The organism is Turicimonas muris (assembly GCF_002221595.1).
Lineage (GTDB): Bacteria > Pseudomonadota > Gammaproteobacteria > Burkholderiales > Burkholderiaceae_F > Turicimonas > Turicimonas muris.
On sequence record NZ_NHMP01000003.1, the window covers coordinates 283,158 to 339,048 of the forward strand.

The following is a 55,891-nucleotide window of genomic DNA, read 5'->3' on the forward strand; positions in this document are numbered from 1 at the left end:
CAAAACGGAATGCTAAGTAGACCATGATACCGATAATCACAAGCAAGAGTGCGGTTAAACCGTCAGTTGCCAATTCTTCACCAACCTGAGGACCGACGAATTCAGTTCTTCTCAACTCGGCTTTAGCATCGTGCTGATGAATAACTTCCATAACTTCGGCGCTCATCTCTGCAGAGGTCTTATCCCCTTTCAGAGGGAGACGAATTTGAACGTCTCTGGCTGTACCAAAGTTAACAACCTGAACCTCTCCGCCCGTGACTTTTTCCAAATCCGTACGGATTTGCTGAATCGGCGCAGCTTGCGGGTAATTAACTTCCATTACCAAACCGCCCGTAAACTCAATGGAGAAAGCTAAACCTTTAATGACCAGAAGAGCAACTGCAATAAAAAATGAAAGAAACGATATCGCATTCAAAATTTTTGAATACTTCATGAATGGAATCGTTTTATGAATTTTAAACAGCTCCATGATTAGGCTCCCTTTTTAGTTTTTTCTGCATCAGGGATCCAAACCTGACCAATTGAAAGCTTAGTAAGTTTCTTACGGCGACCATAGTAGAGATTAACAATTGCTCTAGATACCATCACGGCAGTAAAGATAGAAGTAAGAATACCTAAACAGTGAACAACCGCGAAGCCTCTGACCGGACCGGAACCAAAAATCAGCAGAGCGACACCGGCAATCAAGCTCGTAATGTTGGAGTCCAAAATGGTATTAAAAGCCATTCCGTAACCTTCCGAGATTGCCTGCTGAGGGGTACGTCCCACTCTCAGTTCTTCACGAATACGTTCATTAATAAGCACGTTAGCGTCGACAGCCATACCAAGGGTCAAGGCCATAGCTGCAATACCCGGCAACGTTAGAGTTGCTTGGAGCATAGACAAGATGGCAACCAGCAAGAATAAATTGCAGGTCAAAGCTATTGCGGAAATTACACCAAACAAATGGTAGTAAATAATCATGAAGACAGAAACGGCGATGAAGCCCCATAAAGTGGATTTAAAGCCAGCTTTAATATTTTCTTCACCAAGGCTCGGACCAACCAGTCTTTCTTCAATGATTTCCATCGGAGCAGCCAAAGAACCGGCTCTTAACAACAAAGCAGTATCCGTTGCCTCAACAGTGGTCATTCTTCCGGAGATTTGAACGCGGCCGCCTCCGATTTCCTGACGGATAACCGGAGCAGTAACGACCTCACCTTTACCTTTTTCGAAAAGGATGATGGCCATTCTCTTACCGACATTTTCACGAGTAACGTCTTTGAACTTTCTTGCACCCTTATTGTCTAAGGTCAAGTTAACTGTCGGTTCTTGAGTCTGGCTGTCGAATCCCGGCTGAGCGTCATTTAAATTTTCTCCGGTGAGGATGACTTCACGCTTGACGAGGATTTCTCTGCCTTCTCGGTCTTTATATTTTTCAGTGCCGAAGGGAACTGTACCTTGAGCGAGAGAGTTCATCGCCTCCGGACTATCGTCGACCATACGCACTTCCAAAGTAGCTGTACGACCGAGAATGTCCTTAGCCTTTGCTGTATCTTGAACCCCCGGGAGCTGGACCACAATACGGTCAGCACCCTGCTGAGCGATTACAGGCTCTGCCACGCCAAGTTCATTAATTCTGTTATGAAGAGTAGCAACATTCTGCTTCAAGGCATATTCCTGAACGTCAGACATTGCCTTTTGAGACATTGTGCCTCGAATGATGTAGCGATTGCCGCTTCCCGGAAGTTCTTCGTACTGCATATCGGAAGCATGGTCTCTCAGTACATCGAAAGCAGCTCTTTGCTCCGCTTCACTTCTGAAGAGGATTTCAATGTTGTTTCCGCTGCGGGTAATACCGGCGTGTCTAATCTTCTTTTCTCTTAAGAATGTTCTTACATCACCGACTGCAGCTTCAATTCTCTTTGAAACGGCTGCTTCCATATCGACAGCCAATAGGAAGTGAACGCCGCCGCGAAGGTCAAGCCCTAAGTACATCGGCAAAGCATTAATACTTAAAAGCCACTGCGGTGTGTTTGGAACAAGGTTAAGAGCAACAATGTATGTTGGATCTTTTGGATCGGGGTTAAGAGCTTTGTCAATAACTTCTTTGGAACGGAGCTGAAGCTCGCCTTCAGTCGGCGCAAATCTAACTCTGATGGAGTTTTGCTGAGCACCTTGTTCGAAGAACACACCGTTAGGAGAAATTTGAGCCGCTTTTAACGCGTCTTCAACAGTCTTGAGAGTATTTTCCGTTACTTTTGCAGTTGCCTTGCCTGGGCTTACCTGAACGGCAGGCGATTCACCATAAAAGTTCGGCAAGGTGTAAACCAAACCGACAATAAGGATCACCGCAATCAGAACATACTTCCAAATAGGATATCGATTCATGGTTGGGAGGGATTAGACCACTAAAAATAAATACAACAAAAGCCCTCATTCGAGGGCTGAGTGAGCAGCTTTTAGAACTTGACTGTTCCCTTAGGGAGAACTGCTTGAACAGCTAAACGCTGGAAAGTGATAGTCACAGGTTTGTCGTCGACGGAAGCGATCTGAAGAACAAGATAGTTTTCATCGGCTTCAACGATCTTACCCATGATGCCGCCGGCTGTAACAACTTCATTACCAATGGTCAAAGCATCAATCATCTTCTTATGTTCTTTTTGTCTCTTTTGCTGAGGACGGATGAGCAAGAACCAGAAAACAACAAAAATCAAAAGCATTACGCCAAAAGAGGACATCATGCTTTCAAGGCCACCAGGCTGAGCTCCGGCTGCTTGGGCATATGCATCACTAATAAAAAACAATTTAAATCTCCATCACCGACTGGTGCATTAATAATTAACTTGGGAATTATAAAGGAGTTGCGTTAATTAGAAATTATTCAATTCCTCTCTTTCTATCCTCTGCGAATTTTTCGCACCATTCGTCAAACGTATCGTTATCCAATGCGTCTCTGATTTCCTGCATAAGATTGAGATAGAAATGAAGGTTATGAATCGTGTTGAGGCGTGCTCCCAAAATTTCATTGACCTTCTGCAAGTGATGCAAATATGCCCTGGAGAAATTTCTGCAGCAATAGCAGTCGCAAGTTTCATCCAAAGGTCTCAAATCATTCTTATAGCGGGCATTTCTAAGCTTAATATCACCGTAGCGAGTAAAAAGCCAACCGTTACGTGCGTTACGTGTAGGCATAACGCAGTCAAACATATCAATACCTCTCTTGACGCCTTCTACCAAATCTTCGGGTGTTCCGACCCCCATTAGATAATGCGGCTTATCTGCAGGCATTCTTTCGCTCATATGGTCAAGAATGCGCATCATATCTTCCTTAGGTTCCCCGACAGAAAGACCGCCAATGGCGTAACCATCAAAGCCAATCTTCATTAGGCCTTCAAGAGATTCATCTCTTAGTTTCTCAAACATACCGCCCTGAACAATGCCGAAAAGTGCGTTAGGGTTCTGAAGTTTTACGAAAGCATTTTTGGAGCGCTCGGCCCATCTCAATGACAGTCTCATAGAGTCAGCAGCTTCTTTTTCAGTTGCCGGTCTACCGTCGATTTCATAGGGCGTGCATTCATCAAAAATCATTGCGATATCTGAATTGAGAACCTTTTGAATCTCCATCGAGACTTCCGGAGTTAAGAAAAGTCTTTCACCGTTAATCGGAGAAGCAAACTTAACGCCTTCTTCGGTAATTTTTCTCAATTTTCCAAGAGAAAAGACTTGAAATCCGCCGGAGTCGGTAAGAATTGGCTTTTCCCATCCCATGAATTTATGAAGGCCCCCGTGCTGTTCGATGACTTCAAGACCAGGGCGCAGCCACAGATGGAAGGTATTGCCTAAAATAATTTGGGAGCCAATCTCATTTAATTCAAGAGGAGACATGGCCTTGACGGTACCATAAGTGCCGACGGGCATGAATACCGGAGTTTGAACCACACCATGGTTCAAATGCATCTCGCCTCTTCGGGCTTTTCCATGAGTTTTATGTAAATGAAAAGTCAAACTCATACAGTTTCCTTCTTCTCCAAGAAACAAGCGTCTCCGTAGCTGAAGAATCTGTATTTTTCTTCTACGGCATGCTTGTAAGCTTTAAAAATTTCATCTTTTCCGGATAGTGCGCTGACCAACATCACAAGGGTTGATTTGGGCAAATGGAAGTTCGTGACCATAGCTCCGCACACTTTGAATTTATATCCGGGCTTAATAAAGAGGCGGGTTTCGTGTATTCCAGCTTTGACTTGGTTGTCTTCTTCAAGTGCTGCAGCTGATTCAACGGCGCGCAAACTTGTTGTGCCAACGCAAACCACTCTTCTTCCTTCCTTAAGTGCTTTGTTGATGGCATCTGCTGTTTTTTGATCAATGTGATACCACTCGGAATGCATTTTATGTTCAGATAATTTTTCTGAACGAACGGGCTGAAAGGTTCCGGCCCCTACGTGTAAGGTCACAAAGACTTCTTCACATCCTAAAGCCTTGATGTCTTTAAGCAGTTCATCCGTAAAGTGAAGTCCTGCTGTAGGCGCAGCAACCGCTCCCGGCTCTTTTGCATAGACCGTCTGGTATCTGGATTCGTCCGATTTAGAAGCTGCATGCGTGATATAAGGAGGCAGCGGCACCTTTCCGAATTTTTCTAAAACATCGAGAACAGGCTCGGTAAATTGCAGGAGAAAGAATTCCCCCTGACGGCCCGTGACCTCTGCTTCTGCCCTTCCTTCCACTCCATCTTTGACAAAAAAGAGTTTCGTGCCGGGTTTCGGAGACTTGCTTGAACGAAGCATTGTTAGAACTTCATATTCTCCGAGAATTCTTTCGAGCATCGCTTCGACCGCGCCTCCGGATTCTTTATTGCCGTTAAGACGAGCCTTAATAACTTTAGTGTTGTTAAACACGAGAAGATCGTCTTTTCTCAGCAACTTTAAGATATCTCTGAAAGTTAAGTCTTCTATCTTTCCGTCTTTGGAAACATGAAGAAGTCGAGATGCCGTACGGTCAGCGAGCGGGAATTGCGCAATGAGCTCTTCGGGAAGCTCAAAGTCAAAGTCTGATAAATATTGTTCTGTTTCCATGGCTTTACCGGCCACTCCATAAAATTAAAAATAAAGGTCCTTTATAGACCGTGCAATTCTAGAACAAAAATGGATGAGTCCAACTGTTTTTACAGTTACAACTTATTGAATTTTTGCATTTCTTCAGTTCCAAAAACCGACTTCTTAAAGGCAGGTTTTTGGCTCAAATCAAAGCTGGTGAGGCGTTCCCGGAGGATTTCCAACATAGGTTACCTCGAGAATATCGAGTTTCTTGACTCCTTTAGGAGTAGGCAATAAGACAGTATCTCCTTCTGATTTTTTCAAGAAAACTCGAGCAATCGGAGAAATCCAAGACACATCTCCCACAGTCGCATCGGCCTCGTCAATTCCAACGATTCTAATTCTTGATTCATTACCGTCTTCATCGCTGAACAGCACCGTGGCGCCAAAAAATACTTGATCTGTCGGCGGACGCGTAGCCGGATCGACAACTTCGCTGTTTTCCAAACGTTTGTTCAAAAACCGAATTCTTCGATCGATTTCACGAAGTCTCTTCTTGCCATAAAGGTAGTCTCCGTTCTCACTTCTATCTCCGTTAGAAGCTGCCCAAGAAACCACCTGAACAACCTCCGGTCGCTCGACTTTAACTAACCTTTGTCTCTCGTCAAGCAAACGATGATAGCAAGCCGGCGTCATGTAGTTCTTCGAACCTTTGATTTCCGGAATCTTTACTTCTTCCTCGTCATCATCTTCGTCAGTTAGGAATTCTTCTGCCATTTCTTTAATCAGGAATAAAAGAAGGCCGCCTTAGCAGCCTCCTGAATCTAAGTTAAGATAATTTTACTTGTTCGGCTGATCTTTTTTATCATCGTCAGCCAGCTCTTCAATTGCTGACTTCGGAGCATCGGAAGCCTCAGACTTTTTCTCCTCTCCGGCTCCAGAAGCCGCAGGAGTTTCAGAAACAGTCTCAGAGGAAGCTTCAGATGCGGGCTCTTTGATTTCTGTTGCTTCCGCCTCAATAACATCATCATCCTTCTTAGCAGCTTTTTTGTGAAGCTGTTTAGGAGGTCTCGGATCTTTTCCGTCCATAATGTCATCAATCTGTGCAGCGTCGATGGTCTCCCATTCCAAAAGAGCTTTCGCCATTTTGTGCATCTTGTCTTGGTTTTCTTCGATGAGCTTTCTGGCAATCGCATACTGTTCATCGATGATGCGGCGAACTTCAGCATCAACCTTACGCATTGTTTCTTCAGAAACATGCTTAGTCTGAGTAACGGAGCGTCCCAAGAAAACTTCGTTTTCGTTTTCTGCGTAAACCATTGGTCCCAAAGCATCACTCATACCGTATCTCATAACCATATCGCGAGCCATCTGGGTTGCTCTTTCGAAGTCATTAGAGGCACCTGTAGTCATTTGATGCATAAAGACCTCTTCAGCAATACGGCCGCCGAAAAGAATGGCAATACGAGTAAGCAAATACTGCTTATCGTAGGAGTAATGGTCTTCTGCCGGAAGCTGCATGGTCAAACCAAGAGCTCTTCCGCGCGGAATAATCGTAACTTTATGAACAGGGTCGCTCTTCGGCATTAAACGGGCAACCAAAGCGTGTCCGCTTTCATGGTAAGCCGTATTTTTGCGCTCTTCTTCGTTCATGGCCATGCCTTTTCTTTCGGCACCCATCATGATCTTATCTTTGGCGCGTTCGAAGTCTTCCATAGCAACGACTTTACCGTTTCTGCGTGCGGCGAACAAGGCAGCTTCGTTAACAAGGTTAGCCAAGTCAGCGCCGGAAAACCCGGGTGTCCCGCGGGCAAGAATTTCTTCATCCACGTCAGCACCGACAGGGATTTTTCTCATGTGAACTTTCAAAATCTGCTCACGGCCGCGGATATCAGGAAGCGGAACGACAACTTGTCTGTCGAAACGGCCCGGACGCAATAAAGCCGGATCCAAAACGTCAGGACGGTTGGTTGCAGCAATCACAATAACACCAGAGCCAGTATCGAAGCCGTCCATTTCCACAAGCATCTGGTTAAGTGTCTGTTCTCTTTCATCGTTGCCGCCGCCTAAACCGGCACCTCTCTGACGGCCAACCGCATCAATTTCATCAATGAAGATGATGCAAGGAGAATTCTTCTTGGCATTTTCAAACATATCGCGGACGCGAGCGGCACCCACACCGACGAACATTTCTACGAAATCAGAGCCGGAAATCGTAAAGAACGGCACCTTTGCTTCCCCGGCGATAGCTTTTGCCAATAACGTTTTACCTGTACCGGGAGAGCCAACCAAAAGAACACCGCGAGGAATTCTTCCGCCGAGCCTTTGATACTTGGTCGGGTCTTTTAAGAAGTCTACAAGTTCCGTGACCTCTTCCTTTGCTTCATCGCAGCCGGCGACATCTGCAAAGGTAATATTATTGTTGGTGCTGTCGAGCATACGAGCCTTGGACTTACCAAAGCTGAAGGCACCGCCTTTTCCGCCGCCCTGCATCTGACGCATGAAGAAAATCCACACGCCGATTAAGAGAAGCATTGGAAACCAAGAAATAAAGAGAGTCGCTAAGAAGCTCTGCTCCTCATCCGGCTGTCCGTAAACCTGGACTCCTGCCTTTCTAAGATCTTCGACCATCCAAAGATCTCCCGGAGCCGTAATCTTATAAGAGGCCCCTTCCACGGGTGTTACGGTAAGAGTTCTTCCTTGGACGTCGACACGTTTAATCTTGCCGTCTTTAGCTTCATCCATAAATTGGGTGTAGCTTGTAGTCTGCTCAGAGGACGCAAGGCGTTTTGCGCCGTCAAACTGCTTGAAGACGGTAAACAACACAAAAGCGATGACAATCCAGATAGCTGCCTTCGCAAATAAATTTTTATTATTCAAAGTTTCACCTCAAACAATGAAGCTTGCTTGCTTCGATTTAATGAAGATATTCAATCGTTACATCAGAAACTAACAAAAGATTATGACAATAACATTATCGAAAAATTCTATCTATCAACACAAAGCAAGAAATATCCCACTTGTAATTATGTTGTGGTTGTCCGAGGCTTTTTCAAGATCCAGCCTCGAATTAGGAGATGAATTTTTGCAAACTACTTATAGTTAATCTTCGCCTGTTTTATCAAATCCGAGTTTTCAACTTTTGAAAGGTTCGCTCCTGATAATAGCGCAGAGAAGTTGGCCGGCAACGGAATGCAGACTTCCGTGTCACCTTCTCTTACTTTAATTTCAATCGGAGCAGTTCTCAAGGAAGACGGATGAACGGAAAGTTCTTCAATCAATGCTTTTAACTCGCTCATCTTTCCCTTTTTATCTAAAACCAGCTGCAGCTTTGCTCCGTGAGAGGCTCTGATTTCACTAATCGGTCGCATGGATTTCAGATTCCAAGAGAAGACATTTGATTGATCGTTGTAGACGACCGTTCCTTCGACCATATACACTTCATCGACTGAAACCTCTTTCTTGCAGAATTCATAGAGTTCTTGCGAAGTTCTCATTTCGTAACGATGCAATCCATCATCGATATTTAATTTACAGAAGTGGTTGCCGGTCTTACTAACACCGAAATTGATGCTGGAAACTACACCGAAGCCTTTAAAGTTACTGAACTTGGTCTGAGTATCCAGAGGACATTCTTTAATGGTCAGACCGCCGAAATGATCTTTGATTTCTTCCCTGCAGGCATCCATCGGAGAGCCGGTAAAGAAGAACCCAATGATGCTCTTTTCTTTTTTCATTCTTTCGAGAGTGTCCCAGGGCTTGAACTGAATCAACTCAGTGCTCATCTCAGAACTTTCTTCCCCGAATAAACCCATCTGATCGGCATTTTCTTCATTTTCTTGAGCCGACCGATAAATCTGCGGAACGTTTTCCAGCCACATTCTGCGGTTCGGATCGATTGAGTCGAACGCACCAATCGTGCTCAGAACTTCCAAAACCTTTCGAGACATAACTTTAGTCCCCAATCGGTTGACCAGATCTTCCATGTCTTTGAAAGGACCGTTCTTGGTTCTCTCTTCCACAATCGCATTGGCCGGAGCCTCGCCCATGCCTTTTAATGCCCCCATGCCAAAGCGGATAGTCTTGGAATCGGGAGCGGTGAAGTAAAACTCGCTTGCATTAATATCGACCGGCAGAACCTTTATTCCATGACGCTGAGCATCTGCAATGTAATCAAATAACTTCGTGGAGTTCAACATGACTTCACAAAGGTTAGCTGCGATAAATTCCGCCGGGTAATAACATTTAAGCCACGCGGTTTGATAAGCCACGTAAGAGTAAGCAGCAGCGTGAGACTTGTTGAAACCGTATTCCGCGAACTTCCTCATCTTATTGAAGAGCTCTTCGGCAACTTCTTCTTTTACCCCGTTCTTTACGGCTCCTTCCAAGAAAATCTTAGACTGCCGTTCCATTTCCGTAGCGTCTTTCTTACCCATGGCACGGCGAAGAATATCAGCACCGCCAAGTGAATAGCCGGCGATAATCTGCGCGACCTGCATCACCTGTTCCTGATAAATCATGATTCCGACCGTTTCTTCCAAAACAGGAATCAGTCGGTCATCTGCATACTCCGGCTTCTTCTCGCCGCCTTTTCTGAGCTCAATAAAGTCATCTGCCAAAGCCATCGGACCCGGGCGATAAAGGGCATTCAGAGCGATAAGGTCAGAAAGCTTAGTCGGGACGGAACGGACCATAATGTCACGCATACCCGGTGATTCAAACTGGAATACCATTGCGGTATCCGCAGGCTTAAAGATTTTGTCGTAAACCTTCTTATCCGTCGGCTGCAAATGTTCGATATCAGGACGTTTGCCCGTATTTTTTTCGATGTAATCCAATGCTCTTGCCACGATGGTAAGAGTAGTCAAACCAAGGAAGTCAAATTTAACCAGACCGACTTCTTCCACGCCCTTTTTGTCATACATACTGATGACGTTTTCCGGAAGCATGTCGGCCGCATAAAGAGGACAGAAGTCGGTGAGTTTTCCCGGAGCAATCAGCACGCCACCGGCATGAATACCGATATTTCGGCACAAGCCCTCGAGCTTAATGGCAGAAGCTACTAAAGGTTTTAGCTCGGGAGAGTTGCTAATAATGGCTTTGAATTCAGGTTCACTTTCAATAGCCTGTTCCAAAGAAACTTGCTGCCCGGGATTAGAAGGAATATGACGTGTCAGCAAGTCGCATTGGTTATAGGGAAAGTCAAGCACACGGCCGACATCCTTGATAACACCTTTTGCCGCCATAGTACCGAATGTCGCGATCTGACTTACCGCATCAGACCCGTATTTCTGTTTTACATATTCAATTACTCGGCCGCGGTTATTCTGGCAAAAGTCCACGTCAAAGTCAGGCATGGAGACGCGTTCAGGATTCAAGAATCGCTCAAACAGCAAACTGAATTCGAGAGGATCCAAGTCCGTAATTTCCAAGCAAAAAGCAACCAGAGATCCAGCTCCGGATCCGCGGCCCGGACCGACCGGACAGCCGTGACTTTTAGCCCAACGGATAAAGTCCTGAACGATAAGGAAGTAGCCGGAAAAACCCATCTTTTGAATAACGCCGATTTCTCTTTCTAAGCGCTCAATATATCTAGGTCTTTCAGCGTCTCTCTTAGCCTCATCCGGATAAAGAATCTTCAAGCGCATTTCCAGGCCTTCTCTGGAAAGCTGCGCCATATAGTCGTCTAAAGAAATTCCGTCAGGCGTTTCGAACAACGGAAGCTGAGGCTTACCGAGTTTCATCATGAAATTGCAGCGTTTGGCTATTTCAACGGTATTTTCAATCGCACTGGGGATGTCTTTAAAGAGCTCCAGCATTTCTTCTTTTGTCTTGAAATACTGCTCTTCCGTATATTCTTTTACTCGATTAGGATTAGCCAGCGTTGTTCCCTGGGCGATGCAACAACGGATCTCGTGATCGAGATATCCGTCTGCTTCTTGGAACTGAATTGGATGCGTGGCGACCACGGGAAGCTTTAGCTTATTTGCCAGTTTAATCGTCTCAGTGACTAACTCCTCATCAAACTTTCTCCCTGCTCTTTGAAGTTCAAGATAAAGCCGGTCTTTGAAAATAGAGTGAAGTTTTTCAGCTTCTTCTTCTGCAGAGAAATTTTTATTATTTAGCAAAGAACGTCCGATTGCACCTTCGTGAAATCCGGAAATAGCAATAAGCCCTTCGCAGTTTTCTTCCGTCAGCCATTCTTCTTCAATCAGCCCTTTTTCGTCAACCTGATTTTCCAACCAAGCTTTTGTCAGCAAGTCACAAAGGGTATGATAACCGTGCGCATTTGCACATAGAAGAAGAAGTTTGGACGGATGATGAGCGTCCGATGGGTTCCTTATCCAAGCATCTACACCGATAATTGGTTTTAAACCTTGCCCCAGACAAGCCTTATAAAAGGTAACGCCGCCGAAAATTGATCCGGCATCCGTACATGCTAAAGCCTTCATTCCTGCGGCCGCCGCTTTATGTACCACCTGTTTCAGGCGAATGGTACTGTCGCGAAAGGAATACTCCGAATGCATGCGCAGATGAACGAAATCTTGGCTCATAAAACAAAAATCCAATGAAGATGCAGAATGAAAAAAGAGAAGCTTTTACTTAGGAAAAGGAGTGTAGCAAAATCGATCCGACAAGGTAACCGCCTCAGCGATAAGCAAAAAGCCGGCATCACGGCCGGCCGTCAGGTTGCAAAGGCTGAGTTACTTTAAGTCCCGTGCAACGATATAAACTTCCGCAGAAGAAGTTCTGGAAGCTTCCGGCTTACGAGAAGCAACCTTCTTAAACAACTTCTTGCATTGTTCTACGAATTGAGAGTATCCGCTTCCTTGGAATACTTTACAGACAAACGCCCCGTTTTTCTTTAGATTTTCTTTGGCAAAATCCAGTGCCAATTCGTTCAGAAGCAAACAACGTGCGGCGTCTGCAGCTGCCACACCTGAAAGGTTCGGGGCCATATCAGAGAGTACAACATCAACTTTTTCTCCTTGAAGAAGTTCGGTAAGCTGATCTGCAACTTCCTGTTCACGGAAGTCTCCCTGAATAAAGTTCACTCCTTCAATTGGGTCCATTGGCAGAATATCCAGAGCAATGGCGCGTCCTTGAATTTTCCCGTCAGGACCCATGAGTTTTTCTTTGACAACTTGACTCCAAGACCCCGGAGCGGCTCCCAAATCGACAACCGTCATTCCTTTTTTAATGATTTTATCTTTATCATTAAGTTCAATTAATTTATAGACAGAGCGTGCCCGATAACCGTCTTTTACTGACTGCTTAACAAAAGGATCATTAATATGACGTTTAATCCAGGCAGGATTAGAACGAAGTTTTTTTTCTGAGACAGGCATCGGTTTACACTCTAAAAAATTCATAGGAGATGTGACTATCATGGCACAATTAAAGTTACCTCGCGATGAGCGTATCACACTTCGGGCGGCTGCTCACCATTTAGACCCTGTAGTTTTACTCGGTGCCTCCGGCCTGACAGAAGCAGTAAAAAAAGAAGTCGGCCGCGCCCTCGATGCTCATGAACTGATCAAAGTTCGTGTACCTAGCGATGATCGCGAAGAACGTGTAGAAATCTACGAAACATTAGCAGAAGAATTAGGCGCTGCAAAAGTCCAATTGATCGGCAAACTTTTTGTTCTTTATCGTCCGAATCCGGATAAAGACAAAAAAGAAGTACCGGCCGAAAAAGCCCCTGCAGAGAAAAAAGAAAGAAAAACCGGCGCTAAGGCCAGAAACCAAAGAAAACGTTTGACTGAAATTATTCAGGCCGAAAAGAAAGGCAAAGCAAAGAGCCTTCCCTGGGCCTCTACGGTAAAGAAAGGCAAGACCCCGAAGGGACAGGTTAAAGCCGTCGGCGAAAAAGGAACTCCTCTTGGAAAACGGCTAGCCAGGAAAGGCTTCTCTAAGTAATTTCTTTCACCCAAACGAAACGGCATTCGAGTGAATGCCGTTTTCATTTGAGTGAAATCTCAATTGACTAGATGTATTCGATGTCAATGATTTCGTATTCGCTTACACCGCCCGGGGCTTGAACTTCAGCTACATCGCCGATTGTCTTGCCGATCATTGCGCGTGCAATCGGGCTGGCAATGGAGATGCGATTGTTCTTTGTGTCGCTTTCATCATTACCGACGATTTGGAAACGCTGTTGAATACCGGTTTCAACGTCTTCAATGGTAACGGTAGCACTGAATACGACTTTTTCCGTTCCTTCCAAAGCTGCCGGATCAATAATCTGAAACTGAGAGATTTTGCTCTCTAACTCAGCAATTCTTCCTTCAATAAAAGCCTGAGACTCTCTAGCTGCATCGTACTCAGCATTTTCAGAGAGGTCACCCTTCTCACGGGCCTCCGCAATCGCCTGGACAACAGCGGGACGATCCTGGGTCTTCAGTCTGTTGAGTTCTGCCTTCAACAACTGAGCTCCTCTTACGGTAATTGGTATAGGCATTTTCGTGTTCCAAAAAATTTGGGCGTCAATCGCCCAGTTCTTATATTTTCGATAGCCCAATATTAAACCATTCTTTGGAGAGTTGAGCCTGAGAAAATGAAACAGGCCTCCCCAAAAAGGAGAAGCCGTTAAAAATTGTTAACTATGCTAAAGAAGAAACGAGCACAGCTTTAATTGTCGGAAGTCTGTTGCCAGCTTGCTGGAACACGATAGAGGCTGGAGACTCAAATACTTCTTCTGTGACTTCGATTCCGTCCTTGAGTTCCGGATAAGCTTCGATTACGGATTTGCCAACCTTTGTTTCAGTGTTGTGATAAGCCGGCAGGCAATGCATGAATTTAACATCCGGATTGCCGGAAGCTTCCATTAATTGGCGGTTAACTTGGTATGGAAGAAGAGCTTTAATTCTTTCGTCCCAAACTTCTTTCGGTTCGCCCATCGAAACCCAAATGTCAGTGTGAATGAAGTCAACACCGCGGACAGCTTCGACTGGATCTTCTGTCAAAAGAATTCTGGCGCCGGAGGCTTCGGCAAAGCTCTGGCATAAAGCCAAGAGTTCTTCATTCGGCCAATATTCCTTAGGAGCACCGATTCTTACATCCATCCCCATCTTCGCGCCGATCATCAGCAAAGAATTGCCGGTGTTGAATCTGGCATCGCCAAGATAAGCAAAGCTAATCTTTTTCCATGGTTTCTGGCAAGTTTCTTTCATTGTCAACAGATCGCAGAGCATCTGTGTCGGATGCCATTCATCGGTCAAACCGTTAAAGACAGGAACGCCCGAGTATTCAGCCAATTCTTCAACAACTTCCTGAGAAAAGCCTCTGTATTCGATGGCATCGTACATAGAACCAAGAACACGGGCGGAATCTTTAATGCTTTCTTTATGACCGATCTGAGAGACGGACGGATCAAAGAAGGTTGTGTGGGCGCCTTGATCGTAGGCGGCGACCTCAAAAGCGCTTCTTGTACGAGTAGATGTTTTTTCAAAAATCAAAGCGATGCTCTTGCCGGTTAACTGTCTAACTTCAGTGCCTGCTCTTTTTGCACGCTTTAAATCGGCTGCCAATTCAATAAGGTAATCAATTTCAGCCGGTGTGTGGTTTACCAGGCTCAATAAGCTGCGGTTCTTTAAACTTGATGGCATGGGTATATCCTCTTTTGAGGACGCAAGAGCGTCCTCGATTAACAAAAATTAAAATCTGTCCTTATGCAATTCCTGCAGGGAGTAAACATCCTGCTCGTGCATATGGCGAATACCTTCTACTACAGCTAAAGCATTAGCCATAGCGGTGTAGAAAGTCACATGGTTCGATAAGCTCGCAATACGGATTGCGGAAGCGTCCGCAATTTCAGTAGTATTTTCAGCAGCGACGGCGATAACCATTTGAATTGTGCCGTTCTTCAATTCATCCACAACGTTCGGACGGCCTTCGGAAACCTTATTCACGATTTCGCACTTATAACCGGAATCCTGAATTACTTTAGCCGTTCCTCTGGTAGCAACAAGCTTATATCCGGCTTCGGTAAATTGTCTGGCCAATTCCGGCAAACGAGGTTTGTCCGAATCCTTAACGGAAATAAACACCGTTCCGGAACGAGGAATAGCGGAGTCGGCTCCTAACTGGCTCTTAAACAAAGCCTGTCCGAAGGACTGACCAACACCCATTACCTCACCGGTAGATCTCATTTCCGGGCCAAGGACCGGATCAACGCCCAAGAACTTTGCAAACGGGAATACGGCCTCTTTAACGCTGTAATGGTCGAGTTCGACTTCAACCGGCTTGCCCTGTTCTTCTAATGTCTGACCAACCATGCAACGGGCTGCAATTTTGGCCAGCTGCTGGCCGGTAGATTTAGAAACAAAAGGAACAGTTCTGGAAGCTCTCGGATTGACCTCAAGAACATAAATTTCCGGATGGTCGGTAAAGGCATTCTGAATAGCAAATTGAACATTCATCAATCCAACCACATTCAGTGCTTTGGCCATAACACGCGTCTGACGCTTAACTTCTTCCACAATCTTCGGATCTAAAGAATACGGAGGAATTGAGCAAGCGGAGTCACCGGAGTGGACACCGGCCTGCTCAATATGCTGCATTACTCCGCCGATTCTTACTTCATTGCCGTCGGAGACCGCATCAATATCCATTTCGACTGCGTCATCCAGGAATCTGTCGAGAAGCACAGGAGAATCGAAAGTAACCTTAATAGCTTCTCTCATGTAACGTTCAAGAGAGCTTCTTTCGTGAACGATATCCATGGCCCGGCCGCCGAGAACGTAACTTGGACGAACGACGAGAGGATAGCCGATTTCTTCAGCCATTCTGATGGCTTCATCTTCGGTTCTTGCCGTTCTGTTAGGCGGCTGACGAAGTCCCAATTGCTGGAGAAGATGTTGGAACCTCTCACGGTCTTCAGCAATATCGATGGAGTCGGGTGTTGTTCCGATAATCTTGACGCCGTTAGCTTCCAGAGCACGAGCCAATTTCAGCGGAGTTTGCCCGCCGTACTGAACGATAACACCTTCCGGTTTTTCGATATTGATAATCTCCAGCACATCTTCGAGAGTGACAGGTTCGAAATAGAGTCTGTCGCTGGTATCGTAGTCAGTGGAGACTGTTTCCGGATTGCAGTTGACCATAATGGTCTCATAGCCGTCTTCGCGGAGAGCCATTGCTGCGTGAACGCAGCAGTAATCGAATTCGATACCTTGTCCGATTCGGTTAGGACCGCCGCCGAGCACCATGATCTTGCGGCGGTTTGTCGGATTCGCTTCATTTTCTTCCTCGTAAGTGGAGTACATGTAAGCGGTATCCGTCGGGAATTCTCCGGCACAAGTATCAACTCGCTTGTATACCGGGCGAATGCCCAAAGAATGACGATAGTTTCTGACATCATCTTCTTTAACATTAAGAAGCTTAGCCAGTCTTCTGTCAGAGAATCCTTTTCTCTTCAAGAAGTACATTTCGTCTTTGGTGATCTGATCCAAAGAAGTTTCTTTGATTCTTTCTTCGATATCTACCAATTCTTTAATCTGAGCGAGGAACCACGGGTCGATCTTTGTCGCGTGATAGGCATCGGTGACGCTGTAACCGAGACGGAAAGCATCTGCCAAATACCACAGTCTTTCAGGTCCGGGTTCACTGATTTCATGGTGAATGGTAGTTCTGTCGGTTGAAATCTCATTAAGCCCGTCTTTACCTGTTTCCAAGCCTCTCAATGCTTTTTGGAGGGATTCTTGGAAGGTACGGCCGATGGCCATAACTTCACCGACGGACTTCATTTGAGTAGTCAGGCGTTTGTCAGCTTTGGGGAATTTTTCAAAAGCAAAACGCGGTGCCTTGACTACGACGTAGTCGATAGTCGGTTCAAAAGAAGCTGGTGTTAAACCGCCGGTAATATCATTCTTCAGTTCATCCAAAGTGTAGCCGACGGCTAATTTCGCTGCAATCTTGGCAATCGGAAAACCGGTTGCTTTAGAAGCTAAAGCGGAAGAGCGGGAAACACGAGGATTCATTTCGATGACAACCAAGCGGCCGTCTTTCGGATTGACTGCAAACTGAACGTTAGATCCGCCAGTGTCTACACCGATTTCTCGAAGAATGGCGATAGAGGCGTCACGCATGATCTGATATTCTTTATCAGTCAGCGTTTGGGCCGGGGCAACGGTAATGGAGTCTCCGGTATGAATACCCATCGGATCTAAGTTTTCGATGGAACAAATAATGATGCAGTTATCCTTAGAATCTCGGACGACTTCCATCTCGTACTCTTTCCAGCCAAGAAGGGATTCTTCGATCAAAAGCTCGTGAGTCGGAGACAATTCCAACCCGCGTGTGCAGATCTGCACGAACTCTTCCATGTTGTAAGCAATTCCGCCGCCGGAGCCTCCGAGTGTAAAACTCGGACGGATAATGGCAGGGAATCCGATCTTAGATTGAACCTTAAGAGCTTCGTCCAAGGAGTAAGCGATTCCGGAGCGGGCGCTTCCAAGACCGAGCTTTTCCATCGCTTCTTTGAATTTCAAACGATCTTCGGCCTTTTCAATAGCGGCCGGAGAGGCACCGATAAGTTCAATGCCGTGTTTTTCCAAAACACCGGATTTAGAAAGTTCCATGGCGCAGTTCAATGCTGTCTGCCCGCCCATGGTCGGAAGAATGGCGTCCGGTCTTTCTTTTTCAATAATTTTCTCTAAGACAGCCGGAGTAATCGGTTCGATATAAGTTGCATCAGCTGTCTGAGGGTCAGTCATAATGGTCGCCGGATTGCTGTTGACCAAAATAACCCGATAGCCCTCTTCTCTTAAAGCTTTACAAGCCTGAGCACCTGAATAGTCGAACTCACAGGCTTGGCCGATCACGATAGGACCGGCACCGATGATAAGAATAGACTTAATGTCTGTGCGCTTTGGCATAATTTTCTATTCCTTAATTCTTTGCTGAGGCTAATCCGCCTTCGATTAATTCAATAAGAATGTGAATGACCTTAATATGCAGTTCCTGAACTCTGTCGGCGAATCTTCCGCCGGGAGTTACGACAGCGACATCAGCCAATCTGCAAATCTGACTGTCAGGTTTTCCTGTTAAAGCAACGACCTTGATCCCGAGCTTACGGGCTTCTTCAGCGGCTCTTACCACGTTTTTACTTGTCCCGCTGGTAGTGATGGCAAGAAGAACATCACCTTTTCTACCGACAGCTTTCAAGTAACGAGAGAAGACTTCTTCGTAACCGTAGTCATTGCCAACACAAGACATATGCGAAGGGTCGCTCATAGATACCGCTCCGATAGGGTCGCGATCTAAGCGGAAGCGACCGGAGAGTTCTTCAGCAAAATGCATAGAGTCGCATAGGGAGCCTCCATTGCCGCAAGAGAGAATCTTTCCTCCGTGTTTGAGCGATTCGATCATTACCTGAGCTGCTCTCACAATCTCCTGCTGAACATTCTCATTTACAAGGAGATTATCAAGTGCCTCTTTTGCCTCAGCTAACGCTGTTTTGACTGTGTCCAATTGGCTTATCATTTTAATTTTTTGCCTGCTTAATAAGGTCTAAAAAGCGATCAAAGAGATCCTGAATATCATGAGGTCCCGGACTGGCTTCAGGGTGTCCCTGGAAGCAGAATACGGGAGCGTCGGTCAATTCAAAACCTTGCAAGGAACCGTCAAATAAAGATTTATGGGTTACTTTGGTATTTGCCGGAAGCGTTTTTTCATCAACCATAAAACCGTGATTCTGACTAGTGATGTAAACCTTATTAGTCTTAACATCAACAACAGGATGATTTGCACCGTGATGGCCGAACTTCATCTTCCGTGTATCGCCGCCGCAGGCCAAACCAAGAATCTGATGACCCAAGCAAATACCGAATAGAGGAATTTTTGCTTCAATAGCCTTTTTCGCTACTTCGATAGCGTATTCACAAGGAGCAGGATCTCCAGGACCATTAGATAAGAAGATACCGTCCGGACTCAATGCCATTGCTTCTTCAAAGGTCGTTTGAGCCGGCACAACGGTGACTTTAATGCCACGATCAGCCAACAGACGAAGAATATTTTCTTTAATGCCGAAATCCCACGCAACCACTCGGTAAGGATAGGCATCTAAGTGTCTCATGCCCGGGCGTCCCCAGCCATTATCAATTTGCCAAGTCCCCTCGGACCATTGATATCTGTAATCACTAGTCACCACCTTGGCCAAATCCTGGCCGTTCATCACAGGGGCGTCGGCAGCCGCTTTGCGGGCTGCGTTAAGCTCTTCGTCCGTAAGCTTTCCCTCTGAAGCTGCGACAATGCAACCGGGTTGAGCCCCCTTCGTACGAAGAATACGGGTTAAACGTCGAGTATCAATATCGGCAATGGATACAATTCCATGCTGTTTCAAATACTCTCCGAGACTTCTCTGACTTCTCCAATTAGAAACTACAGAAGATTCGTCACGGATAATCAAACCGCTTGCAAAGATAGTTCGGGATTCAGCGTCGTCCTGATTGACGCCTACATTGCCGATATGCGGATAAGTGAGGGTAACGAGCTGACCCTTGTAAGAAGGATCCGTGAGAATTTCTTGATAACCGGTCATTGCAGTGTTGAAAACGACTTCACCAATCGTCATACCAGGAACACCGATAGACCTTCCTTTAAAAACAGCTCCGTCTGCAAGCACTAAGGCAGCTTCAGGTCGGGTGTCATTAATTAATTTGTTATTCACCATGACTCCGTAATGCCACCGAGACGCCGTTTCGGTCCCGGTCGCAGGATAAAAATATTTTGTTAAAGTTCATAGGGCACAGGGATGCCTTATAAACTTTTCGATTATATCAATGGGTCCCTCCTAACCCTTTTTCTCGACTAAGAATTTTCCCGAGACCTTTGCAGGTTAATCACTCCGCGTTTTCCCAGCAGGGAGAGACGCTAAAAGACCCAATTTTGTTGATGACATACTGAAAAAGTATCTCTAAGTTTTAAAATTAAAAGATTGATTTTCCATATAGATGAAAAACGAAAAAGAATCATGAATCAGTTACAGGCTTTATCTCAATACACAACTATTGTGGCCGACACCGGTGATATTGACTCCATCGCCAAAATTCATCCACAGGATGCGACTACAAATCCTTCTCTTATTCTTAAGGCCGCGAAAAACTCGGCTTATAAAAAATTGCTTCTTCGAGCCGTGCAAGAAGGTAAAGATATCGAAGATGCTGCAGACAGGGTTCTCGTCAACTTCGGAACTGAAATTCTGAAATACGTCCGCGGAAGAGTCTCAACTGAAGTTGATGCACGCCTGTCTTTCGATACTGACAAAACTGTTGAAAAGGCCAGAAAGCTGATTTCTCTCTACAAAGAAGCCGGAGTCGATCCCGACAGAGTATTAATCAAAATAGCCGCTACTTGGGAAGGCGTGCAGGCAGCAAAGATTTTGCAAGCTGAAGGCATCCACTGTAACCTGACGTTAATTTTTTCTCTCGTGCAGGCAGAAATAGCTTCCCAAGCCGGAGCCACTCTAATCTCACCTTTTGTCGGCCGCATATACGACTGGCATAAAAAGAATGCCGGAGCTGACTGGGACGAAAGAGCAAACAAGGGTACGCAAGATCCCGGAGTTAAGAGCGTCAAATTGATTTTTGAAAGGCTCAAAGGTGTTGGGTCTAAGACAGAAATTATGGGAGCGAGCTTTAGAAATAAGGAACAGATTCTTGCTCTTGCCGGCTGCGATTTACTGACAATTTCTCCTGCTTTAATCTCAGAGTTGGAAAATTGTTCTGCTCCGGTGGAACAGAGAATCTTCAAAGAAGCAGTCCCTTCATTGAAATGCGAAGAAATCAGCCACGCTGATTTCCTCTTTACAATGTGCGCAGACAAAATGGCTACTGAAAAGCTTAACGAAGGAATTTGTGCTTTCGTAGCCGATACCCTAAAGCTGAAAGAATTGCTCTTAACGCTGCAGGCTTAATTTATTTATTTGAGGAAAGACATGTTTTCAGCAGATATGAAGGGCTCCCTTTTTCTTGTCTCCGCACCGAGCGGAGCAGGAAAGTCCTCTTTGGTCAATGCGCTTTTAGAAAAAGTTAAAGGCATTGAACTTTCCATTTCTACAACAACCCGCGCTCCACGTCCCGGCGAACTCGACGGCCGCGAATACAACTTCACAACCGTTGAAAAATTTCTAGAAGCAAAAGAAAAAGGCGAATTTCTTGAATCCGCATTAGTTCACGGGAACTACTACGGCACCAGCAAAAAGTGGATTGAAGAGAAAATGAAGGAAGGAACCGACGTTCTTCTTGAAATCGACTGGCAAGGCGCCTTTCAGGTTAGAGATATCTTCCCGGAAGCGGTAACAATTTTTATCCTTCCTCCTTCCATTAAGTCATTGGAGGAGAGGCTCCATAAGCGCGGACAGGACTCCGAAGACACTATTACACGCAGACTGTTGGGTGCAGGTGCTGAAATGGTGCATGCTAAGGACTTCCAGTTCGTTATAATTAATGAAGTTTTTGAAACGGCTCTTGATGAGTTCCGTTCTGTCGTTATCGGAAGCAGACTTCGCTTTAAGAAGCAGTATGCTCGCCGGACAGATGTTTTCATTCAGCTTGGTATCCCAAGCTAATTTTTATTGGACTATTGATTAAATGGCACGTATCACCGTTGAAGATTGTTTAAAAAAGATCCCTAACCGTTTCCAAATGGTTTTGGTAGCAGCATGCAGAGCACGCCAGTTGTCCCAAGGCCATGCTCCTAAGATTGAATGCAAAGATAAAGCCAGTGTTGCCGCTCTAAGAGAAATTGCTGAGGGCGTAACCGGTTTAGAGATGCTCAATAAGATAAAGTAAGACAATAAAACTAAACATCAAAAATTCAGCCAAGGGGATTATTCATGAGCGTCTCTGTTTCTTCGGTCCAAGACAACACTTTTAGTTTCGCAAAAAAGACGGCTGACGCAATAAAAAGAGCCGTTGGTCTGGATACGCCGAAGAAACCTGAGCCTCAGCCGGCTCCCCCCGCGGGAGCCATCCCTGCTGAAAAAGTTAATCCTGTAGCCTCGGCTAATGCATTGGCCGAGCGCTGCAGACTTTATTTGTCGAGTTCCGACGTCAACAAAATCCGTGAAGCTTTCCGCTATGCTGACCAAGCGCACCTCGGTCAGTTTAGAAATTCCGGAGCTCCCTACATCACTCACCCCATCGCCGTTGCGGAAATTCTTGCTTCCTGGCATATGGATGCTCAAGTTATTGAGGCCGGACTGATGCATGACGTGTTAGAAGACACGGCGATCAGCAAAATTGAGATGAGCGAAAAGTTCGGTATTAAGGTAGCTGAACTCGTTGACGGTGTCTCCAAACTTGACAAACTTAAGTTTTCTTCGAATGAGGAAGCTCAGGCAGAGAGCTTTCACAAAATGCTTCTGGCGATGTCCCGCGATGTGCGGGTCATTTTGATTAAGCTTGCCGACCGCATTCACAATATGCGCACCTTAGGCGCCGTCAAACCTCACAAAAAATTCAGAATTGCTAAAGAAACGATGGAAATTTATGTTCCGATCGCAAACCGATTAGGACTTTATTCTGTCTATCGTGAGCTTGCCGACGTCAGCTTTTCTTTTATGTACCCGATTCGTCATCGAGTACTGAAAGAGGCCGTAGAAAAATCCAGAGCACGAAGAAAACAAGCTTTAGAACAGATTTCTCATGAAGTCAGCGATGCGCTGGCCCGAAACAAAATTAGAGGCGACGTTCAAGATAAAAATAAAGGTCTATGGCGTATCTATTCGAAGATGAAAGAGCGCAAGATCAAATTCAGTGAAGTTTTAGACGTTCACAGCTTCCGGCTTTGTGTTCCCACAAGAGACGACTGCTACCGTGCGTTAGGCGTTATTCACGCACTCTATAAGCCGGTCCCAGGTCGATTCAAAGACTTTATTGCTATTCCCAAAGCTAACGGGTATCAAAGTCTTCACACAACGGTTTTAGGTCCCAAAGGCCTTCCTGTTGAATTCCAGATCCGCACGGAAGAGATGCACCATATTTGTGAAGACGGCATTACTGCACATTGGCTTTACAAAGATCGCGGAGAATCTTCTTCTCTGCAGAAGTCTACTCAATCATGGCTTGAAAGCCTTCTGGAAATTCAGCGGCAGAGCGGCACTTCTTTGGAATTCATGGAGAATATTAAAGTTGATATCTCTCCTGAACACGTCTACGTCTTTACGCCTAAAGGTAAGATTCTTCAGCTCCCGAAAGGATCCACCGCCGTTGACTTTGCCTACCAAATCCACTCGGATGTAGGCAACACCTGCATCGGCTGCCGCATTAACAGTGAGCCTGCTCTTCTGAGCAGAGAGCTGAAGAACGGAGAAATGGTTGAAATCATCACCGGCACAACCCCTTCTCCGAACCCGCAGTGGCTCAGCTCAGTCAGAACCGGCCGAGCAAGGGCAGAGATCCGTCAGTTCCTCAGACAGCTTTCCGATGAAGGCAGCGTTAAGTCTGCCAATATTCTTCTGACTAATGCAGCCAAGCAGCAAAAACTTCCGTTGGCTCAGATCACGGATCATGATTGGCTACGTGTTTGCAAGAGCAATGGATTTGAATCTAAAAATGATCTTCTTTCCGCTGTCGGCCGCGGTTTAAAAGATGCATCACTGATAGCTCATCAGCTAACTTCTTCCATCACGCTGGGACGCGCTGACTCTTCTGAAAAGCAACCGGCAGTTCTCGATCTTCACGGCAGAGGATACAATCTTGCGCCCTGCTGCACTCCGGTTCCTGAGGATCCCATCCAAGGACATTTCATTAAGGCCACTAATACTGTTCACATTCATAGAAGTGATTGCTCTCACTGTCAAAGAGGATATCGTGTAGATCCGGAAAACTGGCAGGAAATGTCGTGGAACCCAACTTGCAAAGAAACTTTCAGTGCTAAGCTAGATGCGGAAATTACAGAGACTCATGCAACCCTAGAAAAAATCACGGGTCAGATTGCGAAGGCTCAATCCAGCATCAGCGGTTTCTCTTTAACCGAATTGAGTCCTACGGCCTCCAAGGTTACATTAACCATTCAAATCAAAGACGGCAAGCATCTGCAGAAGATCATCAATGCTCTTCGCGCTATTCCTGCAGTAAGACTTGTTAGTAGACATCTTGAAAAAGACTTAGCTATGAAACCGGTTGACGTTGAAGAAGAGGAATAGACTTTTTTCCCACTAAAAAAGGCGCCGGATTAGAGCGCCTTTTCTTATTTAGATGTGATTATCTAACGATCTGCAAAGTGTCAACATCAATTTCAGCCTGATGACCGAAATCCTTATCAACTTCACCATGCAAAAGAACCTGGGTCTGCGGTGTTACTTGCTGGCCTCTGAAAACATGGTTGTCAATGTCAACGAGGATTTCACCAGTTTGGTCGCGAAGGATGTATTCATCATTGTCGACCTTCTGAGTTAAGTAGCCTTGAACAGAAACATACCGGTTATCTCAGGCTTAGTTGATAATCTGAGCGACACTTGTAACTTGCGGTTGAGCGCCACCTGTGAACTGAACTTGTGAAGCACCCACAGAAAAAGCGAATATGCCAGCCGCAAGAGCTCCTAAATTCTTCTTTGAAACCATCGAAAACTTCTATCTGAAGAATCTTTCGATGTTTTCACTGTAGCCTCATTGCGCACCGCGAGCTCTTAAATCACCCCGTTTCAGGCAGAAGAAAAAGATTAGAAACATCTTTGATACAAAAAGAAAAACCGCTCGGCCGGACGAGATTTCTGACGGCAGAACGGTTTTGTTTATGTTAAGAGTTATTACTTCACAACTGTAAGCTTCTTAACATCGATTTCCATTGGACCAGTCCAGTCTTTATCGACTTCGCCTTCCAACAAGACTTTAGTCGTCGGAGAAACCGGCTGATTTGCAAAAACTCTGTCTTTGATTTCTACGCGGATTTCACCGGTCTTATCTTTGAAGATATAGTCCTTATTGCCAACCTTCTGAACGATATAGCCTTCAACGGCTACATATTGATCATCTTTACCTTGAGAAAGGATCTTTTCAACAGGGGTGACGTTTGCACCGGCGCCTGTGAATTGAGCCTGTGCTGCAGGTAAACCGAAAGCAAAAGAACCTGCGACCAAAGCTGCTAAAACAGTCTTAGAAATCATTTCGTAAAACCCTCCTAAAAAATGGTGTTGAGTTCAATGTACTATATAGTTCACTAAAGATCTCGGGTTAACTCTCAATCTGAGTTAAATAAATCAAAAATTTCACGAGTTATAAACACCGCAGTTAGCCAGAAAATTTCTCGAGCTATAATTTCCTTTCAATGGTCTTGTTGCCAGAATTCAATCAAAATTAAAAAGATTTCCAAGGACGATAAATGTTAGTTATTCTTCAACATAAGATTGTTAACTTCGAATCAGTCCGTTTCCTCGAAAAATCCGAAATGGGCTATCGCTTTGTTTTCAGCAAAGAAGATTTTGTTGATACAGACCTTGACGATGAAGACATCCAAAGTCTATTGCTGGCTTACCAGACCGGATTAAAGCTCTTCTACCCTCATGATAAAAGGCACATTGATGTTTCTGATTTTCCCTCCGTTCTTGAAGGCGAAAATACAGGAACGGTGTAGAAGTTCCAGATTTGACTTAACAACCTAGGTTTGGCGTGGTCCAAACCTTTTTTCATATCCTCAAATAATTAAGCTGCCAGTTTCGAGGAAATCTTCCTGAAAACTGACAGCCGATTTTTTGTATTAAAAGCTACTAGAGTTTCTCGCTTTGACCGCCCTTAGGCTGCCATTTCATAGCGTATTTCTCAGCAAAAGAAACAATCAGGTCCAAAATCAGAGCGCAGAACGTCAACACTAAGATACCGGCCATCACAGTGTTGATATCAAAAGTACTTTCAGCTTGAAGAATCAAGTAACCGACACCCATGGCGGAACCTAAGTATTCACCGACTACCGCACCGACGAAAGCCATACCCACGGAAGAGTGGAGAGAGGAGAATACCCAGCTGGTAGCACTCGGCAGATAAACATAGCGCAAGAGTTGGCTCTTGTTGGCACCAAGCATTCTGGCACTGGCCAGAACATTCGGGCTGACTTCACGAACGCCCTGATAAACGTTGAAGAAAACGATAAAGAATACAAGGGTGATACCCAAAGCAACTTTAGAACCGATTCCCAAGCCGAACCAAACGCCGAAAATAGGAGCCAAAATAACACGCGGCATAGAGTTCAGACCCTTAATGTACGGATCTAAGATGGCTGCTGCCGTCGGAGCCAAAGCAAGCCATAAACCGACGATAAGACCGGCTACGGTACCGAATACAAAGGCGAGTACAGTTTCGGTCAACGTAACGGCCAAGTTGGGATAAATTTCCAGATTAACAAAGAACCAATCCCAAATAACTTGACAGATTTGTACAGGCTCTCCGAAGAAAAAAGCAGCCTGATTATCGTCTTCAAATACAAACGGCGGAATTAGACCCGGTTTGGTCATTAACCACCAAAAGAAGAAAATTACGACAAGCAAAAGAAGCTGACAGGCAGTTAATTTTGTTTTCGACTGAAGGATGCTTGAGTTCTTCATGCTTTCACCTTGTTTCTTTGATTTTCGTAGCCCTTGAGAACTTCTTCACGTAAGTCAGCCCAAATAGCATTGTGCAATTCAATAAATCTTGGTGTCACTCTAACTTCGGCAACATCGCGGGGTCTTGCGATATCAATAACGAATTCGCCGATTGGATGTGAAGCAGGACCGGCTGACATGACGACAACACGGTCAGAAATAGAGATAGCTTCATCTAAGTCATGAGTAATGAAGAGGACGGCTTTCTTCTTTTGAGCCCAGAGATCCAAAACCTCATTTTCCATTAATTGACGAGTCTGAATATCCAAAGCAGAGAAAGGTTCATCCATAAGAATAATGTCCGGATCCATAATCAGAGTCTGTGCTAAAGCGACTCTTTTTCTCATGCCTCCGGACAATTCATGCGGATAACGGTCTTCAAAACCTCTCAGACCTACTCTGGCCAGCCAATGCTCGGCCATTTCTTTCACTTCGTTCTGAGGTTTTCCGGCAAACTGCAAACCTGCAGAAACATTTGCTATTGCCGTACGCCAAGGCATGAGGGCTTCTGCCTGGAACATATAGCCGGCACGTTTATTAAGACCGGTAAGTTCTTCTCCGAAAACTTTAACGGTTCCCTTGGAAGGAGAGAGCAGTCCAGCGGACATGTTCAATAAAGTGGATTTACCGCAGCCGGTCGGCCCGACTACGCTAACGAACTCACCGTCACCAATCGTTAAATTAACGTCTCTGACGGCGGTGTAATGATTCCCGTCAGGTGTAACAAAACTGCACGTTACCTCTGTGAATTCCAAAGCAGGATGATTCATTTTTCTTTTAGATTAATTTAATAGGACTCTTGGGATCGCAGGTGCGATCCCAATATCTTAATTATTTTGCAGGGTATTTTTTCAAAGCTTCTTCAACAAATTTATTGGTATATACCTTGCTTAAATCAATCTTGGCCGGATCAATTTTGTCATTAACAGTCTTCAAAGCATTCAAAGAGATATTTGCACAGCCTTCCGGGAATTTGCCGTCCGGAGAAAGTGCTTCTCTGTTGCCTTCGAAACCTGCTAAATAAACGTCTCTGTTGCCCATCAAGTAAGATTCGGGAACAACCTTTGCGACATCCTCCGGTGTAGCCTTAGACAACCATTCGTCGGCGCGGACAATAGCATTTGTCAATGCTTGAACTGCTTTCGGATTCTTTTCTACGAAGGAAGTCGGAGCATATAAGCATCCGGCTGGAAGAGTGCCTCCGAAGAAGCTTTCGGACTCGGCAACTTTACGTGTATCTGCCACCACTTTTGCGTCGCCGTTACGGGTAAGGAGAGTAATAACAGGATCCAAATTGATCAAAGCATCAATCTGACCGCTCCTCAGAGCAGCAACTGCACCGGAGGAGGAACCTACGCCGATAAAAGCAACATCTTTCGGGCCCAACCCGCCTTTAGCCAAGATATAGTTGGCAACCATCTGAGAAGAGGAGCCTGGGGCCGTAACACCGATTTTCTTGCCTTTCAGGTCGCTCAGCTGCTTGTAATTGGGCATTTTCTTTGTAGAAACAACCATTGCCAACTGAGGAGCGCGGCCTTGAAGAACGAAAGCAGTCATCGCCTGTTTCTTGGCCTGCATGGAAATTGTGTGTTCAAATGCGCCGGATACTACATCAGCGCTGCCTCCCACAACCGCCTGAAGGGCGCGGGAGCCGCCTTGGAAATCGACGATCTTGACATTAAGGCCTTCATCTTTGAAATAACCAAGCTGTTCGGCAATGGTCAAAGGCAAGTAGTAGTAGAGGCTTTTTCCTCCAACAGCAATGGTGATGTCAGTTTTTTCTGCTGCAAAAGCAGTACTCATACCGGGTGCCATCATGGCAAATGTTCCGGCGGCTGCGGCTGCAATAATCGTACGTCGAGTGAACTTCATAATTTTTCCTCAATAAAAAAAGTCCGTTTTCACGGACTGTTTCTGCTACCACTTTTTATTTCAATTTCCAACTAGGATTACAAAAACAGCCGTCTTTTGCGCAAAGTAAGTCGCAACAAACCTAGCAAAAGGCCCAAACCGTTTTCGCTGCAAACAGGATTCATTGGAAATGCAACGCCAGTGCTTCCCACGAAACACGGCACAGCTACGCCGGCGGTCATTCCGGAGCTGCTAATTGTCGCAATTGTGTGATTCACTTTTAGATCCAATAAATTTGTTTAACTAAGTAACAGAATACCTAGAAATTTATTGATTTTCAGAAGTTTGACTAATTATTTTCCCGTATACGACGGTTAAGCATTGCCTGAGCCACAGTATTTACATCGGTGTATTCGAGCTCTGCACCGGCGGGGATCCCTTTAGCGATACGGGTCACTTTGACATGAGGAGTATGTTTTGCCAGCAATTCAGTAATGGCAAGCGCAGTAGCCTCTCCCTCGGCGGTAAAAGAAGTTGCAATTACGACTTCTTTAACTTCAGGCTCGGAGGCCCGGTCGATTAAATGACCTAACTCCAGCTCATTGGGTCCGATGCCGTTTAAAGGTGAAAGACGGCCCATCAAAATGAAGTATCTGCCGTTCCAAGATAAGCTTTGCTCAATGACCATCATATCTGCAACGGTTTCTACGACACACAGCAGAGAATCGTCTCTGTGAATGCTGGAGCAATATTTGCAGACATCTTTATCGGTCAGATTATTACAGCGCGGGCATCGCTTAACGTTCTTCACCGCGTTGAGCAAAGCATTGCCTAAGCGAGAAGCCGTTTCTTTATCAGAAGTTAAAAGCTGATAAGCCATTCTCTGAGCAGCTTTCGGGCCGATGCCGGGAAGCTGCCGCAAAGAATCAATCAGCTCTTCTATGGAACTAACTGAAGCCACGAGATTAGAAAGGAAGTTTCATGCCGCCGGTTGCAGCAGCCATCTTTTGTTCTACTTCGGCTTCGATTTTCTTTTGAGTGTCGTTAAGAGCGGCTGTCAAAAGATCTTCGAGCATATCTTTGTCTTCAACGCTTCCTACGAGGGAGTCATCAATTTCGACTCTCTTGCAAACATTCTTGCAGCTCATGGTTACCTTGACGGCACCGTTGCCGGCCTCACCGGTAACATCGATAGTTGCTAACAGTTCCTGAGCTTTTTTGATGTTGTTCTGCATCATCTGAGCCTGTTTCATCATTTGGCCCATCTGGCCCATTCCACCGAAATTACGCATTTATATTTCCTTTAAATCAAATAACACGAGGCGTGTTGTTTTTGTCATACAAGGTGACATTGTCAATCGAAATCGTAGAACCAAAAGTATTCAAGATCTCTTTGACGAATTTTGTTTTCGAGATTCTATCCAACTTTTCAATTTTTTCTTCTATGAATTCTTGCTTTCTGAGCCTTTTGAGTGTCTGTCCTTTTCCTTTGGAAACAAATTTAACTTTCAGCTGAAGCTGAGGCCCGAAATGTTTCTGAAGTTCTTTTTGCAGAGCTGAGACATGTTCCTCATGCGTCAATGCTTCCAATGTTGTGGTCAGAACCATGCTAGAACCGTCAAAACTTTCGAGCTCGGACAGATCAACTAAAGGCTGAGAAGATTCAATGAGCTTTATTTTTTTTGCAGCTTCGAGCCATGGATTCATCTGAACGGGTACACCTTCAAACTCATCTCGTTCCCGGACGATGGTTCTCTGCTGAGGAATATATTCGTCTTCTCCGCTTTCACCGGCTACCCCCTCAGATACATAATCATCATAGGACCAAGGGACATCATCCTGATCATCTTGCGGAGGAAATTCTTTCCGGCTATCTTGGGGCTGCGGAGGAGAAGAATCTCGAACTTCAGCCGATGGCTTATTCTCTGACGGCGAGGGGGTGGAAGCGGGAGCATTGTCCTCAATTAATTTTTTTTTTGAGCCCGTTAACACAGGCATTTCTTCCCAAGGAGGAATATCTCCTGGATCTTTGCCCGCAGCCGAAGAAGCCGTTTTAGCGGCAACCGGAGAAGCAGACGGTACTTGGGGTTCCGGTTTGAGAACCGCAGCCATAGGAGCCGGTAAAACCGGAGCTTCAGTAGAATGAGGAGCAGGCGCCTCCAGTCCCTTCATCGGGGCAACCACCGGTCTTTTCGAATTTTTGGCTTCTGCAGGCGCAAATGCCATCATGCGCATTAAAGCCATCGTGAAACCAGAGTATTCATCCGGAGCAAGACTTATCTCGTTTCTCGCATGGATAGCTATCTGGTAGTAGAGCTGAACCTCATCAGGTGCAAAAGCCTGTGCAAGAGATTTGACAGCATCCGAGTCCGGTTCTTCCGGATTCAGAGAAGCCGGGAGCATTTGAACTATAGAAATTCTATGGAACAGCAATGCCATATCTTTAAGAGCCTGAGTATAGGACAAGCTGCGTGCGCCAATCTCATCGGCCACCTGCATAACCTGGACAGGGTCTCGATTCGCTAACGCTCCCAACAATCGGATCAAGGTTGTGGAATCAATTGTTCCCAGCATTTCTCTGACGTTTTCTAACGTCAGGTTGCCTGCACTGAATGCTATAGCTTGGTCCAATAACGACAAGCCGTCACGCATGGAACCGCGCGCTCCGGTTGCCAACATTCGTAATGCAGGAAGCTCGTACGGGAATCCTTCCTTTTTAAGAAGTTCTTCCATGTGCCCTGAAATCAGCATCGGAGACAAGCTCTTAAGATTAAATTGCAGGCAACGGGAAAGAACGGTGACCGGGACCTTTTGCGGATCGGTTGTCGCCAAAATAAATTTGACGTACTCGGGAGGTTCCTCCAAAGTTTTAAGCATGGCGTTAAATGCCTGGGTAGTCAGCTGATGGACTTCGTCAATCATGTAAACTTTGAAACGGGCATTTGTGGGAGCGTACTTGGCTCTTTCCAGGAGGGATACCATATCGTCAATACCGCGCGTGCTAGCCGCGTCCATTTCGATATAGTCCACGAAACGGTCTTCATCAATAGCTCTGCAAGCCTCACATACACCGCAAGGATGAGCCGTAATGCCGCCCTTTCCGTCTTCGCCTACACAATTCAAGCACTTGGCCAAAATTCTGGAGATTGTTGTTTTACCTACACCGCGAGTTCCCGTAAACAAATAAGCGTGGTGAAGACGATTTTCTGTCAAAGCATGAGTCAAAGCACGGACAACGTGATCTTGCCCGATCAATGTAGAAAAATCGTGTGGACGCCACTTTCTAGCTAAAACCTGATAAGCCATGGAAAAAATCTCTTAAAGATTCGGTTTACAACCAAATCATCATGCAGGAGGTAAAACTGTTCCGAATTGAAGAATTTTAGATGAATTTAGGCGCTATGCAAGCGGAGAGAAAGAAAAGAAAAAGAAAAGCGGACCACACCTCGGCACTGCTAGGATCGTTATGGCTGCTTCGTTCCCGACCTGACCAGGTTCACGACATTCACATGCGAGGGGGCCCGCAGAGCGAGATTCTAACAGAATTCAAAAAAAAGAAAAGCGCAGCTTAATTTTCACTTTTACCTTCTGCTCCACTCCGTTTTTCTTCCTCGTGCCAAGGCATTTTCCCGAATTAGATTGATTCTCTTCCACACCTTTGACGAGGACCGATACAGTACATCGGAAGAAAAACTACTTACAAATTTTCGAGATGGCCTTTGATAAACACATCGCAGCGCTTGCTATCGGAACCTTCTGTCTCGGCGCGGCAGAGCTTGGAATTGTTCCTGTACTTGCGGACATCGCCCGAGATCTTCATGTGACGATTCCTCAGGCAGGTTTGTACGTTTCTGCCTATGCAGCCGGCGTCTGCGGAGGAATTATCGGCCTTCTGCTATTCGGACGGGACGCTAATATAAAAATAAATTTATTAATCGCAGCCTGTCTTATTCTCTGCGGAAATCTCGGCGCCAGCTTTGCGCAAAGCGATATTGAAATGCTTGGAGCCCGCTTTGTCTCCGGAATGCCCCACGGAATTTTCTTTGCGCTAGGAGCTGTTGCTTGTGAAAGATTAGCCGATCCCGGAAAAGCGTCTCGAGATGTTACCTTGATGGTTCTCGGGCAGACTTCGGCAAACTTTTTAGGTGTTCCTTTGGGAGCATGGCTAGGCTTTGCTTTTTCCTGGCGCTTTATTTTTATAGGGATTGCTTCGCTTGCTGTCGTTCTCATTTTCGCCCTTTGTTTTTGGCTTCCTTCTCTCCCGGTAAAGAAGCAGCCTCTGCCCCGGGAAATCGAGCCTCTCAAGCATGCTTGGCCATGGATCATTTTAGGCGGTGTAGCGCTTGGCAGCGGCGGTTTTTATGCTTATTACTCTTATGCCGATCCTATTATGGAGACCATTACGCACCTGCCCGCTGAAGAAATGACATTAGTGATGATTGTTGCCGGCGGTGCCATGTTCTTCGGTAATCTGGCTTCTGCCCCTTTGACCAAACGATTCAGCGATGAAGCTCTAGTGGCGTTCGGACAGGCTCTTATCGTTATCGCAACTTTGTGCGCCCTCTTCTTTTCCGCAAACAAGTACCCCGCCGTCTTCTTCCTTGCATTAGCCGCATTTGGGTACTACTTTTTGGCCGGTCCGATGCAGGCTCTGATCATTCAAGGAACTAAAGATGCAAAGATCATTATCGCCGCCCTTGGTCAAGTAGCTTATAACGGCGCAAACGCTATCGGTGCTTGGCTGGGAGGAGAAGCGATTAAAGTTTCCGACTCCTCAATATCATGTGCCATCCCCGCCGGCGTTCTTGGTTTTGCTTCCGCCGTTCTATTCGTCAGTATTTTTTTCTATAGCCGAAAAAGAGCGAATCAGCGGACAGGTCGCTGAGAACGGAATGCGATTAATTTCTTCAACTTTGTTAATAAATAAAAACAAAAACGAAGCGTGTAGTATTCCTAAGTATGCTAATTTACGCAGAACAGTCTGCCTCCCATGTTGGGGAGTCAGGAAACGGGTCAGTTGCTATCAGTGTTAGGATTACCTTATCTCTCCGAGGACATCCAGTCTTCGCTGACCCTATTTAGTTTTTTTAAAAAAGGAAATAAATTATGGGCTTACAAAGTGTTGATGACGCCAGCTACGTTGACCAAGTTTTGAATGCAAAAGGCGTTGTAGTAGTTGATTTTTGGGCTCCTTGGTGCGGTCCATGCGGAATGTTAGGGCCAGTCCTCGAAAAAGCAGCAGAGACTCTGCCTGAAAACGTCAAAATTGTTAAATACAATGTTGACGAATCTCAAAGCGTTGCTCAGCAACTCGGAGTACGCGGTATTCCTACCCTTGCCGTTTATAAAGACGGTCAACTCCTCGCCCAGCAAGCCGGCATGATGAATTCTGCTCAATTCGCCGCTTTCTTAAAACAATTCGTATAAAATCCTGCCTGCGGCTTAAGTTCTATTAAGCCGCAAAACTTCCTTTCTTTTAACCACACCTCGAAATCTATCTTTGGATTTCGTTTCAAATAATGCATCTTTCAGAACTCAAGCAGAAACACGTTTCCGAGCTATTAGATATTGCTTTGGAATTAGATGTTGAAAATGCCAGCCGTCTTCGCAAGCAAGAATTAATGTTTGCAATCTTGAAAAAAAGAGCAAAGGCCGGTGAACAAATTTTTGGTGACGGCACCTTAGAAGTTTTACCTGATGGATTCGGTTTTTTACGTTCTCCCGTTTCTTCCTATCTTGCCAGCCCTGACGACATTTACATCTCTCCTTCTCAAATCCGCCGCTTCAATCTCCATACCGGCGACACAGTTGAAGGTGAAGTCAGAACTCCAAAAGACGGAGAACGCTACTTTGCGTTAGTTAAAGTTGATAAGGTTAACGGTCTTCCTCCGGAAGAACTCAAGCACAGAATTCTTTTCGAAAATCTGACTCCGTTATTCCCCGATGAGCCTCTGAAACTTGAAAGAGATATTAGAAGCGAAGAAAATCTAACCGGCAGAATCATCGACATCATTGCTCCGATTGGTAAAGGCCAGCGCGCCCTGTTGGTTGCCTCACCGAAGAGCGGTAAAACAGTTTTGATGCAGCACATTGCACACGCTATTACCGCCAACTACCCGGATGTTGTTCTGATGGTTCTTCTGATTGATGAACGTCCGGAAGAAGTTACGGAAATGGAACGTTCCGTTAAAGGTGAAGTTATTGCGTCCACTTTCGATGAACCCGCAACTCGTCATGTTCAAGTGGCCGAAATGGTTATTGAAAAAGCCAAACGCTTGGCAGAAAGCAAAAAAGACGTTGTCATTCTTCTTGACTCTATTACACGTCTGGCCAGAGCCTACAACACCGTTGTTCCGACTTCCGGCAAGGTTTTAACAGGCGGTGTTGATGCCAATGCTCTTCAAAGGCCCAAACGCATCCTCGGTGCTGCCCGTAAATTAGAAGAAGGCGGTTCGCTCACCATTATTGCTACTGCTCTCAACGAAACCGGCAGCCGAATGGATGACGTTATTTATGAAGAATTTAAAGGTACCGGCAACATGGAAATCCATCTTGACCGCAACCTGTCTGAAAAACGTGTTTACCCGGCTATTAACGTCCGTAAGAGCGGTACACGCCGTGAAGAACTTCTTCTTGAACCTTCCGTTCTGCAGAAAACTTGGATCCTTCGTAAGATTCTTTATGAAATGGATGAAATTCAGGCCATGGAATTCTTGGTTGACCGTATGAAACCAACTAAGAACAATGCCGAGTTCTTTGAGATGATGGGCAGACGAGGTTAATTGAATGCCAAAGGCTGGAGCAGATGTGTTCCAGCTTTTTATTTTTAAACAGGTCTGACCGCGTCCAAACTTCCTAAGGTTCCGGCAAAAAGAATTCATCGCCAACAACCGCTTTCATTTTTCGTATCAATTTGATTTTCCACCGTGAAATTCTGTTTTTGAAGTTGCCTTTTTTTCTGAAAAGAGAGATAATCCGCATTTGTTTTTATTCATTTTAGGCACGTTCTGGCATACCTAGCGTAAGACTGGCAATGGTCAGCGGTTTCGTAAGGCAAGTGGCGACCGATTTATTTAAGGTTAACAATGAAAACCAATATTCATCCGCAGTATCGTGAAGTTGCCTTCACAGACATGTCCATCGGCAAGACTTTCATCATCCGCTCCACAGCTGATGCTCGTGAAACAATTGAAATTGATGGTGTTACATATCCTCAGGTCAAGCTCGATACATCCAGCGAGTCTCATCCTTTCTACACCGGTGCTCAGACACGTATCGTTGAAGCCGGTCGTGTAGAAAAATTCCGTCAGAAATTTGCTGCTAAGAATGCCGCTCTCAACGCTTCTGCTGAGCAGGCTAAGGCAGCCAAAGCTAAGAAGTAATTTAGCGGCGGAAAGTTGCGATAAGGTAGCTACGGCTGCCTTATTTTTTATATGTAGTTAGTAATTTATATATTCTTAACTTGTGAGATTCGAGTCATATGCTCAGTGAACGCTCTTCTCCAGCTGTTGTGAGCGCTGCCGCGGCACATAAACTACCTCGGTATGCTTTACTAGCACTCTTAATCTGTTTCATTTCCCCCTTCCTTTTATCGCCTCAGCTTTTAGGAAGTAAAAATCTCACTAGTTTCGGAATTGCCTGGACGATGGTCAACGGCTCCCTGTCCGACTGGCTTATTCCAAACATTACAGGCCAATTTATTTATGACACCGGCCCTCTCACTTCTTGGGTCAGTTCATTGTGCATCTTAACTTTCGGTCAAATTATCGGCCCGGTCCGCGCTTTTCACCTGACCACCGGCCTTTGGTTTGCCATTATTACCGCCTGCATCTGGTATTCCACGTACCTTTTAGCTAGGAGAGATGAGGCGCAGCCCGTCAGCTTTGCATTTGGCGGAGAAGCCGCCAGAAAAGACTACGGCCGGGTGGTGGCGGATATTACTCTGTTAATCACAATCGGTACTTACGGCCTACTAGAGCCTTTTCATGAGATTTCTCCGACAACTACGCTTCTGGCTGTAGCGTCTATTTGTTTCTTCGGCATTGTTCTCAGTCTTGAAGATCTTAAAAGAGGTTCTCTTTTAGCTGGCCTTGGCGTCGGTCTCGGTGCCCTAACGACGACCCTCGGTGCCAGTATTTGGCTCGCATTTGCAACCTGGATTGCCTTTATCTTTACCCCAGACTATACCAGCCGTTCTAAGCGTGTTCTCATAACATTTGTGTCGGCACTTATCGTTACTTGTATTTGGCCGGCACTCGTCTTTGTTTTTGTCCCCGATCAAGCTTCCGTCTGGTTTACCAACTGGCTTCATTCCAGCACAAAAGAGTTTTCTCTTTTGTCTATTAACCAATATCCATGGCTGTTAAAGAACATGGCCTGGATCACCTTCCCGGCTTGGCCCTTTGCCATCTGGGCAGTATTTGCATGGAGAGGCAGCCTGAAATGCGCTCCAATCTCCGTCCCGCTGAGCTTTCTTTCGATTTCTTTGTTCTCCATCCTCTTTACTGGGCTGGAACCAAGAACCACGATGTACTGTTTAGTTCCGTCACTTGCCGTATTAGCAGGTTTCGGTCTTATCAGCGTTAAAAAGAGCAAAGAAAACATTTTAGATTTGTTCTCCGGCATTGTATTTACCATCGGCCTCATTGTCGTTTGGATTTACTACTTTGCTTGGACGACCGGCTACTTTGCAAAAATGGCTTATTCTTTGCGCCGACTCGCTCCTGCCGTTACGCCGGGAACATCGTATCTGCTGTTGGCAATCGCGGCTGCCGCTACTCTTTCCTGGCTTGCGGTCGTCGGTTGGAGACTATTTAAGCATCCGGTCGTTGCTTGGAGGGGAACTTGGCTTTCTGCCTGCGGTCTGACGGCTTCTGCCATTGTGGTTTGTTCACTTTTCCTGCCGATTTTCAACGGTGCCAGAACAATGGAATACACGGTTGCCGCCATCAAGACAACTTTTGATGCCAACAGCAAACCCGGCGACTGCATTAAAGCCATTGATCTGTCAAGTTCGGATCGTGCCGCGTTCTACGCTTTAGCAAATCTTCCATTTGGAAAACCAGGTCAGCAGTGCACTTTTGCACTAAAGACGATCGATTTCGGCGGCTTTCCCGCCGGTGCCGTAACCGATAAATGGGAAGTTCTTACCAACGTTCCGGGGCGTCCCCGTTCCGACGAGCGATATCAGCTTCTCAAACGTTTGCCTTTCTAGATACTGATTTAAGTTTTATGTCCGTTACACCGACACGATTAACGCCGCCATCGACTTCGTATTGGTCCATTATCAAGCTTTCCGCGCCTATTTGGGTTTCCAATTTAGCTATCGTCGGCGGAAGCACCATCGATACTTTGATGGCCGGTCACTTAGGTCCTACGGATCTTGCCGGTGTTGCCATCGGTATTGCCGTTTCTATCTCAATCTTTGTCGGTTTAGTGGGTATTATGCAAGGTTTGTCACCAATTGCAGCTCACCATTTAGGCGCCGGCAAACACGAGAAAATCGGTCCTGAACTTCATCAGACACTTTGGATTGCCGTTTTCCTATCTATCATCGGCGTTTTAGTTATGACCTATACGCCGTTATGGATGACTTTAACTAATGCACAAGGTGAGACTGCAAAGATTGCTTCCCTATATCTCATTATCAATGCGATCGGGCTCCCCGGAGCAATGGCAGGACGTGCTTACTTGGCGTTGAATGCTGCAGTGTCACGTCCGAAGATTGCTATGTGGATTTCTCTGCTAATGCTGGCGTTAAAAGCTCCCTTTAATGCCCTTTTCATGTACGGTTGGGGACCAATCCCTGCATTAGGAGGCGCTGGATGCGCAGTCTCCTCTGCCCTTACCTCTTGGATCACTCTCTTATTATTCTGGGGAATTTGGCATTTCGACAGTTTCTATGTCCGCATGAGATCGGAAACGTTCTCATTGCCGAATTGGAAGATCATGGCGGCTCAGCTTAAGCTCGGCATTCCTATCGGTCTGTCCGCATTCTTTGAAGTGACCTCATTTACGTTCATGACAATTTTTATTTCCCGCTTAGGAGAGGTTACAGTTTCAGGTCACCAGATTGTGGCTAATTTAACTTCTCTTTTCTACATGCTCCCGCTCTCCATCGGTGTAACCGCTTCCGTGTTGGTCTCTCAAAGTCTTGGAGCAGGAAGTGCGGAGTCTGCACGGAGGGCCACCTTCAATTGCCTAAAATTTGGCATCTGCTGTGCGGTTGTCGTATCGTTGATTCTTTATTTCTTCAAATATTTCTTTGTCGAACTCTACACCGACAATGCATCTGTGATTGCCATCTCAGCACTATTGATTCCTTTTGCTGCGTTCTATCACATCTTCGACGCTACCAACTGCATTGGGTCTTTTGCGATGAGAGGCTACCGCATTACCTTTGCTCCTATGGTTCTTTACGGAGTACTGCTTTGGGGCATCGGGTTAGGCTTAGGAAGTCTTTTGACGTTTACCGATACATTAACCGCTGCACCGCTTGGTGCCAGAGGCTATTGGAGTGCTATCACAATTGGTTTGACAATATCGGGTATTGTTGTCGGATTCCTCGCCGTCATGGTTGCCAACAATACTGTTAAAGGTAAAAAGGTCTGGCTTAAATAAATCAATTTCCTCATAGCTGAGTCCGCTTTTTCCTTAAAATCAGAAAAATCTGAGGAGGAAAAAGTGAACCAAAAATTAGCTTTAGAGGACGAAATACTGCTCCTTACAAAACACCTCTGTGCAATTGCTTCCGTTTCGACTGACGCAGGCAAAGAAAATGAATGCGCAGAGTTTATTTTTAACTATCTCTCGTCTATTCAGCCAGTCTCTCCGTTAACAATAGAAGTAGACCTGATTCCCTGCGAAAAAGATCCTTGGAATCGAAAAGCTGTTCTCGGCCTTCTTTCCTCACCGGATTCTCAAGGACGTACGGTTATCCTTACCGGACACTTTGATGTCGTCTCTACCGATGTTTGCGGAGAGCTCAAATCTCAGGCATTTGAACCGGACTTATATACAAAGCTCCTTCAAGCGCGTTCGCTTAATCCTGAAGCAAAAAGAGATTTAGATTCCGGGAATTGGCTTTTTGGACGCGGCGTCATGGATATGAAAGGAGGACTTGCTCTCTTTCTAGCCATATTCAAAGAATATGCAGAATCCGGCTGCGGAGTCAATCTCTTGTTTCTAGCCGTACCTGATGAAGAAAACAGCAGTGCCGGCATGCGAGGAACAATCCGCAAACTTAATTCCTTTATCAAAGAAAAGAAACTGGATGTCATCGCCGCTTTTACAGGGGAACCTTGTTTCCGGACCACTCCCAATGCATCAGGCCAATCATTCCGTCCCTATTACACCGGTACGACGGGCAAAATCATGCCTTTCTTTTACTGTGTCGGGAAAGCCGCACACGTCAACGATTACTTTCAAGGCCTCAGCTCGGTTCTTTTGGCTTCCGAAATTGTCACGAAGATGGAGGCAAATCCGGCTTTCCTTGAAGGACAAGGAAACTGGCTTCTTTCTCCCCCTGCCTGTCTAGGCTTTGAAATCAGAAGAAACGGTTATTCAGTAACGCTTCCTGAAAGAGCCGTTTGCTATTTCAATCTTCTAACTATAGAAAAAACTCCTCAAGAAATCTTATCCTTGTGCGTGGGGCTTGCACAAGATGCCGCAAGTTCAACTTTAGAAACTTTAAAGACTTCCGAAGGAACTTTTATTCGAAGAGGAGGAACATCGAGCCCCCTTCCGAAGATAAAAGTTCTCAGCTATTCCGAACTTCTGAATAAAGTTAGAAGTCAGTTCAAAGACGACAAAACCTTCGATCGGGCGTTAAAGAAAGAACTGTCATCGAGACAAGATTCTTTCGATGAACGGGAACAAGCCATCCGAATCATGGAAGCGATTATCTCTTTGAGTCATTCAAGTGAGCCTCAAATTGTAGTTGGTTTTCTTCCTCCCTATTATCCGCCGAGAATTAATAAGAGAAGAAATGAAAAAGAAAGCCGAATCAAAGACCTCATACATGAAGTGATTGCCAAGAGCAATCATTTGGCCTGCGATTCGGACAGCACTTTCATAGAAGTATTCGGAGGTATTACCGACTTATCTTACTTGGGATACGAAGGAGATCCAAAAGACTTACAGTTCATTGCCGAAAATCTTCCTGGATGGGGCGAAACGTTTTGGATTCCGATTCAGGAGTTAACAGAGCTGAGCATTCCAATTGCTAATTTAGGCCCTTCCGGCAAAGATGCTCATAAGATGACCGAAAGACTTGAGTTGGATTATTCCTTAAGAACCGCTCCGGAGCTGCTTAGATTTGCCATTAAAAAATTAAGCAAGCTTCAGTGACATTCGTTGGCTCAGGATGTTAACCTTTGAGAGATTCTTCGATCCATTTATCAAGATTGTTCAAGGCTGATGAAACTTCGGAATTCGAGCTGTAGAAATGCGGCTCGATTGTTGCCTTTGGACACAACCTCCTGATATCTTCTATGGCGCCTCTCGGACTTGAACTGCCGGAAGTGATGAAAGGATGAATTCGTTTGCCTTCTAACGGATGATCTTTTAGAAAAGTTCTCATCGGGACGTCCAATCCGCCCCACCAGTATGGACCTCCCACGTAGATGTCTGTATAACCACTCAGGTCCGGAATTTTTGTAGCAATTTCTCTTCGTGCATCCGAACGAATCTCATCTCTTGCCAAATAAGTCATGTCATTGTAGTTTTCAGCGTATGGTTTAACGAGCTGCAAACGAAGTATTGGATATCCTGTCTTTTCGTGGATTCTTTGAGCTAGACCGAAAGTATTCCCGGTTCTCGAGTACACAACGATTATTCCTTTGCGGAGGTTTTGTGCGGATACTGGAAGAATGCTTAGAGCCGCCGCTGAAAAAACCGTTCCTATCACTTGTCTTCGCTTCAACATAATTTCCTCTTTGACTTGAGTTACTCAGAAAAAAGGTAAAAGTTCTCCATCATCAGGCAAATGCCTAATGTCTTTATTTGGAAGAGTTAACGTAAGCCAGCAGCTCCGTCTAAAAACGACTTTTGATTTAAGCCAAATTCACGTCCTTCGTCTTACAAATGAGATGAATGTGAATTTATGCAGCCGCTTGCTGACTCCGCCAGCCGGAAGACTTTTCTTTCTGTGCTTTTTTGAGATTGAACAGGAAGAAGTAATTATTAACTTCAGAGCTATTCTTTTCTCTTTAGAATTGACGCACGGCCGGACTCTTCTTCAATGATTTCTCCGTAATCATCGGCAAGAATCGAACCTGACAGCGGATTCTTAACGGAAAGAACCGAGCCGCGGATTTCAGCACGCACCGATGATTCTTCAAATGCAAGATCGGTGTTTTTCATCGTGCAATTCTTAAGAATAAGATCCTTTGCAAAGCACAGCGGCTGGGTTCCTTCTATTTCACAGTTTTCTAAAACCATATTGGTAGAAAACCAGCCGAGGTATTCTCCTTTAATTACGGAGTTTCTTACCGTGACGTTTTCGCTATGCCAGAAGGCGTCTTTGGTATCTAAAACAGAGTCTTCAATAACGATATCCCGGCAGTATTGGAAAGAATATTTGCCGTTCTGCTTCAAATTCTTCAAGTACAAATCTTGAGTATCCAAGAACACATACTCGGCTTCCAAAGTCGAATCGTTTACTGTAATTCCTCTGCATTTCCAACCAAACTCAGGAGAGTTGATTAGACAACGCTCTAAGAGAATGTTCTGACAGTCGCGAAGGGCTTTGATTCCTCCTAAAACTGAATCTAAAATTTTGCCGTTGAAACAGTACCAAAGAGCAGCTCTAGCCTTCTCATCAAGACGGCACTTCCAAAGCTCAAATCGATCAGCATGCCAGAGAGGATATCTCAAGGAGAATAAACAGTTCTCAACCACAATATTTTGAGGGTGTTTAAGCGGTGACTCTCCATCGGTCGGTCCTGCAAAAACACAGTTTCTCAGAGCCGTGTCCTCCAACTTGCACAGAGCTCTCTCCATGTCAAAGCTTTTTCCGCATATTTCATGTTTGAACATTAGGATTAATCCTTTGAATAAAATCTTATCTTTCTGCTCCCCGATTCTTTTATGGATTTCAAAGCTTCCGGCGATAAGGTCCCTAAAGAATAGAGACCGGTAGAGGGCCGAAAATCTTTGATAAATACGGCGAGATTTCCCCAAGGAGCGTAGTAAGTCAGATCTCCGGTCAATGGAGTAAAACCATTTGCAGGGCCAACCGGAGCTAGTTTTTTTGTTAAATACGCTATCCTCTCGAAAGCGCCGTAATCCTCAAATTTCAATTCTTGGGGAAGTTGTTTTAAAAATTCTTTAGCTTCTTGACTGTCATTCAAGCTGACAGAATATTCTTTTCCGTCACATTCCAAGTAGATTTCCGCCGCCATACTATTACCAAAAATAAGAATCCCAAGCAGGGTCACCATTAATCTGATTATTTTCATTTTTAACTCCTTTAGGAGGGATGAAAAAATTTTAGGACTTCCTGCGAAGAATGTGAAATACTTATTTTAGATAGTATTTATTATTTTTATGCATAAGTACTAAAAGGCTGCAGAGGTTGAATTCTGCGGCCTTTTCATGGGTTAGCTATCCTTAAAGAAGCGGTTTAGTGTCTGATGTTCCAGCCAACGCCAGTGATGTGAGAAGAATCAATTTCGGACCAAGTTCTGTCTTTTCAAAAACAAAATGTTCTTTCAAAGTATGAGCACCAATCCCCTTTCCTCCGGAGCAAAGGCAAGTTGAAGGAATATTCAAACTCATCGCCGCATTAGCGTCCGTTGAAGACAGCCCGTAGTTCGTCAATTCAATGCCCAAAGCTTTTTGTGCGGCGCGGGCAGACTGAAGAACAGGACAATCATGTGGACGCAAACCTGCAGGACGGTTTCCGATTTGAGTAGTCGTCACCTTTAAGTGGGTTTCCGGCAAAGCGTTCGGCCATCTTGCGTTTTCTTCCTTAACGGCTTTCTCAAAAGCTGCCAGAACGGCGTCTTCAACCTTCTTCAATTCGGTATTGTCCGTGCTGCGAATATCTACGTCCACTTCGCAATGTGCAGCAATTGTGTTGACCGTTGTGCCGCCCTTGATTGTTCCGATAGTAAAGGTTGTCTTCGGATCTTCCGGAACTTCAATCTTGGCGATCTCGGCACCTGCACGACAAACTGCATGAATAGCACTCGGAGTCTTTCCAAACTCTGCAAAAGAATGGCCTCCGGGACCGTCAACGGCAATTCTCCAACGGTGAGAACCAACAGCTCCACGAAGAACGCGGCCGACATCCGTGCTATCAACGGCGATAAAGGCGTCTAATTTGGTATTTGCGCACAAGAACTTAGAACCGCGGATATCTCCGTTGCCCTCTTCGCCCACAGTACCGACAAACAGAATGTCTTCATCAGTTTCAATATTGGCTTCATTCAAAGCTCTCAGGACCTGAAGAAGTGCTCTTAAGCCGGAGCAATTATCACCGATGCCTGGGGCCCAATAGACATTTCCTTCACGGCGAACCTTAACGTCGGTTTCGGCAGGAAAGACTGAGTCCATATGAGCACCGATAGCAATCGTTTTAGCACCGGTTTTACCTTTGCGGCGTCCGAGCACATTTCCAATGCCGTCTTTACAGACATCTGTAAGACCGTACTGTTTCATGCGCTTAACCAATTCGTCAGCTCTCTTTTCTTCTTGGAAAGTAGGAGCGCTGATTTCGCACAAATCGACTTGTTCCTGCATTGCCAATTCAGTTTGGTCCTGAATGCAGCCTAAGGCTTTTTCGACTTGGTTATTCTTCAGAAGCGCAGCAATAGTATTTGTGTACTGTTCAAGAATAGGAGGATGATTTGTCATAAGTCTTCCTTTTTAGCACAAGAAGTACACGGAGATTAACATCACCACAGCTGCAGGAGCAGTTCTCTTAACTACTTCAACAGGAGAAACAGCAGCAATACCGGAAAGAAGAATGATACCGCCGGCTAAAGGAGAAGCCTGACGGCCGATACCGGCAGCCATCATAGCTAAGTAACCCAAGTTATCAATCTGCATACCGAATTTAGCAGCGTGAGGTGTAACAGCTTCGTTGAAAGCAAAAGCTGCAGCGTCGCCGGAGCCGGTCAAGACTGCTAATGCGAATGGTCCGATGGAACCGCCGAGTTTTGCAACTTCATTGGCGTGAGTCAGATAGTTAACGAACACTTCGATAACGCCAGCTGCGCGCAAACCAGCGGCGAATACACCAGCGGCAATGATGATACCTAAAATCTTGGCATAGCCATTACCCATACCGGCGAAGAACTTCTTAGTAACTTCTTCAGGATTGGAACGTGTAACGACAAGTGCGTAGAAAGTACCGATCAACATAGCTGTTGCAACGGACATCTTCAGTTCTTTGAACCAGATAGAAGCAACGACCAAGAGAACGACAGGAACAATAGGAGCAATTGCGAAAAGAATGTTCGGGTGTTCAACTTCGTTGGATGCTTTTTCAATAGCCTGCTGAGTATTGGCAGCAGCCTTAGAGAAGTCGCCCAGGACAAAGCAAGTAATCGTGATACAGATAATGCTGATTAAACCAAGTGTTACAGTGGTTGAAGCATGAGCGCCGATGAATTCCATGATATCCATGGAAGCCAGCTTAGAGATAAACGGGTTATGAGAAACGCCAGGATTCAAATATGCGGGCATCATGCATCCGCCGACAGCCGCAGCAGCCATTGCAGGTCTGAAACCAGCTCTAATCATGATAGGAATCATAGTCGGACCTACAGCGGCGCTTAAACCTGCCATAGAAGGGATAGCTGTAGAAATCACGCTTGTAACGATCATACAAGCCGGCAATAAGAAGAGACCTAATCTCTTTAAGGGCTTCATTAAGAGACTTACGAGATGGATATCACATTTAGTTAATGAGATAACAGCAGCAAAACCTAAAGCAGAGCAGATTGCGATAATCAAGCTGCCGTTAGTCATAGACTTATCAAACTGCTTGAATGCCACCATTGGCTGCAATGAGATAAAAGCCATTACAAAACCGGAAGTTAAGAGAACTAATCTTGTCTCGTATCTCTTAACCAATGCGTAAACAGTCGCTATTACAACGGCAATAGCGATCCAGAATGTCCAGGTCATTTCCTTTCTCCTTGAGTAAAAAAGTTATTAACGTCTTATTGAGTGAAGTATCACGGAGGAGTATAGACCGTTCCTTCTCCAGTCGATATTGAGCTTTATCCTGAGAAAAAATGTCTTTTTGAGAAGAAGTTTTGATTTTGCCTTGACTTCTTTGAATAATTAATTTTCTATTTTCCGAGAGAGAGTTCCAGGCTACAGAAACAAATCTCGAAAAGAACTTCCATATGCAAAAAGGCAGCCGAAGCTGCCTTTTTGCTGGAATTAGAGAATCTTAGCGACGAACGTCCATGTCTCTTAGAGCCTTAATTCTATCTTGGATAGAAGGATGGCTAGCCAACAACTCACCGATGCTACCGGCAATCCCGAAGCCTTTGACGGCAGGAGGAAGTTCTTCAGTAGGAACAGAACCAAGTCTGGCCAATGCGTTGATCATTGGTGTTGTACTGCCCATGATCTTTGCAGCGCCTGCGTCAGCTCTGAACTCTCTATGGCGAGAGAAGTAAGCAACAACAATAGCCGCCAAAATCCCCAGAACAATATCCAGCACGACGGATGTAACGTAATAACCGATTCCGGGGGCATCGCTTTCGTTACGGAGAACTGCTCTGTCAACGAAGTTTCCGATAATTCTGGAGAGAAATACCACGAATGTGTTTGTGACGCCTTGAATAAGAGTCAGAGTAACCATATCACCGTTGGCAACGTGAGCAATTTCATGAGCGAGCACTGCTTCTACTTCTTCTTTATTCATGCTGGAGAGAAGACCGGTTGAAACAGCAACCATGGCGTTGTTACGGGATGCGCCCGTCGCGAAAGCGTTAGCTTCGCCTTCATAGATGCCGACTTCCGGCATACCAATTCCAGCCTTCTGCGCATGGGAGTGAACTGTTTCCAACAACCAAGCCTGAAGCTTGTTTGTCGGCTGAGTGATCATCTGAACGCCCATTGTGTGCTTCGCAATGGTTTTACTCATGAAAAGAGAGATGAGCGAACCGGTAAAGCCAACAACAGCTGCGAATACGAGTAAAGAACCCATGTTTTGGTTAGCGCCGGCAATATTGCCGAAGTTAATACCAAACACTGCGGACACGATGTTCAATACGATGCTGAGCACAATCAAGATTGCCAAGTTGGTCAGCAGAAAAAAGCCAATTCTTTTTAACATATTTATATTTGTGACTCGTAGGTTATGAGAAAGGTACAGCTAATTATCTAAGAAAGCGGGCACGCCGTGGAGCGCGCCTATGGTTAATTTGTATCAAAAGTTTCGTTCCCATCCTTTAAATTCTTGACGGGTCTTCAGAGCGCACGGGCGCAAAGCTGTCCCAATTTCGACATCCAGGACACTGCCACTGAAAACTCTTAGTTACGAAACCACATTTATTACATTTATATCGAACGGTTTTGTCGATTTGATTCTTTAAGAAGTCAGACAGCTCTTTCAGCTCCTTATTGTCAGGATCCTGCGCCAAACGCAAGTCGGTTAATCTCTTAAATCCAATTAAAGACTTCTTCTGAGATAAGTAACGTCGAAGAAATTCCAGAGCGTTTTCCGGCCCCTCGATTTTGCAGATCCAATCGACGGCGGCGTCAACAGAATCAGAGTTGATTCCTTTTTCTGCTACAGATTCCAGATAGCGTACGGCATCTGCGTCTTTGCCAGCTTTAAGCAAAGTATCTGCGACGGAAGCCACAACCAAAGTCTCATATTCCGGAGAAATTTTGCCAACCTGTTTCCATACTTCAACTGCTTCATCAAGCTTTCCTTGTTTCTGAAGCATGGTTCCCTGCATGATTAAAGCCCGCTTATTGTTCGGATCGGCGTGAATAGCTTGCTGCAAATAATGAGCCGCTTCATCAAACTTCTTAAAGAACATGCATTGAAGAGTCAACTCACAGTAAAGGTGAGAAATTCTTGACGGATAGGTCTCTCCGGTGACCTTTTCAAGAATGTGAGCCTCATCAATTGCTTTGAGCCACTCTTTTTCAGACTCGTAAATATTCACTAACTCTTTAATGGCTCGAACTTTGTAGTCGCTTTCCAAGTCAGCGGTTTTTCTAAAGGAATCCTCCGCTCTATCCCAAAGGCCTGCCTTTAAATAGTCCTGACCCAAGGAAAAGAGTGCACGGGCTCTTTCTTTTTTAGATAAATCTGCTCTATTGTAAAGATGATTATGGATTTTAACCGCGCGATCGTAATCTCCTCTTTTCCTGTAAAGAGTTCCCAAAGCAAAATGCAGTTCGACCGTATCGGGGTCAATTTTCGCGAGGTTAACTAAGGAATTCAAAGCCTGATCTTTTTTATTATCCAGCAGCAAATCCAGACCTTTATATAAGGTTTGGGTTTCATCTGCTACTGATTTTTTTTCTTTAATATCGAATGAGCGGGAGAACCAGCCTGCCCCAAAAAGTACAGGTACCAACAATAAGTACCAGAGTTCAAATTCCATATTCAGACCTAATTAATTCCAATAAGGAAGAATCGAAACTCGACCTTCCTTATTGCCTTCATCATTATTTTCAAAGAGGACCTTTGCAGAAGCAATACTGCATCCCTAGGCAATTAAAACGTAATCTTGAATTCTAGTGAAGTTTAAGAAAAAACTCACCTTTTTTAGGTTATTGAGAACGTAATCAGTAAATGTCTCAAGAGGAGCTCGCTCAATCTCACTGTCGAAACACTTTCCGAGGAGAAAGATCCAAAAAGCCTTTCTATACATCGGAAGGCCATCTTTTCCATTCTCTCAAATTAAGCCTTATTTATATCGATTAATTTGTACTGGTCATGGCCCATTTTTCTTTCCTTCATTGCTGACAACTGGCGAAGTCCTTTTCGTGATGTGATTCTTTCCATCAAATCTCTGTTTTGCCCCTCCGGAAGAGCCTTTATCAGATCAATGCTAGCTTGATCAATAGCCAGCAAATCAGTTGAAGCGAGAATACCGATATCGGGTGCAGTCGGTTCTGCCGCTGAAGTTCCTGCGCAGTCACAATCAACCGACATTTTTCTTAAAACATTGATGTATACAATCTTCTTTCCAAAATGGTCCGTGATTGCTTTCGCTCCGTCGGCCATGCGCTCCATCAGTTCCTCTCCACGGATCCATTGTCCATTGTGATCCAGCAGACCATGCAACTGTGCCTTTCCACCTTCCGGACCGCTAGAACCGCATCCAATGGCGATGTTTTTCATCGAACCGCCGAAACCGCCCATTGTATGCCCTTTGAAGTGAGTAAGTACCAACATGGAGTCATAGTTAAGGAGATTTTTGCCTACTCTGAACCTCTTGACATACTTCGCACCATTTGACGGCAATTCTGCTTCGCCGTCTTCGTCCATAATATCCACCCGGCTAAAATTCCAACCGTTAATTTTAAGAGTTTCACGATGGCCTTTCGAAGTTTGACGAGGACTTCCGTACAGGACATTGCATTCCACAATTGTGCTGTCAGGAATTTGTTCCTGCAATTTTTGTACCCATGGGGAAGGAATGATGTTGGGGCCATGCGGCTCGCCGGTGTGAAGCTTGATCGCAATCTTTCCATTTAAATTTCCGCCAACCAACTTAAACATTTTGATTAAAGACTGAGGCGAAATCTCTTTGGAGAAAAACACCTCTGCCGTTTCATTTTCCTGAGTTTCAGAGAATAAATTGAGGAAATTTTGTTATATCTATTGGGCCTCAATGTATCTCTAATTTTTCATTTTTTTATTCCTCGTAGTAGTAGTTCACTCGATAGAGAAGTAACTGTTCAAATCTCCGGATAGCCCCAGTTTCCTTCTCAAGGTTGCTGCGGTTTCATAGTCCTCTAGCACCGGCATAGATACGGCTTTGCAGATGTTTTTTACATCGTCTGAAATCCCTGTAGTTGCATAGACCGCCGGCAGTCTCTCTAATTTGATTCTTGTCGTCCTTAGTCCGTTGAGACTTTCCACGATCTTCTCTATGGAAATTGGGGTCTGGTTGGATTTGAGCTTGTACTCGAGCAAACGCGAAATTACTAATGCGATATAACAACAAAGAAAATGACCGCGGATGTGTTGCTCAGTGCGCACATACACCGGTCGTGCTTCTAATTGACTTTTCAAGAGGCGGAAATTGCTCTCTATGTGCCAGAGCTCTCTGTAGATGCTTAGGATTTCCTCTACAGGATCTTCCAGTGAAGTCTCTATCACATGCATTCCATCGAACTTCTCCTGCTCAACGATCTTTTCCTCGTCTAAACTCAAACTCTCTTTATCAATCTCAACGCGAACTAATCCCTTGCCTCCTTTTTTCATTTCCGCTGTGAAGGTAGAGGGACGGGTAACTAGCCCTATTGCTTTATCAATAAACTTTTGTCTATCGTGTCTGTCTTTATCAAAGCGCTTTTTAGAGAATGTAACGATGTACCTGCGCTTGAGCGTTCCTTTTTTTCTCTTATTTTTAGCTCGAGTTTCATAGGGCTTTAATATCTTCTCCAGCCGTTCTATCTCTGCAGGATTATCATGCTCCTTTGCAAACTCCGGATAACGATAGTTAACTTTGGTTTCAAGCGTGACCTCTTTGTACCAGTTTTCTTCCACAACCCCGTCATCATCGACCACGGTATATGAGATTCTTCCTTCCGGGCAAAGGGCAGCGGCCTTGACTTCCTCGGAAGCGCTTCTAATCTTCGATGAGAATACATAGTCGTGACCAAGCTCGACCAGGCAGTGAATGTTGGCCGTGTTGTTAAGGCCCCTATCGGCCACGACTACAAGTTTTTCAACCCCATAAGTTTTTTTCAATTCTTCTACAAAAGGAATCATCGTCGGAGATTCTCCCTGATTGCCTTTATAGAGTTTATAGCTGACTGGCAGTCCGTCTTTGTCAGCAGCTAAGGCCATAACTACCTGAACTTCATTAAATTTTTTATCTTTTGAGTAACCGAATTCTCGAAGACTGTCGGCTCGAATGCTTTCAAAGGCGTAAGTAGTAATGTCATAGAGGCACACTCGCGTGTCTCGTTGAGGATTTTGTTCTAAAAGCTTTTTATTCAGATATTTGATAATGGCTTCTTTATTATCGCTGAGCAGATCTAAGCAATTGTAGTAATCGGAAAGGTTCTGCGGCCTAGCACCGAGATATGTGACTGGTACTAAGCGTTTGGTTTTAGCCTTTGACCAAGGGGATAAAATTCTTGTAAGACACAGTTGGCGGACAACTTCAGAAAAATCGAACTGAACGTTCGTACCATTTTTAAGATAAGTGAGCTTGTAAGGCAGTTTAAGTTCATTCCAAAGCCGACTTAAAACCACCAACCCAAGACCTCGTAACGCCGGCTTTTCTCCTTTTAAGCTCAGGCCGTCCTTAGCTTCTTTGAGAAGTTGATCTTTAATATTTTTATTTAAAACCATCCTTTGGTTTAGATCAGTTGCTGCAGCCTCACGATTAAGAGCTTCAACCTCGGCTTTAATTTTTTGTATAGCAAGAGGGTCTGCCGCAAGCAGCATCTTCTCATTTCCACATTTGCGATAAATATTTTTCCGGGCTTGTCCTTTTTCATTTCTGTAGGAGGAAGCGATATAGACACTTCGATTCCCCTCTTTATTAGAACTGTACATGACGTGGTAACGCATAAACCCCTCTCTATACTATTACCATTATTTTACTACATATAACCAAAAAAAGTCAAGAGAGATTTTCCTTTTATTTTCAGATAGTAATTATGAAAATAAGGGGGTTTCGGTATCAAACTCAGGAGTCCTTTTCGTGATGTGATTCTTTCCATCAAATCTCTGTTTTGCCCCTCCGGAAGAGCCTTTATCAGATCAATGCTAGCTTGATCAATAGCCAGCAAATCAGTTGAAGCGAGAATACCGATATCGGGTGCAGTCGGTTCTGCCGCTGAAGTTCCTGCGCAGTCACAATCAACCGACATTTTTCTTAAAACATTGATGTATACAATCTTCTTTCCAAAATGGTCCGTGATTGCTTTCGCTCCGTCGGCCATGCGCTCCATCAGTTCCTCTCCACGGATCCATTGTCCATTGTGATCCAGCAGACCATGCAACTGTGCCTTTCCACCTTCCGGACCGCTAGAACCGCATCCAATGGCGATGTTTTTCATCGAACCGCCGAAACCGCCCATTGTATGCCCTTTGAAGTGAGTAAGTACCAACATGGAGTCATAGTTAAGGAGATTTTTGCCTACTCTGAACCTCTTGACATACTTCGCACCATTTGACGGCAATTCTGCTTCGCCGTCTTCGTCCATAATATCCACCCGGCTAAAATTCCAACCGTTAATTTTAAGAGTTTCACGATGGCCTTTCGAAGTTTGACGAGGACTTCCGTACAGGACATTGCATTCCACAATTGTGCTGTCAGGAATTTGTTCCTGCAATTTTTGTACCCATGGGGAAGGAATGATGTTGGGGCCATGCGGCTCGCCGGTGTGAAGCTTGATCGCAATCTTTCCATTTAAATTTCCGCCAACCAACTTAAACATTTTGATTAAAGACTGAGGCGAAATCTCTTTGGAGAAAAACACCTCTGCCGTTTCATTTTGCTGAGCAAATGCTGAATAAACTGGAGAAGATCCTATTAATGCTGCGGTAGTCTCTAAAAATTGGCGACGATTGATCATTTTAGATTCCTCTTTGATTTCAAATGATTTTACCTTGAATACAGAGACATAAAACCTCTTCGCTGGTGATAAGAGCGGTTTCCTGGTTTGAGTTTGCTCGTCTAATAAAGACATTAGAATCTCAAGAAGATCATTAGGAGGTTCTCAATGGACACCAAAATAATTTCTTCTTCACTCATCGCCGTCGGCATCATCGCCGGAGCCTTTACTCTAGGCAACCAACTAGAACAAGGAATCAGAGGATTTAAAGACGCCGACAGAGTTGTTACCGTCAAAGGCCTTTCAGAGAAAGAAGTCAAGGCCAATCATGTTATTTGGCCGGTAAGCTTCCGTGAAATGGGAAATGATTTGTCTCAAGTTTATGACCAGTTGGAAGTCAAGCAGAACATGGTTTTGAAATATCTCAAAGACGGTGGTCTTACAGATGAGGAAATTACTATTGCCGCGCCGAAACTGCGTGACAATTTGGCTGACAACTACGGCTCTCAGCGTCCACCGTTCCGTTACATGATTACTCAGGTGCTTACTATTTCATCAGACAAGGTTGATGTGGTCCGTAAATTGGACGAAGCACAAAGAGATTTGTTAAAGGCCGGTGTAGGCTTGACTAATGACTACTCTTACATGACCAAATATTCATACACCGGGCTAAATGAAATTAAACCGGCGATGATCGAAGCCGCCACAAAGAACGCTAAAGAAGCCGCACAGAAATTTGCTATGGATTCCGGATCGACTTTAGGAAAAATCCGAAGAGCCAACCAAGGCATCTTCTCTATCACCGACCGAGACGAGAACACTCCTTTTATCAAGAATGTGAGAGTGGTAACGACTGTCGAATACTTCTTGAAGGATTAACTACTGTCTGAGAAGGCCCCCGAGCCTTCTCCTATTCTTCTCGCACCAGGACGTAGACCTTATCAACAACACCTGAATCTTTTATCGAATACATCCGGAGCTCATATTTTTCTCCGGTTGCTATGAAAGTCAATTGAGTTCTTAACCGTTCTAGCCATTCGTTAGGCGGAACATCCGAGGAGAAGCACTGATCGAGGCAACACAAGAAATCCGAACCCGGTTGGGCCATCGGCATCAATCTGCGGGATATCTTGTTTGCAAACCGGATTTCTCCGTTTTTATCTACGAGCACTAAACCAGTTAAGAAGTCATCAAACACCTTATTCAAGATGACTCCTCTTTCGGAGAAATCTGAGATTCTCCTATGAAATTCCCTTTCCACGGCAAAGTTAATATCATTTGCCTCAGGTTTGTTTGGTCTTACTTGATTGCTAAGTTTGTTTATGAGTTTCTGTAGGTGCCCGAATTCTTCCGGAGATTCAATATAGTCCATTTTGCCCCATGGATATTTTGAATCGAAGACACTATTCATTAATTTCTTGAATTTGGAGACCAAGACCTGATTTACCGTGCTTCCGACAATCAAAGTCAGCAAGCATACGAGCAAAAAGAAGAGGATATTAGTCCAGACCAATACACCATGTTCGGTTTCTTTATCAGGGACTTTTCTAAAAATTCCGACAGCCCAATTTTGATCCGGCAATGGCAAAAGGTAACCTGACAAATCCGCTGCATTTCCTCTTTCAATGGTTACCCACTCTCCACCTGTTTTCAATACCCTTGAGATTTCCTGAGGCTTCAAATATGGGGTTAAAGTGGCAACAAGATCAGTGGTGAATACCGGCACGCCCTTGCTGTCAAAAACCCAAATACTAAATTCTCCCGGCGCGATTCGGCTAGTGGCATTATCAACCAGTCGATTCAAGTTCAAAGCACAGACGGCATAACCAACAAGTTTTCCTTTTTTATTTCTTGCAGGAATGATGACATTGACGATAGGAACGTCTGCCGCGCCTACGGCCTTAACTACGTCAGAGACGACAGGAGTGTTGAAAGATTGAATCTTTTTCCAGTGATCTCTAGTCGTGTGGTCAACACTAATATTAGAGAGTCCTTCTTTGTTGATCTTTGGGTAAAAGGCAATTGAACGTCCTTTTGTGTTGTCATAGTGAATATTGAGAATATAAGGAACTTTAACAACCAAATCTTTTAAATAGCTGTTCAACAACTCCGGATCTTTAACACCGTCTGCAGCGAGCTTATTAGCGGCAGATTCTACGACAGTTCTAGCAATCTCCAGTCGAGATTGAATTTCTCTCCCGACAAGTTCTGCTGAAAGCTTGCTTACCAGCTCTCTGTTTTCCAAAGTTTCCTTCGCAAAGAAAAACTGCTGAATTCCGAGAGCCAATAATGGAATCGAAACGCATGCAAAAAAGATGGCATATAGGTACTGTCGGAAGCTCATCGCAGTTACTAGGGACTAAGAAAATCAAGAATTATAGGGGTTTACGAGATTATCCTATGAATTATCTTAATTTTAAAGAGGGAACGCTAATTTTTAGAAAAAAATGAGCACATTGCCTAGAATAGATTGAGTGTTAGTCAAACGAGTAATCTCCTAATGGCAATTCATAATTTCCAATCCCGCTGCCGGAACTAAACGCTCCTAGACGCAACTACCTCCTTTGTTCTTGGTACTAATGCGGTTTAACTGTCAGAGAGTTCTTCATTAATTTCTATTTGACCGGAGTGGTAATGAACATGCGTTTTGATCGAATATTCATCTCAAAGGGAAAGTGGCTGAAAGACAGATTTGTATTCCAAACAAATAACGAAAATTGAACAGAATGTTGTACTATTTTGCCTCCAATTGCGGCAGGCATTGCTTCCTGCCTTTACTGCAAAATCAACCTGACATTCGAAAGCTTTACAGAGAACCACACTTAACGGAACCCTCTGCCTGAGGCCTCGAGCCCATTAAAACTTCAAAAAGCAGTGAAACGTTGACTCGAAGACTCGATAGCAACGCTTCAACTAATATCGGTTGGGTATCACGGCCCCCACACCCGTCTAGACTGCTCATATCCGCTTCCTGTTCTTTGAACATGCATTTTACTATCAGCTTCCTTCAGACTTAACGTTACCGTTAAGCCGTTGCCAGGCCGCTAAGCTTTCCTCTCATCGGGAAAGCTCGGGATTCACGCCCTATAGGGACGCACTGCTGGGTATACATCGAGTAGAGGGTTGGGTTGCCCCGTCCCCCTCTCACAGCACCCACCGTACGGTTCCGTAGTGGGCGCTTCATTAACAAATCGCCATAAAGCGGAGAGAATACAACCCTAATCTGGCAAAACGGCGGTTCTTGATGGTCAGGTTCATGTGAGCTTGACCCGAGTTCCACCATGCACCTCTGCCATTCATCGAACTTTTCCAGGCGGTCTCGGGATCCAGACCTAGTTTGATCAGATTCCTTGCCCTAGTTTTCCGTCTCTTCCATGCAATCCAGATAAGTTTACGGAGATGGTGGCGAATTCTTTCGTCCATTTCACTCCAGTACGTCTTCCTGGTATCAAGGCGATAGTAGTTCCTCCAGCCCCTGAGGACGGGAGTTATTCTTTCTATCGTCTTCTTTAAGGAAGTTCCGCGTGCTGAGTTAAACATCTTGTGGAGTTTCGTCCATAGTCTCTTCACCGACTTTTCCGCCACGACAATACATTTACTGTCTGCTTTGGAGAACGTGTAGCCGAGAAATGTTGAGTCCTTAGGACGAAAGGTTCCGCTCTTATCACGATTAACTCGTAACTTGAGCTCTCCTTCCACGTATTGTGTGATGCTGTTTAAT

49 protein-coding genes, 1 other RNA gene and 1 pseudogene (1 of these 51 running past the window's edge) are annotated in these 55,891 nt (G+C 45.0%); 15 read left to right on the forward strand and 36 right to left on the reverse strand.

What is annotated here, in order from left to right:
* From secF to dnaE, 8 genes are all read right to left on the reverse strand, one after another.
* Positions 1-469, reverse strand: partial view of a protein translocase subunit SecF gene (secF, locus tag ADH67_RS06760; RefSeq protein ID WP_066593412.1) — the 5' portion only. 467 nt of this gene lie to the left of the window's left edge; the window shows 469 of its 936 coding nt (coding positions 1-469); its start codon is at positions 467-469; its stop codon lies beyond the left edge, outside the window.
* Between the two features lie 2 nt (positions 470-471).
* Positions 472-2,370, reverse strand: coding sequence for a protein translocase subunit SecD (secD, locus tag ADH67_RS06765; protein WP_066593414.1), 1,899 nt, complete (start codon positions 2,368-2,370; stop codon positions 472-474).
* A 71-nt stretch (positions 2,371-2,441) separates the two neighbouring features.
* Entirely contained in the window at positions 2,442-2,786 is a 345-nt protein-coding gene (yajC, locus tag ADH67_RS06770) for a preprotein translocase subunit YajC (protein ID WP_066593416.1), read from the reverse strand.
* A gap of 73 nt (positions 2,787-2,859) precedes the next feature.
* Complete coding sequence (gene tgt / locus ADH67_RS06775) at positions 2,860-3,993, reverse strand: tRNA guanosine(34) transglycosylase Tgt (protein WP_066593418.1); 1,134 nt, start codon at positions 3,991-3,993, stop codon at positions 2,860-2,862.
* Complete coding sequence (gene queA / locus ADH67_RS06780) at positions 3,990-5,051, reverse strand: tRNA preQ1(34) S-adenosylmethionine ribosyltransferase-isomerase QueA (protein ID WP_066593420.1); 1,062 nt, start codon at positions 5,049-5,051, stop codon at positions 3,990-3,992. Before queA ends, tgt begins: the two co-directional genes overlap by 4 nt.
* 168 nt (positions 5,052-5,219) lie before the next feature.
* Entirely contained in the window at positions 5,220-5,789 is a 570-nt protein-coding gene (greB, locus tag ADH67_RS06785) for a transcription elongation factor GreB (protein ID WP_066593422.1), read from the reverse strand.
* 63 nt (positions 5,790-5,852) lie between these two features.
* Complete coding sequence (ftsH, locus tag ADH67_RS06790) at positions 5,853-7,892, reverse strand: ATP-dependent zinc metalloprotease FtsH (protein WP_066593424.1); 2,040 nt, start codon at positions 7,890-7,892, stop codon at positions 5,853-5,855.
* Between the two features lie 212 nt (positions 7,893-8,104).
* Positions 8,105-11,566, reverse strand: a complete 3,462-nt coding sequence (gene dnaE / locus ADH67_RS06795; RefSeq protein WP_066593427.1) for a DNA polymerase III subunit alpha — start codon at positions 11,564-11,566, stop codon at positions 8,105-8,107.
* A gap of 27 nt (positions 11,567-11,593) precedes the next feature.
* Between dnaE and ADH67_RS13635 the strand changes: the two genes are divergently transcribed.
* A complete protein-coding gene (locus ADH67_RS13635; RefSeq protein ID WP_269089532.1) occupies positions 11,594-11,725 on the forward strand; it encodes a hypothetical protein in 132 nt (43 codons plus the stop codon).
* Here ADH67_RS13635 and ADH67_RS06800 read toward each other — a convergent pair.
* A complete protein-coding gene (locus ADH67_RS06800; protein ID WP_066593429.1) occupies positions 11,717-12,361 on the reverse strand; it encodes an RlmE family RNA methyltransferase in 645 nt (214 codons plus the stop codon). The genes ADH67_RS13635 and ADH67_RS06800 overlap by 9 nt on opposite strands.
* A gap of 40 nt (positions 12,362-12,401) precedes the next feature.
* On the opposite strand from ADH67_RS06800, the gene yhbY reads away from it, so the two are divergent.
* Positions 12,402-12,932: a ribosome assembly RNA-binding protein YhbY gene (gene yhbY / locus ADH67_RS06805; RefSeq protein ID WP_066593432.1), complete on the forward strand. Its 531-nt coding sequence runs from the start codon at positions 12,402-12,404 to the stop codon at positions 12,930-12,932.
* A gap of 67 nt (positions 12,933-12,999) precedes the next feature.
* Here the strand turns inward: yhbY and greA are convergent, their stop codons facing one another.
* From greA to carA, 5 genes are all read right to left on the reverse strand, one after another.
* Positions 13,000-13,473 (reverse strand): transcription elongation factor GreA, encoded by a 474-nt coding sequence (gene greA / locus ADH67_RS06810; protein ID WP_066593434.1) that lies wholly within the window; start codon positions 13,471-13,473, stop codon positions 13,000-13,002.
* 142 nt (positions 13,474-13,615) lie between these two features.
* The gene (locus ADH67_RS06815; protein WP_066593437.1) at positions 13,616-14,620 is read right to left on the reverse strand and encodes an ornithine carbamoyltransferase; all 1,005 of its coding nucleotides are present in this window, start codon (positions 14,618-14,620) and stop codon (positions 13,616-13,618) included.
* 48 nt (positions 14,621-14,668) lie between these two features.
* Entirely contained in the window at positions 14,669-17,890 is a 3,222-nt protein-coding gene (carB, locus tag ADH67_RS06820; RefSeq protein ID WP_066593446.1) for a carbamoyl-phosphate synthase large subunit, read from the reverse strand.
* A 13-nt stretch (positions 17,891-17,903) separates the two neighbouring features.
* On the reverse strand, positions 17,904-18,497 hold the full coding sequence (locus tag ADH67_RS06825; protein WP_066593449.1) for an SIS domain-containing protein: 594 nt from the start codon (positions 18,495-18,497) through the stop codon (positions 17,904-17,906).
* A gap of 1 nt (position 18,498) precedes the next feature.
* Positions 18,499-19,683 (reverse strand): glutamine-hydrolyzing carbamoyl-phosphate synthase small subunit, encoded by a 1,185-nt coding sequence (gene carA, locus ADH67_RS06830; RefSeq protein WP_084081613.1) that lies wholly within the window; start codon positions 19,681-19,683, stop codon positions 18,499-18,501.
* A 300-nt stretch (positions 19,684-19,983) separates the two neighbouring features.
* Between carA and tal the strand changes: the two genes are divergently transcribed.
* From tal to ADH67_RS06850, 4 genes are read left to right on the forward strand one after another with little or no spacing between them, the layout of a single operon-like run.
* Positions 19,984-20,928: a transaldolase gene (tal, locus tag ADH67_RS06835; RefSeq protein WP_369910975.1), complete on the forward strand. Its 945-nt coding sequence runs from the start codon at positions 19,984-19,986 to the stop codon at positions 20,926-20,928.
* Positions 20,929-20,949: 21 nt separating this feature from the next.
* Positions 20,950-21,582: a guanylate kinase gene (gmk, locus tag ADH67_RS06840; protein ID WP_066593455.1), complete on the forward strand. Its 633-nt coding sequence runs from the start codon at positions 20,950-20,952 to the stop codon at positions 21,580-21,582.
* A 22-nt stretch (positions 21,583-21,604) separates the two neighbouring features.
* Positions 21,605-21,805: a DNA-directed RNA polymerase subunit omega gene (gene rpoZ / locus ADH67_RS06845; protein ID WP_066593457.1), complete on the forward strand. Its 201-nt coding sequence runs from the start codon at positions 21,605-21,607 to the stop codon at positions 21,803-21,805.
* A gap of 44 nt (positions 21,806-21,849) precedes the next feature.
* The gene (locus tag ADH67_RS06850; protein ID WP_066593458.1) at positions 21,850-24,162 is read left to right on the forward strand and encodes a RelA/SpoT family protein; all 2,313 of its coding nucleotides are present in this window, start codon (positions 21,850-21,852) and stop codon (positions 24,160-24,162) included.
* A gap of 58 nt (positions 24,163-24,220) precedes the next feature.
* On the opposite strand, the pseudogene ADH67_RS13795 reads toward ADH67_RS06850, so the two are convergent.
* The 3 genes and pseudogenes from ADH67_RS13795 to ADH67_RS06860 all read right to left on the reverse strand — a co-directional run.
* Positions 24,221-24,433 (reverse strand): annotated as a pseudogene (locus tag ADH67_RS13795) (YgiW/YdeI family stress tolerance OB fold protein); the annotation flags it as partial.
* 18 nt (positions 24,434-24,451) lie between these two features.
* Positions 24,452-24,580 carry a hypothetical protein gene (locus ADH67_RS13640; protein ID WP_255202376.1) on the reverse strand — a complete coding sequence of 43 codons (129 nt, stop codon included), beginning with the start codon at positions 24,578-24,580 and terminating at the stop codon, positions 24,452-24,454.
* Between the two features lie 185 nt (positions 24,581-24,765).
* Positions 24,766-25,122, reverse strand: coding sequence for a NirD/YgiW/YdeI family stress tolerance protein (locus tag ADH67_RS06860; RefSeq protein WP_066593461.1), 357 nt, complete (start codon positions 25,120-25,122; stop codon positions 24,766-24,768).
* 215 nt (positions 25,123-25,337) lie between these two features.
* On the opposite strand from ADH67_RS06860, the gene ADH67_RS06865 reads away from it, so the two are divergent.
* Entirely contained in the window at positions 25,338-25,589 is a 252-nt protein-coding gene (locus ADH67_RS06865) for a hypothetical protein (RefSeq protein WP_066593463.1), read from the forward strand.
* A 133-nt stretch (positions 25,590-25,722) separates the two neighbouring features.
* On the opposite strand, the gene ADH67_RS06870 is transcribed toward ADH67_RS06865, so the two are convergent.
* From ADH67_RS06870 to ffs, 7 genes are all read right to left on the reverse strand, one after another.
* Positions 25,723-26,553, reverse strand: a complete 831-nt coding sequence (locus ADH67_RS06870; RefSeq protein ID WP_066593465.1) for an ABC transporter permease — start codon at positions 26,551-26,553, stop codon at positions 25,723-25,725.
* Entirely contained in the window at positions 26,550-27,362 is an 813-nt protein-coding gene (locus tag ADH67_RS06875; RefSeq protein ID WP_066593467.1) for an ABC transporter ATP-binding protein, read from the reverse strand. Before ADH67_RS06875 ends, ADH67_RS06870 begins: the two co-directional genes overlap by 4 nt.
* A 61-nt stretch (positions 27,363-27,423) precedes the next feature.
* Positions 27,424-28,464, reverse strand: a complete 1,041-nt coding sequence (locus ADH67_RS06880; RefSeq protein WP_066593468.1) for an ABC transporter substrate-binding protein — start codon at positions 28,462-28,464, stop codon at positions 27,424-27,426.
* 328 nt (positions 28,465-28,792) lie between these two features.
* A complete protein-coding gene (gene recR, locus ADH67_RS06890) occupies positions 28,793-29,404 on the reverse strand; it encodes a recombination mediator RecR (RefSeq protein ID WP_066593470.1) in 612 nt (203 codons plus the stop codon).
* Between the two features lie 4 nt (positions 29,405-29,408).
* Positions 29,409-29,717, reverse strand: coding sequence for a YbaB/EbfC family nucleoid-associated protein (locus ADH67_RS06895; protein ID WP_066595809.1), 309 nt, complete (start codon positions 29,715-29,717; stop codon positions 29,409-29,411).
* 34 nt (positions 29,718-29,751) lie between these two features.
* A complete protein-coding gene (gene dnaX / locus ADH67_RS06900) occupies positions 29,752-31,749 on the reverse strand; it encodes a DNA polymerase III subunit gamma/tau (protein WP_066593471.1) in 1,998 nt (665 codons plus the stop codon).
* A gap of 124 nt (positions 31,750-31,873) precedes the next feature.
* Positions 31,874-31,969: signal recognition particle sRNA small type (ffs, locus tag ADH67_RS06905), an RNA gene on the reverse strand.
* A gap of 186 nt (positions 31,970-32,155) precedes the next feature.
* Between ffs and ADH67_RS06910 the strand changes: the two genes are divergently transcribed.
* The 7 genes from ADH67_RS06910 (at position 32,156) to ADH67_RS06940 (ending at position 40,791) form a co-directional block, all read left to right on the forward strand.
* The gene (locus ADH67_RS06910) at positions 32,156-33,328 is read left to right on the forward strand and encodes an MFS transporter (protein WP_066593473.1); all 1,173 of its coding nucleotides are present in this window, start codon (positions 32,156-32,158) and stop codon (positions 33,326-33,328) included.
* 221 nt (positions 33,329-33,549) lie between these two features.
* Complete coding sequence (trxA, locus tag ADH67_RS06915) at positions 33,550-33,870, forward strand: thioredoxin (RefSeq protein ID WP_066593475.1); 321 nt, start codon at positions 33,550-33,552, stop codon at positions 33,868-33,870.
* Positions 33,871-33,962: 92 nt separating this feature from the next.
* Complete coding sequence (gene rho, locus ADH67_RS06920) at positions 33,963-35,225, forward strand: transcription termination factor Rho (RefSeq protein ID WP_066593477.1); 1,263 nt, start codon at positions 33,963-33,965, stop codon at positions 35,223-35,225.
* A 303-nt stretch (positions 35,226-35,528) separates the two neighbouring features.
* Positions 35,529-35,825 carry a type B 50S ribosomal protein L31 gene (locus ADH67_RS06925; RefSeq protein WP_066593479.1) on the forward strand — a complete coding sequence of 99 codons (297 nt, stop codon included), beginning with the start codon at positions 35,529-35,531 and terminating at the stop codon, positions 35,823-35,825.
* 98 nt (positions 35,826-35,923) lie between these two features.
* The gene (locus tag ADH67_RS06930; protein WP_066593488.1) at positions 35,924-37,657 is read left to right on the forward strand and encodes an ArnT family glycosyltransferase; all 1,734 of its coding nucleotides are present in this window, start codon (positions 35,924-35,926) and stop codon (positions 37,655-37,657) included.
* A gap of 17 nt (positions 37,658-37,674) precedes the next feature.
* Positions 37,675-39,063, forward strand: coding sequence for an MATE family efflux transporter (locus tag ADH67_RS06935; RefSeq protein WP_066593489.1), 1,389 nt, complete (start codon positions 37,675-37,677; stop codon positions 39,061-39,063).
* A gap of 63 nt (positions 39,064-39,126) precedes the next feature.
* A complete protein-coding gene (locus tag ADH67_RS06940; protein ID WP_066593491.1) occupies positions 39,127-40,791 on the forward strand; it encodes a M20/M25/M40 family metallo-hydrolase in 1,665 nt (554 codons plus the stop codon).
* 19 nt (positions 40,792-40,810) lie between these two features.
* On the opposite strand, the gene ADH67_RS06945 is transcribed toward ADH67_RS06940, so the two are convergent.
* The 10 genes from ADH67_RS06945 to ADH67_RS06995 all read right to left on the reverse strand — a co-directional run bounded on the left by ADH67_RS06945 (position 40,811) and on the right by ADH67_RS06995 (position 52,191).
* Complete coding sequence (locus tag ADH67_RS06945) at positions 40,811-41,368, reverse strand: flavodoxin (RefSeq protein WP_066593493.1); 558 nt, start codon at positions 41,366-41,368, stop codon at positions 40,811-40,813.
* 269 nt (positions 41,369-41,637) lie between these two features.
* Positions 41,638-42,480 (reverse strand): DUF3737 family protein, encoded by an 843-nt coding sequence (locus ADH67_RS06955; protein ID WP_066593498.1) that lies wholly within the window; start codon positions 42,478-42,480, stop codon positions 41,638-41,640.
* 5 nt (positions 42,481-42,485) lie between these two features.
* On the reverse strand, positions 42,486-42,902 hold the full coding sequence (locus ADH67_RS06960) for a cyclophilin-like fold protein (protein ID WP_066593500.1): 417 nt from the start codon (positions 42,900-42,902) through the stop codon (positions 42,486-42,488).
* A gap of 151 nt (positions 42,903-43,053) precedes the next feature.
* Complete coding sequence (locus ADH67_RS06965; protein WP_066593502.1) at positions 43,054-44,301, reverse strand: M20/M25/M40 family metallo-hydrolase; 1,248 nt, start codon at positions 44,299-44,301, stop codon at positions 43,054-43,056.
* 12 nt (positions 44,302-44,313) lie between these two features.
* Entirely contained in the window at positions 44,314-45,579 is a 1,266-nt protein-coding gene (gene dcuC, locus ADH67_RS06970; protein ID WP_066593504.1) for a C4-dicarboxylate transporter DcuC, read from the reverse strand.
* 271 nt (positions 45,580-45,850) lie between these two features.
* A complete protein-coding gene (gene htpX, locus ADH67_RS06975) occupies positions 45,851-46,744 on the reverse strand; it encodes a protease HtpX (protein WP_066593507.1) in 894 nt (297 codons plus the stop codon).
* A 115-nt stretch (positions 46,745-46,859) separates the two neighbouring features.
* A complete protein-coding gene (locus tag ADH67_RS06980) occupies positions 46,860-48,029 on the reverse strand; it encodes a lipopolysaccharide assembly protein LapB (protein ID WP_066593510.1) in 1,170 nt (389 codons plus the stop codon).
* A gap of 299 nt (positions 48,030-48,328) precedes the next feature.
* Positions 48,329-49,153 carry a DUF362 domain-containing protein gene (locus tag ADH67_RS06985; protein ID WP_084081615.1) on the reverse strand — a complete coding sequence of 275 codons (825 nt, stop codon included), beginning with the start codon at positions 49,151-49,153 and terminating at the stop codon, positions 48,329-48,331.
* Between the two features lie 156 nt (positions 49,154-49,309).
* Positions 49,310-51,181 carry an IS1634 family transposase gene (locus ADH67_RS06990; protein WP_066591743.1) on the reverse strand — a complete coding sequence of 624 codons (1,872 nt, stop codon included), beginning with the start codon at positions 51,179-51,181 and terminating at the stop codon, positions 49,310-49,312.
* Positions 51,182-51,213: 32 nt separating this feature from the next.
* Positions 51,214-52,191, reverse strand: coding sequence for a DUF362 domain-containing protein (locus ADH67_RS06995; protein ID WP_066595813.1), 978 nt, complete (start codon positions 52,189-52,191; stop codon positions 51,214-51,216).
* 147 nt (positions 52,192-52,338) lie between these two features.
* Between ADH67_RS06995 and ADH67_RS07000 the strand changes: the two genes are divergently transcribed.
* A complete protein-coding gene (locus tag ADH67_RS07000) occupies positions 52,339-53,049 on the forward strand; it encodes an SIMPL domain-containing protein (protein ID WP_066593513.1) in 711 nt (236 codons plus the stop codon).
* Positions 53,050-53,080: 31 nt separating this feature from the next.
* Here the strand turns inward: ADH67_RS07000 and ADH67_RS07005 are convergent, their stop codons facing one another.
* Both ADH67_RS07005 and ADH67_RS07015 read right to left on the reverse strand, forming a co-directional pair.
* Positions 53,081-54,514, reverse strand: a complete 1,434-nt coding sequence (locus tag ADH67_RS07005) for a cache domain-containing protein (protein WP_066593516.1) — start codon at positions 54,512-54,514, stop codon at positions 53,081-53,083.
* An 839-nt stretch (positions 54,515-55,353) separates the two neighbouring features.
* Positions 55,354-55,891 (reverse strand): group II intron maturase-specific domain-containing protein (locus ADH67_RS07015; protein ID WP_272893895.1); only part of this gene is annotated, 538 nt, incomplete at its 5' end.

What these genes read in the sequence shown, in the direction of transcription:
- secD (WP_066593414.1), bottom strand. Translation starts at nt 2,370, where the DNA reads ATGAATCGATATCCTATTTGGAAGTATGTTCTGATTGCGGTGATCCTT.
- tgt (WP_066593418.1), bottom strand. Translation starts at nt 3,993, where the DNA reads ATGAGTTTGACTTTTCATTTACATAAAACTCATGGAAAAGCCCGAAGA.
- queA (WP_066593420.1), bottom strand. Translation starts at nt 5,051, where the DNA reads ATGGAAACAGAACAATATTTATCAGACTTTGACTTTGAGCTTCCCGAA.
- greB (WP_066593422.1), bottom strand. Translation starts at nt 5,789, where the DNA reads ATGGCAGAAGAATTCCTAACTGACGAAGATGATGACGAGGAAGAAGTA.
- dnaE (WP_066593427.1), bottom strand. Translation starts at nt 11,566, where the DNA reads ATGAGCCAAGATTTCGTTCATCTGCGCATGCATTCGGAGTATTCCTTT.
- ADH67_RS13635 (WP_269089532.1), top strand. Translation starts at nt 11,594, where the DNA reads ATGAAAAAAGAGAAGCTTTTACTTAGGAAAAGGAGTGTAGCAAAATCG.
- ADH67_RS06800 (WP_066593429.1), bottom strand. Translation starts at nt 12,361, where the DNA reads ATGCCTGTCTCAGAAAAAAAACTTCGTTCTAATCCTGCCTGGATTAAA.
- yhbY (WP_066593432.1), top strand. Translation starts at nt 12,402, where the DNA reads ATGGCACAATTAAAGTTACCTCGCGATGAGCGTATCACACTTCGGGCG.
- greA (WP_066593434.1), bottom strand. Translation starts at nt 13,473, where the DNA reads ATGCCTATACCAATTACCGTAAGAGGAGCTCAGTTGTTGAAGGCAGAA.
- ADH67_RS06815 (WP_066593437.1), bottom strand. Translation starts at nt 14,620, where the DNA reads ATGCCATCAAGTTTAAAGAACCGCAGCTTATTGAGCCTGGTAAACCAC.
- carB (WP_066593446.1), bottom strand. Translation starts at nt 17,890, where the DNA reads ATGCCAAAGCGCACAGACATTAAGTCTATTCTTATCATCGGTGCCGGT.
- ADH67_RS06825 (WP_066593449.1), bottom strand. Translation starts at nt 18,497, where the DNA reads ATGATAAGCCAATTGGACACAGTCAAAACAGCGTTAGCTGAGGCAAAA.
- gmk (WP_066593455.1), top strand. Translation starts at nt 20,950, where the DNA reads ATGTTTTCAGCAGATATGAAGGGCTCCCTTTTTCTTGTCTCCGCACCG.
- rpoZ (WP_066593457.1), top strand. Translation starts at nt 21,605, where the DNA reads ATGGCACGTATCACCGTTGAAGATTGTTTAAAAAAGATCCCTAACCGT.
- ADH67_RS06850 (WP_066593458.1), top strand. Translation starts at nt 21,850, where the DNA reads ATGAGCGTCTCTGTTTCTTCGGTCCAAGACAACACTTTTAGTTTCGCA.
- ADH67_RS13640 (WP_255202376.1), bottom strand. Translation starts at nt 24,580, where the DNA reads ATGGTTTCAAAGAAGAATTTAGGAGCTCTTGCGGCTGGCATATTCGCT.
- ADH67_RS06860 (WP_066593461.1), bottom strand. Translation starts at nt 25,122, where the DNA reads ATGATTTCTAAGACTGTTTTAGCAGCTTTGGTCGCAGGTTCTTTTGCT.
- ADH67_RS06865 (WP_066593463.1), top strand. Translation starts at nt 25,338, where the DNA reads ATGTTAGTTATTCTTCAACATAAGATTGTTAACTTCGAATCAGTCCGT.
- ADH67_RS06870 (WP_066593465.1), bottom strand. Translation starts at nt 26,553, where the DNA reads ATGAAGAACTCAAGCATCCTTCAGTCGAAAACAAAATTAACTGCCTGT.
- ADH67_RS06875 (WP_066593467.1), bottom strand. Translation starts at nt 27,362, where the DNA reads ATGAATCATCCTGCTTTGGAATTCACAGAGGTAACGTGCAGTTTTGTT.
- ADH67_RS06880 (WP_066593468.1), bottom strand. Translation starts at nt 28,464, where the DNA reads ATGAAGTTCACTCGACGTACGATTATTGCAGCCGCAGCCGCCGGAACA.
- ADH67_RS06895 (WP_066595809.1), bottom strand. Translation starts at nt 29,717, where the DNA reads ATGGGCCAGATGGGCCAAATGATGAAACAGGCTCAGATGATGCAGAAC.
- dnaX (WP_066593471.1), bottom strand. Translation starts at nt 31,749, where the DNA reads ATGGCTTATCAGGTTTTAGCTAGAAAGTGGCGTCCACACGATTTTTCT.
- ADH67_RS06910 (WP_066593473.1), top strand. Translation starts at nt 32,156, where the DNA reads ATGGCCTTTGATAAACACATCGCAGCGCTTGCTATCGGAACCTTCTGT.
- trxA (WP_066593475.1), top strand. Translation starts at nt 33,550, where the DNA reads ATGGGCTTACAAAGTGTTGATGACGCCAGCTACGTTGACCAAGTTTTG.
- rho (WP_066593477.1), top strand. Translation starts at nt 33,963, where the DNA reads ATGCATCTTTCAGAACTCAAGCAGAAACACGTTTCCGAGCTATTAGAT.
- ADH67_RS06925 (WP_066593479.1), top strand. Translation starts at nt 35,529, where the DNA reads ATGAAAACCAATATTCATCCGCAGTATCGTGAAGTTGCCTTCACAGAC.
- ADH67_RS06930 (WP_066593488.1), top strand. Translation starts at nt 35,924, where the DNA reads ATGCTCAGTGAACGCTCTTCTCCAGCTGTTGTGAGCGCTGCCGCGGCA.
- ADH67_RS06935 (WP_066593489.1), top strand. Translation starts at nt 37,675, where the DNA reads ATGTCCGTTACACCGACACGATTAACGCCGCCATCGACTTCGTATTGG.
- ADH67_RS06945 (WP_066593493.1), bottom strand. Translation starts at nt 41,368, where the DNA reads ATGTTGAAGCGAAGACAAGTGATAGGAACGGTTTTTTCAGCGGCGGCT.
- ADH67_RS06955 (WP_066593498.1), bottom strand. Translation starts at nt 42,480, where the DNA reads ATGTTCAAACATGAAATATGCGGAAAAAGCTTTGACATGGAGAGAGCT.
- ADH67_RS06960 (WP_066593500.1), bottom strand. Translation starts at nt 42,902, where the DNA reads ATGAAAATAATCAGATTAATGGTGACCCTGCTTGGGATTCTTATTTTT.
- ADH67_RS06965 (WP_066593502.1), bottom strand. Translation starts at nt 44,301, where the DNA reads ATGACAAATCATCCTCCTATTCTTGAACAGTACACAAATACTATTGCT.
- dcuC (WP_066593504.1), bottom strand. Translation starts at nt 45,579, where the DNA reads ATGACCTGGACATTCTGGATCGCTATTGCCGTTGTAATAGCGACTGTT.
- htpX (WP_066593507.1), bottom strand. Translation starts at nt 46,744, where the DNA reads ATGTTAAAAAGAATTGGCTTTTTTCTGCTGACCAACTTGGCAATCTTG.
- ADH67_RS06980 (WP_066593510.1), bottom strand. Translation starts at nt 48,029, where the DNA reads ATGGAATTTGAACTCTGGTACTTATTGTTGGTACCTGTACTTTTTGGG.
- ADH67_RS06985 (WP_084081615.1), bottom strand. Translation starts at nt 49,153, where the DNA reads ATGTTTAAGTTGGTTGGCGGAAATTTAAATGGAAAGATTGCGATCAAG.
- ADH67_RS06990 (WP_066591743.1), bottom strand. Translation starts at nt 51,181, where the DNA reads ATGCGTTACCACGTCATGTACAGTTCTAATAAAGAGGGGAATCGAAGT.
- ADH67_RS06995 (WP_066595813.1), bottom strand. Translation starts at nt 52,191, where the DNA reads ATGATCAATCGTCGCCAATTTTTAGAGACTACCGCAGCATTAATAGGA.
- ADH67_RS07000 (WP_066593513.1), top strand. Translation starts at nt 52,339, where the DNA reads ATGGACACCAAAATAATTTCTTCTTCACTCATCGCCGTCGGCATCATC.
- ADH67_RS07005 (WP_066593516.1), bottom strand. Translation starts at nt 54,514, where the DNA reads ATGAGCTTCCGACAGTACCTATATGCCATCTTTTTTGCATGCGTTTCG.